Below are 57,671 nucleotides of genomic sequence, written 5' to 3' on the forward strand. Positions count from 1 at the left end.
CGCCGAACGCGGCTTCCCTGTCTTGAGGTTGCCGACGCCCGGTGTCGCCGACCAGCTGCCGTGGCCGTCCTTCGCGGTCAGCGTCACGCCGGGGACGCCCGCCGTGACCGCCGCCTCGGCGGCCTTCCGGGTCGCCTCGTGGCCGGTGCCGGCGGGCGCCGCCGCCAGCGCGGGGGCCGCGAGGGCCACCGACAGCGCCACCGCCGTCGTGGCCACGACGGCCGTGCGGGTCGTACGTACGCTCATGTCTCTCCCCCTTCTGCACGCTCTCGTCGAGCGTGGTCGCGGGGAGAGACCGGGCGTCGCTTGCGAAGGTTGAAGCGGGATGGGGCAGTTGAGCGCGATTCAGCCCTTCTTGAGGACCAGTTCCGTGTTGCGGTCCTTACGCTCGCCGCCCAGCTTCGTGCTCGCGCCGGGGGCGTTCAGGGACAGCTCCCGGTAGAGGGCGGCCAGGCCCGTCTGGGAGAGGTCGGTGAAGCTGGTGCGGTGCGGGGCCGAGGACTCGATCAGCGTGGTGAACAGCGAGATCGTGCCGTCGTTGTTGTCCACCACCTCGATGATCCGGGCGAGTTGGGGGAAGTCCACGTGGGAGGCGGTGGAGATCTCCCAGAAGGAGCGCCCGCCGGCGGCGGTGTGCGGGGTGATGACGTTCTTGTGGATGTGGCCGTTCACCCAGGCGAGGACATTGCGGTGGCTGCCGAGCAGCTTGAGCACCTCGGCGCCGCCGACACGCCGGTCGTTCGGGCGGGCCGGGTCGCGGCGCAGGTTGTCCATCGTCTCGCTGGTGTGATGGCTGAAGACGATCGCGTACGAGTCCTTGTTGTCGCGCAGCGTCTTGTCCAGCCACTTGAACTGGGCCGCCCCGATGGACCCTTCGTAGTGGCCGCCCGGGTCGGTGGTGTCCAGGCTGATGCCGATGACGTCGTCGGCGATGCGGAAGCTGTAGTACTGGGTGCCCGCGTCCAGGTTGGCCGTCGAGTAGCCGTGACCGACCGGGCCGTGGCCGCGGTGGGCCGGGTCCAGGTGGGCCCGGAGGTAGTCCTTGGGCGTGAACGGGGCGCGGCTCTCGTCCGGCGTGACCGAGCGCATCGAGCGGGCGTGGGCCTTGAGGAAGTCCTTGAAGACGGTGCCCCTCGGGTCCTTGTCCTGCTTGAGGGAGTCCTGGAGCTTCTTGGCGTCCGCGGCGGACACGTTCATCAGCTTCTTGCCGCCGACGGCGAGGTCGGTGAGGTAGGAGTCGCTGTGCGAGGCGTACGTGCCGAGCGGCATCGCGTCGTGGTTGCCGACGGTCGAGTACCAGGGGATGTTCAGGCCGGGGCTGCGCATCTGGCGGATCGCGGCGGCCAGGTAGCCCTCGATGTGCGGGAAGCCGAGCTGCTTGTCGGCGTCGCGGACGGTGTCGTCGGCCTGCCAGTACTGCTTCAGTCCGCTGTTCTGGACGCCTTCGTAGTGCCGCGGGTCACCGGTGTTCGGGGTGACGCGGCCACCGCTCATCACCGTGAGGAACCAGTCCAGCTCGGACTTGCAGTTGTTGTCCGTGTTGTCGCCGGTGGTCATGGCGAAGTGGAGCGGGGCGCCGGTGACGGGGGCGCCCCGCAGCGCGTTGATCCGCTCGACGAGCGCCACCGCGCCGGGCACGGTCAGTGCCTCCTGCGGGCGCCAGGCGTGCACGTCCGTCGAGCGCAGGTACTCCAGCCGGAGCGGGTGCTGGGCGTCGATCAGGTGCAGGTCCGTGAGCTGGACGAAGGCGGCGAGCGCCGTACGCCGGCCCTCGCGCCCCGACTTGGCCGCCGCGAGGTTCTCCCGGACGACCCGCTTCCAGCCGGGACCGTCGGCGAGCCGGCGGTAGCCGCCGCTGCCCTGCGGGGTGGCGACGCCCGCGACGGTGGTGCCGCGGGTGTACGGGGCGAGGGCGACCGGCACCCTGCGGGAGGCGCCCACGGGGGCCTCGGCAGCGGCGGCATCGGCCGCGCCGGCGTTCGGCGCGCTCGCGGCGCTGTGGGTGGTGGCGGCCTCACTGTCCGTGGGCCGCAGGGCGTAGCCGACGCCCGCGGAGAGTGTCACCGCACCGGTGGCGGCGAGCAGGGTACGGCGGTGGACCCCCAGCGCGGAGCTGGCGACAGAGCGTATGCGCGACATGGCGCGATCTCCCCGAGTGCGAACGCGTCGGCAGTGGACGCGGGGCGGTCGCTGACGCGAACGGCCCGCTCACTGTGGATCGTTGGCACCGGGAATGACCTGCGCATGAACATGACGGCAACGCGCAGCGCCGATCACCGTACGTCGATCTCGGACTACCTTCCGCGTCCACGACCGCTCCTCGAACGGCCGGGACGCGGTCACTCCGTGTTCATCTTCCGGGGTAGTGAAGCCAAGCGCTCCGCTGGATGAGCCGTGATGGGCCGTCGTTCGTCCGCGGCGCCGTCGCGGCTGGTCGCGCCCACGCGGCGGAGCCGCAATCGATACAGCCCCGCGCCCCTGGGCGGCGCTGCCGAACCGCAGTTGACTCCACCAGGTCCGCTCAGCTCCCGGTGGCTTCGATCCGCCCCGTCGCCGAACGCTCCCGCCACAGCGACAACCTGGGGAAGACCCGGTGGGAGGAGTCGATGCCGAGCAGCGCGGTCGGCAACGAGCGAGGAGGAATTGTCCGTCACGAACGCATATGACGTAGGCCGCCACCCTCAACTTCTTCCGCACATACAGACATTAACGTCCGCGGGTGGCTTGCCCCTCTTTGTCACTGATCTCCCCCTAGGTCAATAGCGGGTTTTCCCCAGCCGTCCATTTCGATTCGGTCAACTCTTCCCAAACATCCTTCCCTTGCATAAAGCTGTGCGGTCATCCGGGATCACATACCGGACGCCCCGTTGCTCCTTTACCAACAAGGGATGCCGATGACCCTCACCCCCCAGCGCGATCCGAAGCCGGGCCCGAGACGCGCGGCCCGCATAGCCGTGGCCGCCGGTCTCGTCGCCGCGCTCTCCGCAGCAGGGCCGATACCCATGGCGATAGCCGTGGACCCCGCGCCCGCCGCGGCGGACCCGAGCGTCAAGTCCGCGCACGACAAGCTCGGTTCGGACGACGCCGACCTGCTCGCCGAGGCGAAGGCCGACGGCGCCAAGAACGTCACGATGATGGTCGCGACCGCGCCCGGCCAGACCGAGAAGGTCGCCGAGCAGCTGGACGCGGTCGGCTCTGTGGGCCGTACCTACGACAAGCTCGGTTACGTCCGGGCCACCGTCCCCACCGGCAAGGCCGACTCGGCCATCGCCGCCGCGGCGAAGCTCTCCTCGGTGCACGGCATCGACCTGCGCGAGGAGATACCCCTGGACGACCCCGCCGTAGACACGAAGAAGTCGACGGCCGCCGCCACCTCGTACACCGGCCCCAGTAACAAGACCCCGGCCGCGAACCCGTACAACCCGTCCTTCGAGACGGGCTCCGTGGACTTCGTGAAGGAGAACCCGAAGGCGGACGGCCGCGGCATCACCATCGGCATCCTCGACTCCGGCATCGACCTCGGCCACCCGGCGCTGCAGAAGACCACCACCGGTGAGCGGAAGATCGTCGACTGGGTCACGGCCACCGACCCGCTCGTCGACAGCGACCGCACCTGGCGCCCGATGGTGACCTCCGTCTCCGGGCCCAGCTTCACCTACAGCGGCAAGACCTGGACGGCCCCGGCGGGCTCGTACCAGGTGAGCACCTTCCTGGAGTCGTACACCACGGGGGGCGACGCGGCGGGCGACGCCAACCGCGACGGCGACAAGACCGACTCGTGGGGCGTGCTGTACGACGCCGCGAACGGCACGGTCCGGGTCGACCTCAACAACAACTACGACTTCGGTGACGACACCCCGATGAAGCCGTACAAGGACGGCTACCAGATCGGGTACTTCGGCACCGACAACCCGGCCACCGACGTCACCGAGCGTCAGCCGTTCGTCGTGCAGATCCGCAAGGACGTGCCGATGGACCCGCTGGGCGGGGACTGGGTCGGCCAGAAGCGCGACTTCGTCAACATCGGCGTCATCGAGTCCGAGCACGGCACGCACGTCGCCGGCATCACCGCCGCGAACGGCCTGTTCGGCGGCAGGATGAACGGGCAGGCCCCCGGCGCGAAGCTCGTCGCCTCCCGTGCCTGCACCTGGACCGGCGGCTGCACCAACGTCGCGCTCACCGAGGGCATGATCGACCTCGTCGTGAACCGTGGCGTCGACATCGTCAACATGTCGATCGGCGGTCTCCCGGCACTGAACGACGGCAACAACGCCCGCGCCGAGCTGTACACGCGCCTGATCGACACCTACGGCGTCCAGCTCGTCATATCCGCCGGCAACTCCGGCCCCGGCGCCAACACCATCGGCGACCCGAGCCTGGCGAGCAAGGTCATCTCGGTCGGCGCGACGGTCTCCAGGGAGACCTGGGCCGCCAACTACGGCTCGGTCGTGTCCAAGCCGTACGCGATGATGCCGTTCTCCTCGCGCGGCCCGCGTGAGGACGGCGGCTTCACCCCGACACTCTCCGCGCCGGGCGCCGCGATCAACACCATCCAGACCTGGCTGCCGGGCGCCCCGGTCGCCGAGGCGGGCTACACCCTCCCGGCCGGCTACGGCATGCTCCAGGGCACCTCGATGGCGTCCCCGCAGGCGGCGGGCGCGTCGGCGCTGCTCCTGTCGGCCGCCAAGCAGAAGGGCATCGCCCTCACCCCGGCGAAGCTGCGCACCGCGCTCACGTCGACCGCCGACCACATCAAGGGCGTTCAGGCGTACGAGGAGGGTGCCGGCCTCATCAACATCGAGGACGCCTGGGACTCCATCCGCGACGGCGCCACCGCCCACGAGTACACGGTGAAGGCACCGGTCGACACCGCGATCGACCAGTTCCTGAAGACCCCGGGCTTCGGCACGGGCGTCTACGACCGCGAGGGCGGCCTGAAGGCCGGGCAGAAGAAGACGTACGACGTCACCATCACGCGTACGTCCGGCGCGGACCGGGCGATCCGGCACGAGCTGAGCCTCGGGAACAACGCCGGTGACACCTTCCGCATCGCCGGTTCGGACGAGATCAGCCTCGGCCTGAACAAGCCGGTCACCGTGAAGGTCTCCGCGAAGCCGTCCTCGGCCGGTATCAAGAGCGCGATCCTGGAGGTCGACGACCCGCGCACCGAGGGCATCGACAAGCAGGTCCTCAACACGGTCGTGGTCTCCGCGCCGCTGAAGTACACGTACTCCGCGTCCGGTTCGACGCAGCGCAACAGCACCAAGTCGTACTTCGTGACCGTCCCCGAGGGCGCGAAGTCCCTTGAGGTCGCGATCGGCGGGCTGAAGGACAAGAGCCAGACCCGGTTCATCGCCATCCACCCCTACGGCGTCCCGTCGGACACCACGGGCACCCCGTTCTGCTACAACAACTACCTCGCCGGCAACGGCTGCAAGCCGGACGTGCGTTCCTACGCCGACCCGCAGCCCGGCGTCTGGGAGATCGAGGTCGAGTCGCGCCGTACGTCGCCGCTGCTCGACAACCCGTACAAGCTGGACGTCACCGTCCTCGGCGCGGCCTTCGACCCGGAAACCGTGACCGTCCCCGAGGCCAAGGTCGGCACTCCGGCCGCCGTCTCCTGGAAGGTGACCAACAACTACGCCGCCCTCGACGGCAAGCCGGCCGGCGGCCCGCTCGGCTCGTCGAAGACGGCGCGCCCGGACATCACCGAGGGCGTCACGCAGACCACCACGGTCGACGTGCCCGAGGGCGCGACCTCGCTCGACGTCTCCATCGGCAACGTCTCCGACGCGGCCGCCGACCTCGACCTGGTCGTCTACGACGCGGCCGGCACCGAGGTCGGCAGCTCCGCCGACGGTGACTCGGAGGAGGCGGTCTCGGTCGCGAACCCGGCCGCCGGGAAGTACAGCGTCGAGGTCATCGGCTACTCGGTGCCGAGCGGCTCGACGGCCTACGACTACCTGGACGTGTTCTTCTCCCCCGCGCTCGGCACCGTGTCCGTCGGCGACGCGCCGGTGAAGCTCGGCACGGGCGAGTCGGCCACCGTCTCCGGCAGCGTCACGGCGCTGGCGCCCGCGCCGGAGGGCCGCGAGTTCTTCGGCCAGGTCCAGCTGCTGAACGCGCGCGGCACCGTCGCGGGCGTGGGCAGCGTGAAGATCGAGAAGGTCATTCCGTAGTCCATCGGTACGGCAGTGGGGCGGGCGTCCGTGCGGGCGCCCGCCCCTTGTCGTTCAGCCTTGTCGTTCAGCAGCCGCGCTCCCGTGCCTCGGGCAGCGAGGCGGTGATCCAGGCCCGTTCGGGGGCGATGTCCTGCTCGCCGACGGCCCAGAAGTCGGGCTCGCGGGCGCCCCGCGGGATACCGATGAGCACCTTGTCGCCCTTGCGCAGGCCGGGGACGAGGTTCTCGTCGACGACGAACGTCAGCTCCTGCTCGCCCTGGTCCGGCAGGTAGTAGCGGGTCATGTCCAGGGTGACGCGCAACGAGGCCGTGCCGGGGAGCTGTTCGACGGAGGTGGCCCGCCCTTCGGCCACCAGGCGGGAGCAGGCGAGGTACTGCGGGCCGCCGAAGGCGGTATCGCCGGACTGCTGGGAGGGCATGGCCTTGTCCGCGCTGCTCGCCCCCGCGTCGGAATCGGCGCCGCCCCCGGCCTGCGTCACCAGCCAGCCCATGCCCACCAGCACGGACGCGGCTGCCGCGACGGCGAGGGAGCCGAAGGCGACGGTGCGGATCCGGCGCCGGACGCGGGAGGGCTGTCGCACGGGGACGGGCTCGGGCAGCGGTGGCGGTGGTTCGGCGAGCGCGTGCCCGATGATGCCCAGCTGCTCCCGCAGCAGGGCAAGGTCGGCTGCGGCGGAGCTGTGCTCGGCCATGAAGGCGGCGTCCGCCCGGGCCTCGTCGGACAGCGGTTCACCGGTGATCGCGGCCATCAGCGCGTCGGCGCCGCGGCCCTGGTTCTCGGCGGTCATGTCACACCACCTCGTCCTCGTGCAGGCGGGCGCGCAGGGCCCGTACCGCCGTGTGCAGCCTGCTCTTGACCGTGCCCTCCGGGATGCCGAGTTCCTCGGCGATGTCCCGCACGGGCAGGTCCCCGTAGAAGCGCAGGACGAGGACCTGACGCTGGGCGTCGGGCAGTTCGTCCAGGCCCCGGGCGACGGCGAGCGAGAGCAGGCTGGTGTCCTCGCCGGAGGGGTGCTCGGTCTGGCGCAGGGAGGCGAGCCGTTCGCCGAGGCGTTCCTGGCGCTTCTTGGCCCGGTGCCAGTCCATGGCGAGGTTGGAGGCGACGACCGCCGCCCACGCCGACACGTCCCGCGGCGCCTCACGTCCGCTCGCGGCCCGCTCCAGCAGCCGCAGGCGTACCTGCTGTACCCCGTCCGGCAGGTCCGCCTGCGGCACACCGCCGAGCGCGAGCACCGCCCTTACCCGACGCTCCTGGGCCGCGTCCAGGGGATCGGTGTGATCGACCTCCTGGGCACGGCGGGCCTTTCTGCGCAGCACAAGCCACCCCCTCACCGCGTTTCCTCTACGACGCCGCAGCGCACGAAAACGTTCGGCCGGTTCGTCGGGAGTTTCCGCGAGGTGTACGTCACACCTTCGCGCGGGCGCAGCACAGCTTGCGGCACGAGAGCCCCGTAGGCCGAATTTCTGCAGCTCAGCATGGGTGCGGACGGGAGTTCCGGTACCGTCCGGCCAGGCGGGGTGTCCCGGTCGGCGGGTATGAAGCGCAAAGAATTGGACAGGCGGACCGGGGTCGGCCGCATGATGGAAAGGCCGCAGACATGCACGAACGCCTAGAGGGAGTCGCCGTGAGGGTCGGAATCGTCGGAGCCACCGGTCAGGTCGGCACGGTCATGCGCAGGATCCTCGTGGAGCGGGACTTCCCGGTCACCGAGCTGCGCCTGTTCGCCTCGGCCCGTTCGGCGGGGACGGTCCTTGACGGCGTGACGGTGGAGGACGCGGCGACGGCCGACTACTCCGGCCTGGACATCGTGCTGTTCTCGGCGGGCGGCTCGACCTCGAAGGCACTGGCGCCGAAGGTCGCCGCGCAGGGCCCCGTGGTGATCGACAACTCCTCGGCGTGGCGCCGCGACCCCGAGGTCCCGCTGGTCGTCTCCGAGGTGAACCCGCACGCGATCACCGACCGCCCCAAGGGCATCATCGCCAACCCGAACTGCACGACGATGGCCGCGATGCCGGTGCTGAAGCCGCTGCACGCCGAGGCCGGCCTTCAAGCCCTCGTCGTCGCCACCTACCAGGCCGTCTCCGGCTCCGGTCTGGCCGGCGTGGACGAGCTGTTCGAGCAGGTCAAGAAGGTCGGCGACGACGCGCCGAAGCTGACCCACGACGGCTCGGCGGCGGAGTTCCCCGAGCCGCACAAGTACGTCGCGCCGATCGCGTACAACGTCCTGCCGCTGGCCGGCTCCCTCGTCGACGACGGTCTGCACGAGACCGACGAGGAGCAAAAGCTCCGCCACGAGTCCCGCAAGATCCTGGAGATCCCAGAGCTGAAGGTCTCCGGCACCTGCGTGCGCGTCCCGGTCTTCTCCGGCCACTCCCTCCAGGTCAACGCCCGCTTCGCCGCCCCGATCAGCGTGGAGCGCGCCAAGGAGCTGCTGGCCGGCGCCCCGGGCGTGGCCCTCACCGAGGTCCCGACCCCGCTGCAGGCGGCCGGCCAGGACCCGTCCTACGTGGGCCGCATCCGCCAGGACGAGACGGTCGAGCACGGCATCGCCCTGTTCATCTCCAACGACAACCTGCGCAAGGGCGCTGCGCTGAACGCGGTGCAGATCGCGGAGTTGGTGGCGGCGGAGCTGAAGGGCTGACGCCGGTAGGCATGCGAAAGGGGCGCCCGCCGGTGAACGGTGGGCGCCCCTTCGTCGTGCTCAGAGGTCGAGATGCAGGCGAAGGGCCGCGTCGATCTGCGCCATGCGCTGACGGGGCACCGCCCCGATCGGCCGCAGCAGCCGGTCCTTGGCGAGAGCGCGGACTTGCTCGCACTGCACCTTGGAATCCTTGAGGAGACCGCCCTCCCCCGCGGGAAGCAGCACCTGGAACGGATGGACGCGGGACGTGTTGGTCGTCAGGGGAACCAGCGTCACGACGCCTCGCCCGGTTCGCTCCACGGCCGCATTGGCACCGTCGTTCGAGACGATCACCGCCGGACGGGCCTTGTTGGCCTCGCTGCCGCGCACCGGCTCGTAGTCGACGAGGTAGATGTCACCGCGCTTCATCGGTCAGCCCGTCCCCCGAGAACTGGTCCCAGAACTCGGCGTCCTCGCTGCCGTCCCACTCGGCGAACGCCTCGGCGTACTCCTGCTCCAGATGAGCCCGTCGCAGCAGCTCGATGGCGTCGTGTATCACCGCGGACCGGGAGTCCGCCGACTTCTTCGCGACGTACTCGTCGACGAACGCAACATCCTCCTGGGGAAGACTCACACTGATCTTCATACCCTCAGCATAACAGTGGGCGAAAAACGGTACTACCCCTAGTGCTACCGCTCGGGAGCTACCCCTTGCGTACCTCAAAGAGGAAGCACCCGTACTCCACAGCCCGCACATGCACGAACGCCACCGTCGGATCGGCGAACGCCTCCGCGAACGCCTCCTCGAATCCCCCCGGCTCCACCAGCTGCCCCCCGAGGATCCGCCCCTCCCCCGAGTAGCGGCGCACGGTCCGGTGCGCGTCGGCGAAGGGCAGCGCGCCCCCGTCGGGACCCCCGCACTCCTCGGCGTGAATGAACACGGGCCCCTGCTCGTCGTACGCCCCGGGATCGACCCCGCCCTCCGCCGCCCAGCGCCGCAGCGGGGCGTACGAGACCAGGGCGATCCGCTCGCCGGACGTGCTGCGGCGCAAGCAGCAACGCAGCGGCGCCCCGCCCTCCTCGTCGGTCACGGGAACCGTGCGGCGCCCGGCGTCGTCGGCGGAGCGCAGCTCCTTCAGGGTCGTCGGACCGATGGCGTGTACCAGAGGTGTCGTCATGCCCCCAGCCTCACGCGCGCACGCCCCGCCGACCGGCGGTTAACGGACATCGCGCTGCGCACAGGTCCCATGGAAGGATGACCGAACCCATACATATCGAGGAGATGACCGCGTGCCTGGCACAAACCTGACTCGCGAAGAGGCGCAGCAGCGGGCGAAGCTGCTCACCGTTGACTCGTACGAGATCGATCTCGACCTCTCCGGCGCGCAGGAGGGCGGCACCTACAGGTCCGTGACCACGGTGCGCTTCGACGTCGCTGAGAACGGCGTCGACTCCTTCATCGACCTCGTGGCGCCGGCCGTCCACGAGGTGACGCTCAACGGCGACCCGCTCGACGCGGACGAGGTCTTCAAGGACTCCCGGATCGCGCTGCCGGGTCTGCTGGAGGGCCGCAACGTCCTGCGGGTCGTCGCCGACTGCGCGTACACCAACACGGGCGAGGGCCTGCACCGCTTCGTCGACCCCGTCGACCAGCAGGCGTACCTCTACACCCAGTTCGAGGTGCCCGACGCCCGCCGCGTCTTCGCGTCCTTCGAGCAGCCCGACCTGAAGGCGACCTTCCAGTTCACCGTGAAGGCCCCCGAGGGCTGGACGGTCATCTCCAACTCGCCCACCCCGGAGCCCAAGGACAACGTCTGGTCCTTCGAGCCGACGCCGCGCATCTCGACGTACATCACCGCGCTCATCGTCGGCCCGTACCACTCCGTGCACAGCGTGTACGAGAAGGACGGCCAGAGCGTCCCGCTGGGCATCTACTGCCGTCCGTCGCTCGCCGAGTTCCTCGACTCGGACGCCATCTTCGAGGTGACCCGGCAGGGCTTCGACTGGTTCCAGGAGAAGTTCGACTTCGCGTACCCGTTCAAGAAGTACGACCAGCTGTTCGTGCCGGAGTTCAACGCGGGCGCGATGGAGAACGCGGGCGCGGTGACCATCCGCGACCAGTACGTCTTCCGCTCGAAGGTGACGGACGCCGCGTACCTGGGCCGGGCCGAGACCATCCTGCACGAGCTGGCCCACATGTGGTTCGGCGACCTGGTCACCATGGAGTGGTGGAACGACCTGTGGCTGAACGAGTCGTTCGCCACCTACACCTCCATCGCCTGCCAGGCGCACGCCCCCGGCTCGCGCTGGCCGCAGGCATGGACCACGTTCGCGAACCAGATGAAGACGTGGGCGTACCGCCAGGACCAGCTGCCGTCCACGCACCCGATCATGGCGGAGATCCGCGACCTGGACGACGTGCTCGTCAACTTCGACGGCATCACCTACGCCAAGGGCGCCTCCGTCCTCAAGCAGCTCGTGTCGTACGTCGGCCAGGACGAGTTCTTCAAGGGCGTCCAGGCGTACTTCAAGCGGCACGCGTTCGGCAACACGCGTCTGTCCGACCTGCTGGGCGCCCTGGAGGAGACCTCCGGCCGCGACCTGAAGAGCTGGTCGAAGCTGTGGCTGGAGACGGCCGGCATCAACATCCTGCGCCCCGAGATCGCGACGGACGCCGACGGTGTGATCACGTCCTTCGCGATCCGCCAGGAGGCCCCGGCCCTGCCGGCGGGCGCGAAGGGCGAGCCGACGCTGCGTCCGCACCGCATCGCGGTGGGCCTGTACAACCTGGATGCCGAGTCCGGGAAGCTGCTGCGCGACGAGCGCATCGAGCTGGACGTGGACGGCGAACTGACGGCCGTACCGCAGCTGTCGGGCACCCGTCGGCCGGACGTGATCCTGCTCAACGACGACGACCTGTCGTACGCGAAGGTCCGCCTGGACGAGGAGTCCCTCGCCTTCGTCACCGAGCACCTCGGCGACTTCGAGGCCTCCCTCCCCCGTGCCCTGTGCTGGGCGTCGTCCTGGGACATGACGCGGGACGCCGAGCTCGCCACCCGCGACTACCTCTCCCTGGTCCTGTCGGGCATCGGCAAGGAGTCCGACATCGGCGTCGTGCAGTCGCTCCAGCGCCAGGTGAAGCTGGCGATCGAGCTGTACGCCGCCCCGGCCACCCGCGAGGCCCTGCTGACCCGCTGGACGGACGCCACGCTGGCCCATCTGCGCGCGGCCGAGCCGGGCGGCGACCACCAGCTGGCGTGGGCGCGCGCGTTCGCCGACGCGGCCCGTACGCCGGAGCAGCTGGACCTGCTGGAAGGGCTGCTGGACGGCTCCCAGACGATCGAGGGCCTGGCCGTCGACACGGAGCTGCGCTGGTCGTTCGTGCAGCGCCTCGCGGCGGTGGGCCGCTTCGACGAGGCGGAGATCGCGGGCGAGTACGAGCGGGACAAGACGGCCGCCGGTGAGCGTCACGCCGCCACGGCCCGCGCCGCCCGGCCGACCCCGGAGGCCAAGGCCGAGGCCTGGTCGTCGGTCATCGACTCCGACAAGCTGCCGAACGCCGTCCAGGAGGCGGTGATCGGCGGCTTCGTCCAGACCGACCAGCGTGAACTGCTCGCCCCCTACAGCGACAAGTTCTTCGAGGTGGTCAAGGGCGTCTGGGACTCCCGCTCCCACGAGATCGCCCAGCAGATCGCGGTCGGCCTGTACCCGGCGCTGCAGATCTCCGAGGAGACCCTGGCCAAGACGGACACCTGGCTGACCTCGGCCGAGCCGAACGCGGCCCTGCGCCGGCTGGTCTCGGAGTCGCGGGCGGGCGTCGAGCGCGCGCTGCGGGCTCAGGAGGCGGACGCGGCGGCCGAGTAGTCGCAGCTCCGCGCGAGGGGCGTCAGGTGCTCAAGGCACCGGGCGCCCCTCGCGCGTACGCGACGCCGCTTCCCGCAGCGCCCTCACCACCCGCCCCACCGCCGGCGCGTCCTCCCCACCCTTGCGCACCGCCGCCACCACATGCCGAACCGGCCGCTCCTCCCCCAGCTCCCGCATCACGACCCCGTCCCGGGCCACCGCAACCATCCGGGGCACCAGCGCCACCCCCATCCCCGCCTCCACCATCGCCAGGATCGCCGTCCAGCCGGCCGCCGAATGCCCCTGCCGGGGACTGAACCCGGCCGCCTCGCACGCTCCGCGCGTGATGTCCGACCAGGGCCCGCTCCCGCCGAAGATCCAGTCCTCCCCGGCGAGGTCGGCCAGCCGCAGCTCCGTCACGGCCGCGCGCGCATGCCCCCTCGGGAGGGCGACGTCCAGCGGGTCCGCGAGCAGTTCGACCCGGGTGAACCGCGCGTCCCCGACCGCCGGGGCCTGCGCGGCGAGGGACAGCGCAAGGTCCACCTCACCGGCGGCCAGCAGCTCGTACGCCTCCCCGGCCTCCGCCTCCCGCACCCGTACGACCACCCCGGGTGCCGTCTCCCGCAGCGCCCGCACGGCCGGTACGACCAGCGCGGGCACCGCCGTGGAGAAGGCCCCCACCCGCACCTCGCCGACCTCGCCGTGCCGATACGCCGCCAACTCCGCGTCCGCCCGCTCCAGTTGCTCGAACACCGCCTCGGCGTGCCGCAGCACCAGCCGCGCCGCGTCGGTCAGCCGCACCCGCCGCCCCTGCGCCTCCAGCAACGGCACCCCGACCTGCTTCGCGAGGTTCGTCAGCTGCTGCGACACCGCCGACGGCGTCATCCGCAGCGCCTCGGCCGTCGCCGTCACGGTTCCCCGCTCCCGCAACGTCCGCAGGATCTGCAGCTTCCGGATGTCCCACTCGACCATGGCGGAAACCTACGTCACCGACGCCCCGCGGCCCCCAGGACGACCCCGCCCAGGATCAGCGCCATGCACAGTGCCTGAGCCATGCCGGTCGCCTCGCCGAGCACCGCCCAGGACAGCAGGGACACGCACACCGGCTGGAGGTAGTAGACGAGCCCGGCGCGGCTCGGTCCGACCAGCGCGATCGCCCGGTTCCAGGCGAAGAAGGCGACGGCGGAGGAGGCGACCGCGACATACAGGATCGGCAGCACGGTGGCGGGCGTCACCGCGAAGCCGCCCTGTACCGCCAGGCTCACTCCCTGCGCGGGCAGCAGCAAGGCCGTGCCGACCAGGAACGTGGTGAACAGGAAGGCCGTACCGCCCAGTTCGGCCGGCTTGCGCCGCAGCAGGCCGCTGTACGACCCGAAGCAGCAGGCCGCCGCCACCATCCACAGGTCCCCCGCCGCGAACCGGGCCCCGCCCGCACCGCCCCCGATCAGCAGCACCACACCCGCACAGGCCACCAGCAGCCCCGCGACCCGGCGCGCGCCCAGCCGTACCCCCGACGCCCGCTCGAACAGAGCCATCAGCACCGGCGACGCGGCCATGATCATGCCCATGTTGGCGGCGGGCGTCGTCAACCCGGCTTGGTTGACGAGGGTGTTGTAGCCGGTGACGCCGAGGAGCGAGGCGAGCAGCACGAAGCCGAGGTGCCGGCGGATCGACTCCCGTTGCCGCCATGCCTGCCGTGCGCCGAACGGGGCCACCACGGCCAACGCCACCAGCCACCTCCAGAACGCCTGCTGCACCGGCGGCACGCTGTCGTGCAGTGCGCGGGAGGTGACGAAGCTGCCGGACCAGACGACGGTCGCGAGGGCGGCGAGTGCGATCCCGAGGACGGGGGCGGGGGCGGTACGCAATGAGGTCCTTTCGACGGGCGGTGACGGCGACGCGTCCACCGTCGCAGCGCGCCATCCGTCACGTCCATCGAATCTTTTCGAGCATTCCTTTCAGGAGAACTGAAAGGTCAGTCCGGTCTCGATCGCCGCCGCGTCCGCGTCGTCCGCCGCCCACGCCACGTATCCGTCGGGCCGCACGAGCACGGCCGTACGGCGCTCGCTCGCCCAGCGCTCCACGGCCGGCAGGTTCCCGCCGCCGCTCCGGCTCCCGTACGACTCCTGCGCGGCCCGCGGAGCGATCAGCACGAACTGCCCGCCGCGCAGCGCCTCGTACAGGCGCCCGCGCTCCAGGGCCACGTCCGGCATACGGGTCCCGACCAGGCGGTGGGCGCCGCGCGGGGCGGGGTACCGGTAGCCGATGCCGGAGATCTGGGCCAGGGCCTTCGTCCGGGCGGGCCGGGCGGCGTTCGCGAAGGCGGAGACGAGAGCGCGTACGGCGCGCAGTGCAGGGTTCTGTGCCCGGGCCAGCCGGACCAGCCCGCCGCTGCTGCGCAGCACCGCCTTGCCGACGGGGTGGCGCTCGGCGTGGTAGGTGTCCAGGAGGCCCTCGGACGCCTGGCCCTTGACGACCGCGGCGAGCTTCCAGCCCAGGTTGGCCGCGTCCTGCAGGCCGGTGTTCATGCCCTGGCCGCCGGCCGGTGAGTGGACGTGCGCGGCGTCGCCGGCCAGGAAGACCCGGCCGACCTGGTAGCGCGGCACCTGACGCTCGTCGCTGTGGAAGCGGGACAGCCAGCGGGCGTCGTGCATGCCGTAGTCGGTGCCGAGGGCGCGCCGGGTGACGTCCTTGACCTCGTCGAGGTCGAGCGGGGCGTCGTCGGCGACCTCGTGGTCGCGGTTCCAGCCCATGACGCGGTACCAGCCGTCGCCGAAGGAGGCGATCATCGCGAAGGCGTTGCCCGCGCCGTTGACGGTGAGGACGCCGTCCGGCCGCTCGGCGAGCCGGACGTCCGCCAGGAACAGGGACTTGATGACGGCGACGCCGGGGAAGGGCAGGCCGAGCGCCTGGCGTACGGCGCTGTGGTGGCCGTCCGTGCCGACGACGTAGGCCGCGCGCCGGGTGACGACCGTCCCGTCCGGGCCGCGCACGTCGAGGTCGACCCCGTCGGCGTCCTGCCGCAGCCCGACGACCTCGCTCTCGTGGCGGAAGTCCACGCCGAGCTCGCGCGCCCGCCGCTCCAGCAGCCGCTCGACCTCGTACTGCGGGGTGATGAGCAGGAACGGGAAGCGGGACGGCAGCGTGCCGAGGTCGAGGGAGAGCCGGCGGAACAGGCGCAACCGGGTGATGGTGCTACCGGTGGCGATCAGCTCGTCGGCGAGATCGCGGGCATCGAGCTGCTCCAGGGTGCGGGCGTGCACGCCGAAGGCGCGGGAGAGGTTGCTGATCTTGCGGGGGCGCCGCTCGACGAGGGTGACGGGGACGCCGACGGCGGCGAGGTCACCTGCCAGGAGGAGGCCGGTGGGGCCGGAGCCGACGACGATCACGGTGTTGTTGGTGCCGATGCCAGTGCCGGTGCCGGTGCCGGTGCCGTTCATGGTGGCCTCCTGGGTGCCAACGCTTGCTTGCCAACGTTTGTCTGCCAACGTTTGTTTGCCAACGACTGTTGGTCAACGCTTGTTGGCAACCGTAGGACGGAGGCATCAAGGTGTCAACACTTGTTGGCCTACACGCGTTGACCTACGATTGTTGGCATGAACCAGCGCACCTCCGGGCCCAACGCCCCGCCCCGCCGCTCGGACGCCACACGCACCGCGATTCTCGACGCGGCCCGCGAGCGCTTCGCCGCCGACGGCTACGAGCGCGCCACCATCCGCGCCATCGCCAAGCACGCGAACATCGATCCGTCGATGGTGATGCGCTACTACGGCAACAAGGAGGGCCTCTTCGCGGCGGCCGTGGCCATCGATCTGCGGCTGCCGGAGCCGGGTTCCCTGAACCGGGACGAGGTCGGCCGGGCGCTCGTGACGCACTTCCTGGACATGTGGGAGGAGAACGAGGTGCTCACGGCGCTGCTCCGGGTGGGCGCGACCAACCAGGCCGGGGCCGAGCGTATGCAGGGCATCTTCGCGGACCAGTTGCTGCCGCTGGCCCGCCGGGTGTGCCCCGATCCCGAGCAGGCCCCGGCACGGGCCGCGCTGGCGTCGTCACAGCTGCTCGGGCTGGCGCTCACGCGCTATGTGCTGCGCTTCGAGCCGGCCGTGGCGCTGGCCCCCGAGGAGCTCGTGGCCTGGCTGGCGCCCACGGTGCAGCGGTACCTGACCGCGCCGTACCCGGCGTAGAACGCGTCGAGGGCGCCGGCCTCGTCGTCATACGGCGGATGCGCGTATGTGACGACGGGGCCGGCGCCCTCGACGGAAGCAGGGATCGGGCGAAAACGCCCTGATCAGGCCTTCGCCTTGGCCTTGGCCTTCGGCTGGCGGTCCGTGGAGCGGTCCAGGACCATCACGAGGCCCACGATGACGAAGAAGATCACGGCCGGGGCAATGACGAACTGGGCCAGCGTCTCCATGACGGTCAGACCCTGACCGGGATCGTCGCCGTCGTCACGCGCGAGCGCGAGCGCAGGGGACGACATCAGCAGCATCATCAGCGTCGTACCGGCAGCCAGGGCGCCGGCGCGCAGGGCGTTCTTCTTGTCCACGGGGCCAAAGTATCGAACGACGGAAAGGCCCGCGCGCCCGGGGTGCCGTATGAGGCCCATCTCCCCCGGCCGCCCCGTCACCTCCGCCGTCCGGCTCCGCCCCGCAGCACCTCGACCAACCCCCACAGCCGGGCCGACCCCGCCAGCTCCTCCAGCGTCATCGGCCTGCCGTCCGCGTCGGCGATCGGCAGCCGCCAGTTCGGGTACTGGTCCCAGGTCCCCGGCAGGTTCTGCGGGCGGCGGTCGCCCACGCCGTCCGGGAGCCAGACGCCGATCATCCGGGCCGGGGTGCGCAGCAGGAAGCGGTGGACGGCCTGGATCTCGGCTTCCTCCTCCGAGGCGCAGTGCCCGCCGCGCGCACCCCGCAGCAGCCCCAGCCGGGACAGCAGCTCCAGCCACTCGCCGGTGTCCGCCGCGGCCAGCGCGCGCTCCTGGTCCAGCGGCCCGGTCAACAGGCCCAGACTGTCGCGGAGTTCGACGTGCTCACCGGTGAGGCGGGCCGCGGTGGACGGCAGGTCGTGGGTGGTGGCGGTGGCGAGGCAGTCGGCGCGCCAGGACTCCGGCGGCAGGGGGCGCCCGTCGCCGCCCCAGTCCCGCTCGAACCACAGCACGGAGGTCCCGAGCACACCCCGCGACCGCAGCGCCTCGCGCACCCCCGGCTCCACGGTGCCGAGGTCCTCCCCGATGACGACCGCCCCGGCCCGCGCTGCCTCCAGCACCAGGATCGCGAGCATGGCCTCGGCGTCGTAGCGGACGTACGTCCCCTGAGTCGGCGTCTGCCCCTGCGGCACCCACCACAGCCGGAACAGCCCCATGACATGGTCGATGCGCAGGGCGCCCGCGTACCGGAAGAGCGCCCGCAGCAGACGGCGATACGGCTCGTACCCGGACTCGGCGAGCCGGTCCGGCCGCCAGGGCGGCAGTCCCCAGTCCTGGCCGCGTGCGTTGAAGGCGTCCGGCGGCGCGCCGACCGACATCCCGGCCGCGAAGTACTCCTGCTGCGCCCAGGCGTCCGCGCCATCGGGATGCACCCCGACCGCCAGGTCGTGCACGATCCCGACGGGCATCCCCGCTTCCCGCGCGGCCCGCTGGGCGGCGGTCAGCTGGCCGTCGGTGAGCCAGGCGAGCCGGCAGTGGAAGTCGACCCGGTCCATCAACTCGCCCCGCGCGCGGGCCGTTTCGGGCGAGCGGGGATCCCGTAGCCCCCGGGGCCAGCGCTGCCAGTCCGAGCCGTGCACCTCGGCCAGCGCGCACCAGGTGGCGTGGTCCTCCAGCGCGTCCCCTTCCTGCGCGAGGAAGTCGACGTACGCGGCCCGCCGCCCGGGTCCGAGCGGCACCTCGCGCACCAGCTCCAGCGCCTCGCGCTTGGCCTCCCAGACCGCGTCCCGGTCGATCAGCGCGCCCTTCTCCAGCACCGCCGCCCGCAGCTGTCCGCCCCGCTCCAGCAGTGCCCGCACCCGCGCGCGGTCCTCGACGTAAGCGAACTCGGGCACGTCCTCGACCCGCAGGTGCACGGGGTCGGGGAAGCGGCGGGAGGACGGGCGGTAGGGCGAGGGGTCGGTCGGGGTTCCGGGTACGGCCGCGTGCAGCGGGTTGACCTGGACGAACCCGGCGCCGAGCGCCCGGCCGGCCCAGGTGGCCAGTTCGGCGAGGTCACCGAGGTCGCCCATGCCCCAGGAGTGGCGGGAGAGCAGGGAGTAGAGCTGGACGAGGAGGCCGTAGGAACGTCCGGTGGGGGTGGGCAGACGGGGCGGGGCGACGACGAGATGGCTGGTCGTCGTACGGCCGTCCGTCGTGGTCACGGTCATGCGGTGGACGCCGGGTGGGAGCCGGTCGACGGCGTCCCGGGTCTCGCCCTGCTCGGTCTCGATGTGCAGCCGGGTGCCGGACGGCAGCGCGGCCAGCGCCTCGGGCTCGGCCCCGCTCCAGCACACCACCGTCGGCGGCAGCAGCCGCTCCCGCAGTTCGCGGTCCCGCGCGGCGAGCGCGGCAGCGACGGCGGCGGGTGCGCTCGCGTCCACGTCGAGGGCGGCCAGGGCGAGGGTGAGCGCGGTCGCGGAGGCCGTGACCGTGCTGTCGGCGGACGGCTGGAAGGAGGTGGCGACGCCGTGCAGCTCGGCGAGCCGGGACAGATCTTCGGAAGGGGGGTTCCCGGGACCCTCGAAATCTTCGGGGCCCTCGGATCCTTCGGCAGGGGCTTCGGCCGACCGCTGCGCTGTCATCTACGGCCTCGTGGAGTCCATGTCCATACCGGTGTCCATACCCAGGTCCCAGGTCGCTGCCTCACTCGTCAGCGGAGCGGCGTCGGCGAGCGGCGGCTCACTGGTGAGGGGCTCGGCGTCCGGGAGGGGTGGTTCGCTGGTGAGGGGGGCTTCGGCGCAGGCGCCCTCGGCGCTGAAGACGCAGTCGTGCATCTCGGGCTCGATGGGCGCCTCAGGTTTCGACTGGGCCGGGAGCAGAACGTGCGCCGATGCTGCGGCCACGGGGGCCTCCTCTTCGGTTGGGGTGTACAGGGTTACCGCAGCCCCCTACCCAGCAGGCGCGGTGGCAGACGTACAGAGGGGAACAACGTGCCTCTCGTCACATTCTGTTCCGCCGCTCAAGTCTTCCGAGACCAGTTCGGAGACCAGTTCAGGCCTCACTATTCACTCAGTACATGTACTCAGTACATAATGATCGCCATGAGCACCCGCCACATCCTGTTGGGCCTGCTCGCCACGGGGCCGAGCCATGGCTACGACCTCAAGCGACGCCACGACGAACGGTTCCCGCAGGCCCGTCCGCTGGCCTACGGGCAGGTCTACACGACCCTGCAACGGCTGGTCCGCGACGGGCTCGCCGAGATCGACGGCACCGACTCGGACGGCGGGCCGGAGCGGACCATGTACCGCTCGACGGACGACGGAACACGCGAACTGGCCGAGTGGGCCGGGGAGATCGCGCCGCCGGCGCCGTTCGTGACGAACGAGATCTTCGCCAAGGTCGTCGTGTCGATCCTGTCCGGCGGCGATCCGGAGGCCTATCTACGGGCCCAGCGCGCCGCCCACATGGCCCGGATGCGGGAGCTCACGGCGCTCAAGACGGCGCCCGGCGCCGATCTCGCGTCGGTGCTCTCGGCCGACTACGCCCTCAACCACCTCGACGCCGACCTCCGCTGGATGACGACCACGGCGGCCCGGCTCACCACCCTGACCGCGGAGGTCGACTCAGCATGAGCAACGAAGCGGGAGGCGCGACAGCGCTCCTGACGGCCCGTGACCTCGTCAAGGCACACGGCAGGACCGAGGCCCTGCGCGGCGCCTCGGTCGCACTGCGGCCCGGCGAGATCCTCGCCGTCACCGGCGCCAGCGGCAGCGGGAAGTCCACGCTGCTGCACTGCCTGGCCGGCATCGTCCGCCCGGACGCCGGCTGCGTGACGTACGGCGGGGAGCGGCTCGACCAGTTGCCCGAGCAGCGGCTGAGCGAGCTGCGGCGTACGGAGTTCGGGGTGGTCTTCCAGTTCGGCCAGCTGATCCCGGAGCTGACGGCCCTGGACAACGTCGCCCTGCCGCTGATGCTGGCGGGCACCTCCCGCAAGGACGCCCAGGCTCGGTCCGGCGAATGGCTGGAGCGGTTCGGCGTACGAGGGCAGGAGGCGCTGCGGCCCGGCGAGATGAGCGGCGGCCAGGCCCAGCGGGTGGCCCTGGCCCGGGCCCTGGTCACCGGCCCGAAGGTCGTCTTCGCGGACGAGCCGACCGGGGCGCTGGACTCCCTGGCGAGCGAGCAGGTGATGACGGCCCTCACGCACACGGCCCGCGAGTCGGGCACGGCGGTGCTGCTGATCACGCACGACGCCCAGGTGGCGGCGTACGCGGACCGTGAGGTCGGGCTGGCCGATGGCACCGTGCTGCCGGTGGAGGTGGCGGCATGAGAGCCGACGTCCGGCTGGCCTGGCTGCTCACCCGGGGTTCCGACCGGCGGGAGTGGTGGCGGATCACGCTCACGGCGATCGGGGCGGCGTTCGCGACCGGCATCGGACTGACGGTCGCCGCTGTCGCCTCGATGCGGGGGCAGTACTCCGTCTCCGTCGGCGCCGGACTGCTCGACCACGCCAGTGACCGGCAGGGCGTGATCATCACGCTGTTGCTGCTGTTGGTCCCGGTGCTCGGGTTCCTCGGGCAGTGCGCCCGTGTGGGGGCGGTGCACCGGGACCGCCGACTGGCCGCGCTGCGGCTCGCGGGGGCCACACCCCGTCAGGTCCGGCGGATCGCGGCGCTGGAGGCGGGGCCGGCCTGCCTGGTCGGTTCGGCGGTGGCCACCGTCTTCTCCGTCCTCCTGCTGCTGCGCGTGTGGCAGCACCCCGAGCCCCTGGCATGGCTCGGCATCGCCCTGGTCGCCGTGGCCGTACCGGTGCTGGGCACGGTGGTGAGCGCGCTGTCGCTGCGCCGGGTGGTGGCCTCGCCGTTGGGCTGGGTGCGGCGGGTGCGGCCGACGCGGGGGCCGGGGCGGGCGTTCCTCGCGGTGACCGGGCTGCTCGCGGTCACGACCCTGTCCCTGGGCCTGACCACCATGTTCGGCAACCCCCTCGAATTCGCCTTCGGTCCGCTGGCGGTGTTCACCCTGTGCCTGCTGACCGGCGCCTCGGCCGTGTGGCTGGCGGGCTGGTCGTCCCGGCGGCTGGGCACCGCGCTCGCCGCCCGTGCCCAGCGTCCGGCGCTGCTGATCGCGGCCGAGCGGCTGCGTGACGACCCGTGGGCGGCGGCCCGTACGCATGCGGCGGTGTTGCTGGTGACCGTCGTGGGCACGGCGTTCGTCGGCATCCGCGCGGTGCTGCTGCACGTCGTGGCCCACACCGAATACCTGGCGGAGAACAGGTCTTACTACACCACCGGCCTCGATCTCTCCGGCGCCGCGATCCTCGTCGCCCTGGCGCTGACCCTGTCGGCGCTGGCCGTGGGCACCGCCGAGTCGCTGGCCACCCGCCGCCGGGGACTGGCCGCGCAGGCCGCGGCAGGCGTGCCGCAGAGGGTGCTCGGCCGGGCGCTGCTCCTGGAGACCGCGCTGCCGCTCGCTCCGGCGCTCCTGCTCGCGGGCGCCGGTGGCACGGCGATCTACATGGGCTGGGCCACGATGATCGACGACGCCGCCGGGCCCCTGCCGCTGGTACCGATGCTGGTCCCGGTGGCCGTGTACGCCGTCTGCCTGCTGGCCGCGGCCACGTCACTGCCGTTGCTGCGGCGGTCCGTACGGCCTGCGGAGCTGCGGTACGCGTGAGCTGCCGTAGCGCCTGCCCGTGACGCGACCGCGCTCCCGGGCAGCCGTCCGGCCCCGAGGGCACGGGGGACCCTCGGGGCCGAGTGGCACATGCGCCGTCCGCCAGGTATGCGAAGGCCCGGATCGTCAGGCGGAAATGCCGTCGATCCGGGCCATGGCGTCCTCCGCGCCGTACGGCTGCAAGTACGGCAGCCAGCGCGGGTCCCTATGCCCGGTGCCGATGATGCGCCAGGCGAGGCCGGTGGGTGGTGCTGGTTTGTGGCGCAGCCGCCAGCCGATTTCGAACAGATGTCGGTCGGCCTTCACGTGGTTGCAGCGGCGGCAGGACGCCACCACGTTGTCCCAGACGTGTTTGCCCCCGCGGCTGCGCGGAATGACATGGTCGACGCTGGTTGCGACGCCACCGCAGTACATGCACCGGCCCCCGTCGCGCGCGAAGAGCGCCCGCCGGGTAAGAGGAACGGGCCCCCGATAGGGAACCCGGACGAATCGCTTGAGCCGGACCACGCTGGGTGCGGGGACTGTGACGGTTGCGCTGTGCATAAAGGCGCCGGACTCCTCGAGGGATACGGCCTTGTTCTCGAGGACGAGGACGAGCGCGCGGCGGAGCGGTACGACGCCGAGTGGCTCGTACGACGCGTTGAGGACCAGGACATGCGGCACGGATGCCTCCTTGGGCGTCGGCGGCGCGTGGCTCGCGCCGGGACGATCTGTAGTCAGTCTCCCCTCTCGCCTGGTGAAAGCGCCACCATGTCCCGGTAACGGGCTGAGAGTGTTTTCGACCACATCTGATTCATCCCCTGGGCGATGAACGGTTCATCCCACCAGTTCATCCCCGGGTGGGCACGTTTCCTCCCTCGAACATGGCAACGATCCACACACGATGCCCCGATAGTGTGGTGAGCCTGCCCCGCCGGTGACCCTTTCGTGACCTTGAAGACCTTGACCGCCTGCCGGTGGGGCGGGCCGCTGCACTGGAGGTACCTGCTGTGTCCCTGCCCGCCGTCCTACTGGCCGCCGGCTCGTCGCCGTCCCCGACACCCTCGGAGACCACGACCCCGGCGGTGCCCTCGCTCAAGGACGCCCACGAGAGCGCGACGCAGGCCGCCGGCTGGGTCGAGCAGAACTGGTCGACCTGGCTCGCGATCGGTCTCCAGGTCCTGCTGATCGTGGTGATCGCGGCGGTACTGAGAGTGGCGGTACGGCGGGCGATCACCAAGCTCATAGACAGGATGAACCGCACCGCGCAGGCGGTGGACGGCACAGCCCTGGGCGGCCTGCTGGTCAATGTCGAGCGCCGCCGTCAGCGCTCGCAGGCGATCGGTTCGGTCCTGCGCTCCGTGGCGAGCTTCCTGATCGTGGGCACCGGAGCCCTGATGATCCTGTCCGCCTTCGACATCAACCTGGCCCCGCTGCTGGCGTCCGCCGGTGTCGCGGGCGTGGCGATCGGCTTCGGCGCCCGCAACCTGGTCACCGACTTCCTCTCCGGCGTCTTCATGATCCTGGAGGACCAGTACGGCGTCGGCGACTCGATCGACGCGGGCGTGGCCTCCGGCGAGGTCATCGAGGTCGGCCTGCGCGTGACCAAGCTGCGCGGCGACAACGGCGAGATCTGGTACGTCCGCAACGGCGAGGTCAAGCGCATCGGCAACCTCTCGCAGGGCTGGTCGACGGCCGGCGTGGACGTCACCGTCCGCTCCTCGGAGGACCTGGACAAGGTCCGGCACACCATCGGCGAGGTCGCCGAGAGGATGAGCAAGGAAGAGCCCTGGAACGAGCTCCTGTGGGGCCCGATCGAGGTTCTCGGCCTGGACAGCGTGCTGCTGGACTCGATGGTCGTACGGGTCGCGGCGAAGACGATGCCCGGCAAGTCCCTGACCGTCGAACGCGAACTGCGCTGGCGCATCAAGCTCGCCTTCGACGCCGCCGACATCCCGATCGTGGGCCGCGCTCCCCTGATGGTGGAGGAGCAGGCCGCGGCCGACCCCACGGCGGGCATGGCGGCTCCGTCGGCGTACTCCAACAGCACCTCGCCGCAGTCCCAGGCGGCCACGCCGCTGGCGCCGCCGAGCGTGACGAAGTAGGGGTCAACAGGTCTTCTTGTGCGCGAACTTGATGGGCGGCGTATAGAAGACGCGGGACCCCTTCTTCCCCCCGGCGACCCATATGCATTCGTGGGAGAGTCCGGCGTTGGTCGTCACATAAAGGCCGTGACTTCCCTTGCACGTGTTGTGGTAGTAGACGGTGTAGGTCGCAATACCGTTGTCACCCCACGAGTAATTGAAGCAGGTGACACTCCCCCGATTCACCTTCCTGACGGAAATCGCGCCGTCACCGGTGGCGGCACTCGCGGGAGCGGCCGCCACCGACCCCACTGCCAGTGCAGCTCCGACCACCGCGCCCAGAACCTTGAGCTTACGCAATCTAATGCGCCCTCCTTCGGGTTTCCCCCTCGATGAAAATGCCGTCGGCAATTGCCTCGACGGATGATCACCCTGCCATTCGGCGGAGTCGATCGCAAACTCGATAGATGTAGGCAACATCTAGAAAACTTCGTGATTACGGATACGGAAAACAGGCAACCGCGAGGGTCTTTTCTCCGTCCGCCCCGGTCCGATTCGCCGACGTACAGCCAACGGTTGTGCGACCCATGACCGGCGGTTGTTTGCCCACCGCGCGTCCCACTGGCTTGGATGGCCCGGTTCGATGTGCGGTCACGGCGGGCGGGGTGGTGGGGCGGTGGCGGGCGGGCGGTCGCTGGGGCGGCGGTTCGGGTGGCTGTGGGCGGCGTACGCGGTCAGCACCCTCGGGACGTGGCTGGCGTTCGACGCGTTCGCGCTGATCGCGGTCATCGTGCTGCACGCCGGGGCGACCGAGGTGGCGCTGCTGTCGGCCTCGGGGCTCGCGGTGGGGGCGGCGCTGGCGGTGCCGCTCGGGGCGTGGGTGGAGTTCCGGCCGAAGCGTCCGGTACTGGTCGCGGCGGACCTGATCCGCTGCGCGGCGCTGCTGAGCGTCCCCGTCGCGTTCGCGGTGGACGCCCTCGGTCTCGGGCAGTTGCTGGTGGTGTCGGTGGTCGTGGCCGCGGCCGACATCACGTTCAACGCGGCGAGCGGGGCGTATCTGAAGTACCTCCTGCCGCCGGAGGACCTGCTCGTGGCGAACGGCCGCTTCGAGGCGACGATGTGGACGGCCACGGCGCTCGGCCCACCGCTCGGCGGGGCGGCGATCGGGATGTTCGGCCCGATGGCGACGGTGCTGGCGAACGCGGTCAGCTTCCTTCTGTCGGCGCTCGGCATCCGGGCGATCGGAGGTAAGGAAAGGCAACAACCCCGCCCTGACACTCCCTCAGCCCCGCGGGCGAGGGGCCTGCGCACGACCGACCTCCGGGCGGGCTGGCGGCACCTCCTCACCCACCCCACCCTGCGCCCGCTGTTCCTCAACACGGTCCTGGTCAACTCTCTGATCATGGCGCAGGCCCCGCTGCTCGCCGTCCTCATGCTCGGCCGGCTCGGCTTCACCCCCTGGCAGTACGGCCTCGCCTTCGCCGTGCCGTGCCTGGGCGGACTGCTGGGCTCCCGGCTGTCCCGGCGCCTGGCCGCCCGGCACGGCCGGCACCGGGTCCTGCTCACCGCGGGCGCCCTGCGGGCCTGCTGGTGTGTCGGCCTGGCCTTCGTCGGCCCGGGCACCCCGGGCCTGCTGCTCGTCATGGCCGTCGAGTTCGGCCTGATCACCTGCGCAGGCGTCTTCAACCCCGTGCTCGCCGCCACGCGCCTCGACCTGACCCCGTCGGACCGGGTCACCCGCACCCTGACGGCATGGTCGATCACCGCCAAGACGGCGACCGCGGCGACGACCGCGCTATGGGGACTGCTGGCGACGCTGACCGGCCCGCGTGCGGCGATCGCCCTGGCCGGCGTCCTGTTGCTGGCGACACCTCTCCTGCTCCCCCGGCACGAGCACGCACCACGGGCCGGCGCCCTGGGGTAACGACTGCGTTGCCTGCCGGACCACCACTCTTGACGCCGCCTTCCCGCCGGGCTTACGTTCCTCCGCAGCGAATAGGAAACTTTCCTAACAGTGATCAGGCGGGGAGTCCTGGATGGACTTCCGTCGTAGATCACTGAGAAGCTGGTCAGCCGAGAGGCAGGTGTCGAACCCATGGCAGGATCCGCCGGTACGCCGGGCACCCCGCGCGTCCTGCGCGCCATGAACGACCGTGCCGCCCTGGACCTCCTCCTGGAGCACGGGCCGCTGTCCCGCACGCGGATCGGCAAGCTCACCGGCCTGTCCAAGCCGACCGCCTCCCAGTTGCTGGCCCGCCTGGAGGCCGCCGGCCTCGTCCTGGCGACCGGCACGACGGAGGGCCGACCCGGCCCCAACGCCCAGCTGTACGAGGTCGATCCGACGGCCGCGTACGCCGCGGGGCTCGACGTCACCCCCGAACGCATCCTGGCCGCCGTCGCCGACATCACCGGCCGCACGGTCGGGTCGTACGAACTGCCCACCCCCGGCAGGCGCCCGGCCCAGCCCGTCATCCGGCAGGTCACCGACGCCCTCGACGGCGCCGTGAAGGCGGCGGGCCTCGCCCGCGACGACGTCCACCGGCTCGTCATCGGCACCCCCGGCGCCTTCGACCCCAACACGGGCCGACTGCGCTACGCCTCCCACCTCCCCGGCTGGCACACCCCCGCGCTCCTGGACGAGCTCGCCGCGGCCCTGCCGATGCCGGTCGAGTACGAGAACGACGTCAACCTCGTGGCGGTGGCCGAGCAGCGGCTCGGCGCGGCCCGCGGCCACGACGACTTCGTGCTGCTGTGGAACGAGGGCGGCCTCGGCGCCGCCCTGGTCCTCGGCGGCCGACTCCACCGCGGCTGGACCGGCGGCGCGGGCGAGGTAGGTTTCCTGCCGGTTCCCGGCACACCCCTGGTCCGCCAGGTGACCAAAGCCAACAGTGGTGGCTACCAGGAGCTGGCCGGCTCCCAGGCCATCCCCCGGCTCGCACGCGAGATCGGCATGTCGAGCGTCCCGTCGACGCCGTACGCCGAGGCCGCCGCCACCCTCGTCGAACGGGCCGCCGGCGAGGACACCGTCCTCAACCGGCTGCTCCTGCAGACCTACGCGACCCGGCTGGCCACCGGTCTCGCCTCCCTGGTCTCCGTCCTCGATCCCGAACTGGTCGTCCTCAGCGGCGCCTCCCTCACCTCCGGTGGCGAGGTGCTGCGCGCGCTCGTGCAGGCCGAGCTGGAGGAACTGGCCGCGTCCCGGCCCCGGCTCGTCGTCGGCGACGTACGTGAACACCCCGTCCTGCGGGGCGCGTTGGAGAGCGCGCTGGGGACAACGCGCGACGAGGTTTTCAACACCTCGCGCTGACCGCCCGCCCCGTTCGCCCCACCTCCTCGACCCGCCCGTCGGCTCCCCCACCTTCCTCACCCGCCCCTCGGCTCGCCCCCCGCCTTCCCTTCACCCACCCCGTCCCGCCCCTGGGAGACCTCGCCATGCCCGGAAAGTCCTGGAAAATCATACCCTCGGTGTCCCGTAGGACAGCCGCCGCGCTCGCCGCCTCCGCCTCCCTGGCCCTTCTCGCCACGGCCTGTACGGGGCAGTCGGAGTCCGGTGCCGACGACGACCCCAACGCCAAGACGACGATCACCTTCTGGCACGGCTGGAGCGCGCCCGCCGAGGTCAAGGCGATCCAGGAGAACGTCGACGCGTTCGAGAAGGCCCACCCGAACATCACGGTGAAGGTCGTCGGCAACATCAACGACGACAAGCTCAACCAGGCGCTGCGCGCGGGCGGTTCGAAGGGTCCGGACGTGGTGTCGTCGTTCACGACCTCCAACGTCGGCAAGTTCTGCTCCTCCGGCGCCTTCCTCGACCTGAAGCCCTTCATCGAGAAGTCGAAGCTCGACCTCGACAAGATCGTCCCGAAGCCGATGCTGGACTACACCCAGTTCGAGGGCACCCGCTGCGCCCTGCCGCTGCTCGGCGACGCCTACGGCCTCTACTACAACAAGGACGCCTTCGAGAAGGCGGGCATCACGTCCCCGCCGAAGACCTGGTCGGAGTTCGCTGAGGACGCCAAGAAGCTGACCAAGGCCAAGGGCGACAGCTACGCGCAGCTCGGCTTCATGCCGACCTACCACGGCTACGAGACGGTCGTCGACCACTACATGTCCCAGTGGGACCACACCTACTTCGACAAGGACGGCAAGTCCAACGTCGCCAAGGACCCGGCCTTCGCCGAGATGTTCACGTACCAGAAGAAGCTGATCGACGACCTCGGCGGCTTCGCGAAGCTGGAGAAGTACCGCAACACCTTCGGTGACGAGTGGGGCGCCAAGCACCCGTTCCAGACCGGTCAGGTGGCGATGCAGCTCGACGGCGAGTGGCGGCTCGGGATGGCGAAGGACGCCGGCGTCGGCTTCGAGATCGGCACCGCCCCGATGCCCGTCGCCGACGACGAGGTCGCCGAGTACGGCAAGGGCTTCCTCTCCGGCACGATCATCGGCATCGCCCCGCAGAGCGAGAAGCAGAACGCCGCCTGGGAACTGGTGAAGTACCTGACCACCGACACGCAGGCCGTCGTCTCCTTCGCCAACGCCATCCACAACGTGCCCTCCACGTTCGAGGCCCTGAAGTCGCCCGACCTGAAGGTGGAGCCCGGCTTCAAGACGTTCCTGGACATCGCCCAGAACGCGCACTCGAACACCCCGCCGGCCTCCGTCAACGGCTCGACGTACCAGACGACGCTCCAGGACTTCGGCTTCCAGTACGAGTCCGGCAAGGTGAAGGACCTCAAGGCCGGTCTGGAGAAGACCGCCGCGCAGATCGACACCGACATCGAGCAGGCGAAGTAGCGCCGTCGATGTCCACGCACACTCTCCGCGCGAAGCGCCGCAGGTCGGCGCTTCGAACGGTGGCCTTCCTGTCACCGTGGCTCATCGGTTTCGGCGTCTTCTTCGCCTACCCGCTGGTGTCCACCGTGTACTTCTCGTTCATGAAGTACGACGGCTTCGGCACACCGGTCTTCCGCGGCCTGGGCAACTGGGCCTACGTCTTCAACGACTATCCGCTGTTCTGGCCGGCGCTGCGCAACACGCTCTGGCTGGTGCTGGTGATGGTGACCTGCCGGGTGGTGTTCGGCCTCGGCATCGGCCTGCTCATCACGAAGATCAAGACCGGTACGGGCGTCTTCCGCACCCTCTTCTACCTGCCCTACCTCGCCCCACCGGTAGCCGCCACGCTGGCCTTCGTCTTCCTCCTCAACCCCGGCACCGGCCCGGTCAACTCCATCCTCGGCGACCTCGGCCTGCCGACCCCCGGCTGGTTCACGGACGCCACCTGGTCCAAGCCGGCCCTCACCGCGCTCGCGCTGTGGGGCGTGGGCGACCTCATGGTCATCTTCATGGCCGCGCTGCTCGACGTACCGAAGGAGCAGTACGAGGCCGCGGAGCTGGACGGCACGTCGGCCTGGCAGCGGTTCCGCTATGTCACCCTGCCGAACATCTCGCCGATCGTGATGTTCGCCGTGGTCACGGGCGTGATCCAGACCATGCAGTACTACACACAGCCGCTGGTGGCCGGAAAGGTCGCCTCCGGCATCATCGGCGGCTCCGGCCAGCAGTTCGAGCCGGGCTACCCCGACAAGTCGACGCTGACCCTCCCCCAGCTCGTCTACAACCTCGGCTTCCAGCGCTTCGACTACGGCTCGGCCTGTGTGGTCGCGCTCGTACTGTTCGCCCTCGCCATGGCGTTCACCGCGCTGCTGATGCGGCGCCGGGGCGGACTGATCCAGGCAGGTGACTGACCATGACCCAAGTACTGGACAAACCGGTGCAGTTGGAGGCCCCGACCACCTCCGAGCGCACGGCCCGCCGCAAGGCACTGCTGGAATGGATAGCGATCCACTCCCTCGGCATCGCGGCCGCGCTGTTCTTCACCCTGCCCTTCCTGTTCGTGGTCCTGACCTCGCTGATGAGCGACCAGCAGGCACTCACCCGCGATCTGGTCCCGGACACCTGGGAATGGAGCAACTACACCAAGGTCTTCGACACCCCCGGCTTCCTGACCTGGTGGAAGAACACCCTGATCTACGCCGGTCTGGGCACGGTCCTCACCGTCGTGTCGTCGGTCCCGGTGGCGTACGCGCTCGCCAAGTTCCGCTTCCGCGGCCGGAATCTGACCCTGATGCTGGTCATCTCGATGATGATGCTGCCGCCGCAGGTGGTCATCATCCCGATGTACCTGTTCTGGGCGAAGCAGCTGGACCTCTCGGGCACGCTGTGGCCCCTGATCATCCCGATGGCGTTCGGGGACGCGTTCTCGATCTTCCTCCTGCGCCAGTTCCTGACGACGATCCCGAACGAGTACCTGGACGCGGCGAGGGTGGACGGCTGCGGCGAACTGCGCACCCTCCTTCGAGTCGTTCTCCCCATGGCGAAGCCGGGCATAGCCGCGGTCGCCCTCTTCCAGTTCTTCTACGCGTGGAACGACTACTTCGGCCCCCAGATCTACGCCTCCGAGAACCCGGGCGCCTGGACCCTCTCCTACGGCCTGGAGTCGTTCAAGGGAGCGCACCACACCGACTGGAACCTGACGATGGCCGCGACCGTGCTGGTCATGGCCCCCGTGATCCTCGTGTTCTTCTTCGCCCAGAAGGCGTTCGTCGAGGGCGTCACGCTCACCGGAGTAAAGGGTTGACTCACACATGCAGCATCTCCCCGGGGGACAACCCCCGGACCCCCGGCCGATGACCGCCCTCCCCGGCAACCGGAAGCGAGGCACCCTCCAGTGAAACTCACCGTGGTCGGCGGAGGTTCGACCTACACCCCCGAACTCATCGACGGCTTCGCCCGCCTCCGGGACACCCTCCCCATAGAGGAACTGGTCCTGATGGACCCGGCGACGGACCGCCTCGCACTGGTCGGCGCCCTGGCCCGCCGTATCTTCACCCGCCAGGACCACAACGGCACGATCACGACCACCACCGACCTGGACGAGGCGGTGGACGGCGCCGACGCGGTCCTCCTCCAACTCCGCGTGGGCGGTCAGGCGGCCCGTGAACAGGACGAGACCTGGCCCCTGGAATGCGGCTGCGTGGGCCAGGAGACGACGGGCGCCGGCGGCCTGGCGAAGGCCCTGCGCACGGTCCCGGTGGTCCTGGGCATCGCGGACCGCGTCCGCCGCGCCAACCCCACCGCCTGGATCATCGACTTCACCAACCCGGTCGGCATCGTGACCCGGGCCCTGCTGCAGGAGGGCCACAAGGCGGTCGGCCTGTGCAACGTGGCGATCGGCTTCCAGCGGAAGTTCGCGACGATGCTCGGCGTATCGGCGTCCGACGTCCACCTCGACCACGTGGGCCTCAACCACCTCACCTGGGAGACCGGCGTACGCCTCGGCGGCCCCGAGGGCGAGAACGCCCTGCCGAAGCTGCTCACCGACCACGCCGACACCATCGCCGCGGACCTGCGCCTCCCCCGCGCCGTCCTGGACCGCCTGGGCGTGGTCCCCTCCTACTACCTGCGCTACTACTACGCGCACGACCAAGTCGTGCAGGAACTACGAACCAAACCGTCCCGCGCCGCGGAAGTGGCCGAAATGGAAAGAAAGTTGCTGGCTCTCTACGCGGACCCGGCCCTCGACGAGAAGCCGGAACTCCTCTCCAAGCGGGGCGGCGCGTACTACTCGGAGGCCGCCGTCGACCTGGCCGCGGCACTACTGAACGGCGCGGGCAGCCCGTACCAGGTGGTGAACACCCACAACAACGGAACGCTCCCCTTCCTCCCCGACGACGCGGTGATCGAGGTACAGGCGGCGGTGAGCCGGCAGGGCGCGACCCCGCTCCCCGTCTCCCACACCGACCCCCTGTACGCGGGCCTGATGGCCCAGGTGACGGCCTACGAGGACCTGGCCCTCGACGCGGCCCTGCACGGCGGCCGCACCCGGGTCTTCAAGGCGCTGCTCTCCCATCCCCTCATCGGCCAGTACGAGTACGCGGAAAAGCTCACCGACGAACTGATCGCACACAACCGGGAGCACCTCGCGTGGGCATGACCGCACGTGTCCTCGCCGTCGACGCGGGCAACAGCAAGACCGACGTGGCGGTGGTGGCGGCCGACGGAACGGTCCTGGCCACCGCCCGCGCGGGCGGGTTCCGGCCGCCGGCCGTGGGCGTGGAGCGGGCGATGGACACGCTCGCCGAGGCGGTGGACGAAGCCTTCGCGGCCGCGGGCGTGACGTCGGCCGACCATGTCTCGGCCTGCCTGGCGAACGCCGACTTCCCCGTCGAGGAAGAAACCCTGGCCGCCGCGCTGCACGCACGCGCGTGGGGCACGACGGTCGAGGTCCGCAACGACACCTTCGCGATCCTGCGGGCGGGCGTGACCGAACCCCGCGGTGTGGCCGTCGTCTGCGGCGCCGGCATCAACTGCGTCGGCATGCGCCCCGACGGGCGTACCGCCCGCTTCCCCGCGCTCGGCCGTATCTCCGGTGACTGGGGCGGCGGCTGGGGTCTGGCGGAGGAGGCCCTGTGGCACGCGGCCCGGGCGGAGGACGGCCGCGGCGCGCCCACGTCCCTCGCCCGCACCCTGCCCGCCCACTTCGGCCTCCCCACCATGTACGCCCTGATCGAGTCCCTGCATCTGGAGCGCATCGAGGACATCCGCCGCCACGAACTGACCCCGGTCCTCTTCGCCACGGCGGCATCCGGCGACCCCGTGGCCCGCTCCGTGGTCGACCGCCTGGCCGACGAGGTGGTCGCCATGGCCACGGTCGCCCTGACCCGCCTGGACCTGCTGGAGGAGGAGACACCGGTCCTGCTGGGCGGCGGAGTGCTGGCAGCCCGCCACCCCCAACTCACGGACGCCATCCGTGACTTGCTCACGACCCGAGCCCCCAAGGCGGTCCCGAGCGTGGTCACGGCGAGCCCGGTGCTGGGAGCCGCACTGCTGGGCCTGGACGCGACAGGGGCACCCAGGGAGGTCCACACACGACTGCGCCGGCACTTCGAGCGGTAAGGGGAACCCGTACGCACCCGCGGGCGCCGGGCGGACCCCCACCGAACCGGCACAGGCGCCGCAGGCATCGACGCGCACCCCCACCCCCGAACCTGGAACCGAACAGATTCCCACGGCGTATTCATGGGCAGGGGGTGGTGCGGGGCGCGTTTCGGTGTGCCGGGACCCGGCACCCGCGCTGCGATCCGATCAAGATCCAGCGAAGGCCGGTGCGGATGTCAGTCCCGGCAGCGATACTTGCCGGGACGGATGGCCATGGGGGAGGTCAACAGTGACACAGACGCCGCAGAGCAGCGCGCCACCACCACCGGGAAACGACCCGGCCCACGGCGCGCCCACCATGCCGTCCGTCCCGCCCCAGCCGGCCCGGCCGGCCACATCCGCACCCACCCCCACAGCCCCGCCCGCACCCGCAACACCCGGCGCAGACGCCCGCCGCACCGCCTTCGCCGAGGGCTTCGACCAACTCCGGGCGGCCGCCACGACCGAGCCGGGCCGCCTGCGCATCATCGGCGCCCTGCTCGCCCTCCTCGTCGTCGCCTTCGGCGCCATCGCCGCCTGGCAGATGACCGAGCGCACGGCAGCGGCCGACGACGTCCTCAACCGCAGTCAGCCCCTCACCTCCGACGCGGCCGACATCTACCGCTCCCTGGCGGACGCCAACACCGCCGCGGCCAGCGGCTACCTCGCCGGCCTCCAGGAGAAGCCGGCGATGCGCGAGGGCTACGAGCGGGACATCCGCACGGCCGCCGCCAAACTCGTCACCGCGGCGGCCAACTCCGAACCGGGCTCCCCCTCGGCGAACACGATCACCGAACTCAGCAGACTGCTCCCGGAGTACAAGGGCCTGGTCGAGACGGCGAGGGCCAACAACCGCCAGGGCTACCCCGTCGGCGGCGCCTACCTGCGCGCCGCGAACGAGATGATGCAGCAGCGGATGCTGCCGGCGGCCCAGAAGCTCCACCAGACGGAGAACCAGCGCCTGCGCGACGACTACGCGGACGCGAAGTCCTTCCCCTGGGCGGCGGCCGGCCTCGGCGTCCTCGCGCTGGCCGGCCTCGCCTGGGCCCAGCGCCGCAACTACCGGCGTACGAACAGGGTCCTGAACCACGGCCTCGTCACCGCCACGGCCGCCGCCACGGTCGTCCTGCTGTGGCTCGCCGTGGGGCACACCGTCGCACGCGCGGGCCTGAACGACTCCTACGACCACGGCGTCCGCTCGCTGAACGTGCTGCACGAGGCCCGCATCGCCTCCCTCACGGCCCGCAGCGACGAGAACCTCACGCTGGTCCGCCGCGGCGCCGACACCAGGACGCTCACCGACGGCAAGGTCGTGGACGCGTACGAGTGGGGTTACGACAAGGAGATCGACGAGCTCGGCAAGGCGCTCACCAGAGCCGCGGGCCTCGCCGACGACACCGCGGGAAAGAAGCCCGTGCAGGACGCGAACGGCTTCATGAAGATCTGGAAGGACCGCCACGTCCTGGCCCGCGACGACAACGACTCGGGCAACTACCAGGCCGCCCGCGACCGCGTCATCGGCGCCGCGAAGGATCCGACGAGCGTGTGCTTCGACAATGTCGACAAGGCTTTGGCGACGGCGCTCACCCACGAGCAGAGCGAGTTCAAGCAGGCCGCGAGCGACGGCCGTGATTCGCTGACCGGCCTCCCGACCGGCGCCGCGGTCCTCGCGGTCCTGGGCGCGGCCGGCGCGGTCCTGGGCGTCGGCCGCAGGCTGTCGGAGTACCGGTGAGAGGGGGCACGAAGATGAACGCACGCGGCACGACGCCGAACGAAGGCGACACCTCGGTCCGCCTCCGCAGCGCGGCCGGCGCATGGCGGCGTCTGCGGGCCGGCCTGCGCGGCTGGGGCGGGGTGGGCGCGATGGCCCTCGGCTGCGCCCTGACGCTGGCCTTCGCGCTGCTGGTGCCTCTGTCCCAGCACCAGGGGGGTACGGCCGACGCGGGCCAGGGCGTCGCCCACGTCAGCCGGATGCGGGCGGCCGAGAGTTGCGAGAACCCGCAGGACCAGTCCCTGTCGCCGTCCGGCGGCGACGGCAAGACCCCGACCCTCGACGCCATCAAGGGCCGCAAGGACCGGCGTCTGATCGTCGGCGTCGACACCAACAGCTACCGCTGGGGCTACCTCGACCCGAACAACCCCTCCGGCGAGCTGGAGGGCTTCGACATCGACCTGGTCCACCGGATCGCCGAGGACGTCCTCGGCGACCGTGACGCCGTGCAGTTCAAGGCGATCCCGACCAGCCGCCGGATCGAGGCGATCCAGAAGGGCGAGGTCGACATGGTGGTGCGCACCATGACGATCAACTGCGACCGCATCGACCAAGTCGCCTTCTCCGCCCCGTACTTCGTCACCGGCCAGCAGGTCCTCGCCGCCAAGACCTCGACGATCACCGGGTTCGACAAGACCCTGGCCGACAGGAAGGTGTGCTCGGCGCAGGGCTCCACCGCGTACGACAACCTCGAAGCGGGCAGGAAGGACGGCGACCTCCCCGCCTCCACGGACATCAGGACCACCGTCCCCAACCAGCTCGACTGCCTGGTGAAGTTGCAGCTCGGAGAGGTCGACGCGGTCGTGACCGACGGTGCGCTCGCCGCGAGTCAGGCCGCGCAGGACCCCACCGTGGAGCTCAAGGGCGGCCTGTTCACGGACGAGTACTACGGCGTGGCGATGAAACTGGGCTCGGACGATCTGGTACGCCAGGTCAACCGGACCCTGGAGAACTACATCAAGGACGGTGGCTGGGAGGCGTCGTACGAGAAGTGGCTCCACCCGACCATGGACCAGGGCGACAAGAAGTCGGCGTCGGCGACCCCTCCCGAGGCGGACTACAAGTAGGCGGACCACAAGTTGCCGGCCGTCAACTGACGGACGACTGACGGAACTCAACGCAGCGAGAGGTGATCGATGGGCGTCACGGACCCCGCCGGGCCGGTGATGGACCGGGACGAGGTGGACCGTGCGCTGGCGCGGCTCGGCGCGGAGCACGAGGCGATCGAGACCTCGCTCCTCGCCCTGCAGGACCACGCGGGCCGCAGACTCCTGGAGGGCGCCGAGCTCACCGGCGTCACCAAGGAGCGCTGGACGGCCGCGGAGGCGTCGATCACGCTGCTGTGGGCGTACTTCGACGCGTACACGGACGCGCTGCGCTGCGCCCGCGACATCCGCGCCCGTCGCCGCTGGTCCAGCCGGGACGACCTGGTGGAGCTGACGGAGCTGCTGCGCGGCGAGTCGGTGACCGTCGCGGGCTCGGCGACGGCGACCGCGGCCGCGCCGACGCTGCAGGGCGCCGCGAGCAAGCTCAGCGAGCAGTTCTCCCTGGTCACTCTGGTGGACCGGATGAACACGCTGTACGCGACGAGCCTGGACATGGTGGTCGCCTCGGACGCGGTCTGGTCGGCGCTGCCGGCCCGTATCGATTTACTGGCCGCGGAGCTCCAGCGCACCCGTCAGCTCGCCCACTCCGTCGGCGTACGCCCCGGCGAGCACCCCGCGGGCGACGACCTGGAGCGCATCACGCGCACGCTCACCCACCTGCGCGGCGAGGTGGTGTCCGACCCGCTCGCGTACTGGGTCCCCACGCAAGGCAGTTCGGCGCCGGGCGGCGGCAGGCCGGACACCACGGTCTACGACCGCGAGGCGCGCGCCCTGGAGGACGTACGGCGTGAGATCGACGCCGTACTGACGGTCCGTCAGGATTCGGAGCAGCGGCTGGTCAAGCTGCGTGACGTGCTCTCCCGCGCGGACCGTACGCTCGCCGAGGCCCGCACCGCGCGCGGCGAGGTGCTGGCGAAGATCGCCGCCACCGAGGTGCCCGTCGTCAGCGGCCCGCCGACCGTGCTCCAGGAGCAGCTGGCGACGGCCGCCGAGTACCGCAGACACGCCCAGTGGCACCGCCTGTCCCCGCTCCTGGAGTCTCTGGAGCAGAAGGCGGAGGACGAACTGCTGCGCGCCCGCGAGTCGTTGACCGCGGTCACCGCGCCGCTCGCGGTCCGCGCCGAGCTGCGCGGCCGTCTCGACGCGTACAAGGCGAAGGTCGCCCGGCACGGCCTCGCGGAGGACCGGTTCCTCATCGAGCGCTACGACGCGGCCCGCCGCATGCTGTGGAGCGCGCCCTGCGACCTGCGCGTCGCCGAACAGGCCGTCCTGCGTTACCAGCAGGCGGCCGCCGAACTGCTCAGCAGCGGGCGCGTGCCGGGTCAGCGCGGGCCCGAGGACCGCGGGGGGCCGCGGGCATGAGGGACAGGGGGGAGTCGTCGTCATGAGTCAGGCACAGCGTTCCTGCCAGCGACCGGACTGCGGCGGGACGTACGAGGACGTGGGCGGCGGCGAGCTGTACTGCGACACCTGCGGCCTCGCCCCGGTCGTCTCGGCGTCCGGCATGGTCGGTTCGCCGCCCACCGGGATGACGGGCGGCGGCAAGGGCGCACGCGGCTCGGCGGGCAGCGCCAGCTCCCGCTCCACCGGCCGCGGCAGCTCCCGTACGTCGTCCCAGTCGTCGAAGTCCCGGCGCTCGGTGTCGGGGCGGCTGTCGCGTTCGCTGTCGGGCCGTTCCACGGGCCGCTCGGTGTCGGTGCGCAGCTCCGGTTCGAGCGCCGGCTCCAGCGGGCGCGGCCGGCTCGGCGTCGGCCTGGTGCAGGTCCCGGACGTGCCGCGGCCCGACCCGCGCGCGATGGTGCTGGAGAACCCGGAGGTGCCCGAGCGCAAGCGGTTCTGCTCGCGTTCGGACTGCGGCGCGCCCGTCGGCCGGGCCCGTGGCGAGCGGCCGGGCCGGACCGAGGGCTTCTGCACGAAGTGCGGGCACCCGTACTCGTTCGTGCCGAAGCTGAAGTCCGGCGACGTCGTGCACGGCCAGTACGAGGTCGCGGGCTGTCTGGCGCACGGCGGCCTCGGCTGGGTCTATCTCGCCGTGGACCGCGCGGTCTCCGACCGCTGGGTGGTGCTCAAGGGCCTGCTCGACACCGGCGACCAGGACGCGATGGCGGCGGCGATCTCCGAGCGGCGCTTCCTCGCGGAGATCGAGCACGCCAACATCGTGCGGATCTACAACTTCGTCGAGCACCTCGACCAGCGCACCGGCTCCCTCGACGGCTACATCGTCATGGAGTACGTCGGCGGCAAGTCCCTGAAGGAGATCGCGAACTCACGCCGTACGGAGACGGGCCGGCGCGATCCGCTGCCCGTCGAGCAGGCGTGCGCGTACGGCATCGAGGCCCTGGAGGCGCTCGGCCATCTGCACAACCGCAACCTGCTGTACTGCGACTTCAAGGTCGACAACGCCATCCAGACCGAGGACCAGCTCAAGCTGATCGACATGGGCGCGGTGCGCAGGATGGACGACGACGAGTCGGCCATCTACGGCACGGTGGGCTACCAGGCGCCGGAGGTCGCGGACGTCGGCCCGTCGGTCGCCTCCGACCTCTACACGGTCGCGCGCACCCTGGCCGTCCTGGCCTTCGACTTCCAGGGCTACACGAACGTCTACGTCGACTCGCTGCCCGACCCCGACCACATCGAGGTCTTCCGCCAGTACGAGTCCTTCTACCGCCTGCTGGTCCGCGCCACCGACCCCGACCCTGCCCGCCGCTTCGCCTCCGCGCAGGAGATGACGGAGCAGCTGACGGGCGTGCTGCGCGAGGTCGTGTCCTTGCAGTCGGGGCGCGCGAGGCCGGCGCTGTCGACGCTGTTCGGGCCCGAAGTGCGGGTGACGGACGCGGAGTTGTTCCCGAAGCTGGACGGGGAGGTCTCACGGCTGGGGGCGCGGGTGACGCCCGCCCGGAAGAAGGCCACCGCCAACGGCGGCCCCGCTCCGGACGCGGGCGGCGCGGCCGCGAACGCCCTGGGCACCGGCGCCACCGGCATCCCCGGCCTCGTCAAGCCCGCCAACGCCCCCGTCGCCGCCCTCGCCCTGCCGGTCCCGCGGGTCGACCCCGTCGATCCCAACGCCGGTTTCCTCGCGGGCCTGATGACCACCGCGGCGGCCGAGCTGCTGGGCGCCCTGGCCGCCGCACCCGCGGCGTCGACCGAGACCCGGCTCAGGCAGGTGCGGGCGTGGCTGGAGAACGGCGACACCGGCACCGCGCACGAGGCGCTGCTGAAGCTGGAGGACGAGCGGCCCGACGACTGGCGGGTCGTCTGGTACCGCGGCGTGGCCGCGCTCGTCACCGGCGACCACGAGGGCGCCGCGCTCTCCTTCGACGCGATCTACGACGCCTTCCCCGGCGAGCCCGCCCCCAAGCTGGCCCTCGGCCTGTGCGCGGAGGTGCTGGGCCAGCTGGACAACGCGGCCGAGTACTACCGCCTGGTGTGGTCCACCGACCCCAGCTATGTCAGCGCCGCCTTCGGTCTCGCCCGCGTCCAGCTCGCGACCGGCGACCGCGGCAGCGCGGTGCGGACCCTGGAGTCGATTCCGGAGAGCTCCATCCACTACACCGCCGCACGCGTGGCGTCGGTCCGGGCCCGGCTGCGTCAACGGACGGCTCTCGCCTCTGACGTACCGTTCCTGGACGATCTGACGGCAGCGGCGGGGCAGGTGGAGGCGCTGGAGGCGTACGGCCTGGACCCGGCACGCCGGGAGCAGTTGTCGGCGGAAGTCCTCGGCTGCGCGCTGGACTGGATACTCTCCGGGGGCCAGGGTTCCGCCCTTCCCGCCGCCGGAGGACGGACGCTGCTCGGCAGCGGCCTGGACGAGCGGGGCCTGCGTTTCGGTCTGGAGCGTTCGTACCGCATGCTGGCCCGTCTCGCACGGGGCGGCGAGGAGAGGATCGACCTGGTGGAACGTGCCAACCGTTACCGCCCCCGGACGTGGGTGTAGTTGATGTCGCAGATGCCCCAGTTGTCCGCCTGCCCGAGCTGCGAATGGCCGCTCGAGTCGGGTGACCGTTTCTGCGGTGCGTGTGGATACGACCTGTCCGCCGTGCCCGTACGGCCGGACGACCACCCCACCATCACCCTGAACGGCTCGACGCCGCCCCCCGCCCCGGCCGCGCCCGGCGCGGGCTGGCCCGTCGCCCCCGCGCCGGAGGGCTCCGCCGTCCCGGCGCCCGCGCATCTGCCGGCGGACCAGGCGGGCACGGACCCCGGCGGCCGTTCCCTGCCCCCGGGCACTCCCGCGCCCCCGCAGGCACCGCCCCCGCCCGGACCGGTGCCGCCGCCGAGCGCTCCCGGCGCTCCGCAGGGCCACTCCGGCATCCCGGCCCCGGGCGGCCACGCCGAACCGGCCGGCCCGCACACGCCACCGGCCCCGGCCGGTACCCCGGCATCCGTGCCCGCCCCGACCGGCTCCCCCGTCTCCCCGGCCTCCGGCGTGCGGTTCGACCGTCCGCCGGAGCCCGACGACTACCCGTTGCAGGCGCCCGACCCGCGCGTCGCGGCCGACGTGCCGACCCCTCCGGAGGGCACCAAGGTGTGCGTGGCGTGCCGTGCGGGCCGTGTCGACCAGGACGGGTACTGCGAGAACTGCGGGCACGCGCAGCCGCGCGAGCGCGATCACATGGAGCAGGACGCGGGCCCCGTCGCCGCCGTCAGCGACCGCGGCCTGCGCCATCACCGCAACGAGGACGCGTTCACCGTCGGCTGCACCGCGCTGCCCGACGGCCGGCCCGCGGTCGTGGCGATCGTCTGCGACGGCGTGTCCTCGGCGACCCGCCCGGACGCCGCCTCGCTGGCCGCGTCCCGCACCGCGAGCGAGTCGCTGCTGGCCGCCCTGCCGCGCGGCACCCACCCGCAGCAGGCCATGCACGACGCGATCGTCGCCGCCTCGAACGCGGTGAACGCCCTGGCCAACGAGCCGGCCACGGCCCGCGAGCACGCCCCCCATCAGAACGCGCCCGCCTGCACGATCGTCGGCTCCGTGGTCACACCCGAGCTGCTGATCGTCGGCTGGGTCGGCGACAGCCGCGCCTACTGGGTCCCGGTGGACCGCAGCACTCCCCCGGCCCGGCTCACCGAGGACGACTCCTGGGCAGCGCAGATGGTCGCCGCGGGCCTGATGAACGAGGCCGAGGCGTACGCCGACGAGCGCGCCCACGCCATCACGGGCTGGCTCGGCGCGGACGCCTACGAACTGGAGCCGCACACCGCTTCCTTCAAGCCGGACCGCCCGGGTGTAGTGGTGGTGTGCACGGACGGGCTGTGGAACTACGCGGAGGCGGCCGAGGACATGGCCGACGTCGTACCTCTCGACGCCGCCGCGCGCCCCCTGCACAGCGCCCAGGTGCTCGTCGGTCACGCGCTCGACGGCGGGGGCCACGACAACGTAACAGTGGCCGTCGTGCCGTTCCCGGCACCCCCGATGGGGGCAGGATCGGCCTGAGGCCTGCTGCGGGGACGGCCTCATCGGACCGGAGGGGACCGGTCCGTCGACAGCCATGGCCCCACTACGGGGTTCATTAGGGGGATTTGAGAACGTATGGCCAATTTCTCGAAATCAAACGTGCCGCAGTTCTCGGTGGACGTGTACCAGAACGAGTACCTGCCGGAGGGCGGTCGCGATGTCAACGCGATCGTCACGGTGACCGCGACCGGCGGCGGCACGGTCGGCAGCGCGGTCGCCGCACCCCACCTCTACTCGCCGGGGCAGGGCCCGTCCGCGGCCGTGGCGATCATGGTCGACTGCTCGGGCTCGATGGACTACCCGCCGACCAAGATGCGCAACGCCCGCGACGCCACGGCCGCAGCGATCGACACCCTGCGCGACGGCGTGCACTTCGCGGTGATCGGCGGCACGCACGTGGCCAAGGAGGTGTATCCGGGCGGCGGACGCCTCGCCGTGGCCGACGCCACCACCCGCGACCAGGCCAAGCAGGCACTGCGCCGGCTCAGCGCGGGCGGCGGCACCGCCATCGGCACCTGGCTGCGCCTCGCCGACCGGCTGCTGTCCTCGGAGGACGTCGCCATCCGGCACGGCATCCTGCTCACCGACGGGCGCAACGAACACGAGTCGCCGGAGGACCTCAAGGCGGCGCTCGACGCGTGCGCCGGACGCTTCACCTGTGACGCCCGTGGCGTGGGCACCGACTGGGAAGTGAAAGAAGTCACAGCGATCGCCTCGGCCCTGCTCGGCAGCGCCGACATCGTCGCCGACCCGGCCGCCCTGTCCGCCGACTTCACGCGGATGATGGAGACGGCGATGGGCAAAGAGGTCGGGGACGTCACCCTGCGGCTGTGGACGCCGGTCGGCACAGCCATCAAGTTCGTCAAGCAAGTCGCGCCCACGGTCGAGGAGTTGACCGACCGCCGCACCGAGGCCGGCCCGCGCGCCGGGGACTACCCCACCGGCTCCTGGGGCGACGAGTCCCGTGACTACCACGTCTGCGTCGAGGTCCCGGCCGCCGGCCTGGGCCAGGAGATGCTCGCCGCCCGGGTCTCGCTGGTCGTCCCGCAACCCGACGGGACCGCGCAGAACCTGGGCGCCCAGGGGCTCGTACGGGCCGTATGGACCGAGGACATGGTCGCCTCGACGTCGATCAACCCCCAGGTCGCCCACTACACCGGCCAGGCCGAACTGGCACAAGCCATTCAACAAGGGCTTGATCTTCGCAAAGCGGGGGATATGGATGGAGCAACGGCCAAACTGGGCCGCGCCGTTCAGCTCGCCAGCGCCTCCGGAAACGCGGATACGGCGAAACTCCTTGCGAAGGTGGTGGACGTGGTCGACGCCGCGGCGGGTACTGTGCGACTGAAGGCGAAGGTCGCGGAGGCCGACGAGATGACTCTCGAGACACGGTCTACAAAGACTGTTCGTGTAAAGAAGTGACGTAGCAGGACCCAGTAAGACCCAGCAGGACCCTGAAAAGGATCGAGCCTGACCCCTTGGGGTTGGAGAAATCCGGTCGAGAGCGGCCGGAAAAGAGAGGGGGAAGCGCCGACATGCCGACCTGCCCGAACGGACACCAGTCGGGTTCCGACGACTGGTGCGAGGTCTGCGGTCACCGCATGGCCGGTGCCGTGCCTCCGCCCCCTCCGCCACCCCCGCCCGGCGGCGGCTACGGATTCCCGCCGCCCGGCGGCCCCGGTCCCGGCCCGTCCGGTGCCCCGAACGCCGGTCAGCCCGGCGGGCGTCCGCACCTGTCCGCCGTACCGAACGCCGAGCCGGAGCTCTGCCCGCAGTGCCGTACGCCCCGTGAGGGCGGTGCGCCGTTCTGCGAGGAGTGCCGGTGGAACTTCCTGACCAACACGGCGACGTCGTACACGCCCGCGGCCCCGCGCCCGCCTGCGCCGGGCGGCCCGGGTCTGCCGTCGCACTTCCAGCAGCAGTCGGGACCCCCTCCGTCGTTCGGCGGCGGTGACTCCTACGACTACCAGGGCTCGCGCCCGTCCCAGATGAACCGCCCGGCAGAACCGATCCCGCCGTTCGGCGCGGAGCCGCCCGCTCAGGGTGGGCACGGCGGTCCGGGTGGGCACGGCGGTCCCGGCGGCATGGGTGCCCCCGGTCAGGGACAGGGACCTGGCGGTCCCGGTGGCCCCGGCGCCTTCGGTCCCGGTCCGGGTGCTCCCGGCGGTCCGGGTGCTCCTGGCGGCCCCGGAGGCATGGGCGGCCCTGGTCAGGGCCCCGGCGGCATGCCTCCCGGCGGTCCCGGTGGCATGCCCGGCCAGCCCGGTCCCGGAGGCATGCCCGGCCCGGGCCAGGGTGGTCCGGGTGGTCCCGGCATGAACGCTCCCTCCGGCTTCGGCGACCCCTCGCGGCAGGCTCCGCCCCCGCCCGCCCCGACCCAGCCCGGCGGTCCCGGCGCGCCCGGCGGTGCTCCGCAGGCGTTCCATCCGGCCGGCCCCGGCCCCGGTCCCTCCGCCCCGCCGGCCACGCCCGGATTCGGGCAGGATCCGAACCGTCCGCAGCAGGGCGCCCCGTCCTTCGGCGACGACTGGGTGATCTCCCCGCCGTCGTCGGGCCCCGGCGGCCCGGGTGCCCCCGGCGCTCCCCCGCAGGGCGGCTACGGCTATCCGCCGCCCGGCGCGACGCAGGCCCCGCCGCCCGGCCACGGCTACCCGCAGCAGCACGCCGGACCGGCGACCTGGCTGGCGACGATCGGCCCGGACCGTGAGTACTTCATGGCGATGATGCAGCGCTCCGGCCCCGAGGCCGCGGGCCTGAACCTGCCCGCGTACTCGCCCGAGCAGCAGCGCACGCTCACCGGCAACCAGGTCACCATCGGCCGCCGCCGCCACTCCACCGGCGAAAGCCCCGACATCGACCTGTCGGTGCCGCCGGAGGACCCGGGCGTCTCGCACCAGCACGCGGTCCTGGTCCAGCAGCCGGACGGCACCTGGGCGGTCGTCGACCAGAACTCGACGAACGGCACCACGGTGAACGGCTCCGAGGAGCCGATCCAGCCGTTCGTGCCGGTGCCGCTCCAGGACGGCGACCGGGTGCACGTGGGCGCCTGGACGACGATCACGATCCGACGGGGCTAGCCATCCGAGCCCCGGGAGGGGTCGGTCGTACGGTGTTGAAGGCCCGTGCGACCGGCCCCTCCCGGCGTTTCAGCCGGGCAGCGTCCAGGCGTAGGGCCCCTCGGGGTCGTCCAGCCACGCCCACTCGTGCTCGCCGTGCACCGTGATCCCGAACCGCTCCCGCTGCGGCCGGCCCTCGCGCTCCCACAGCGTGTAGGCCTCCTGCGGATCGAGGCTGCCGCGGGTCAGGGCGAGCAGGAAGCGGAACAGCTCGTGCTCCCTGGCCCGGCGCGGCAGCCCGGCCACGTGCGGGGGCTCCGGCTCGGACCGGGTGCCGCCACGCAGCGGCACGAAGTAGGCGGGGGTGTGCAGGAAGCGCCCTTCGGCGTGCTCGGGGTCCCGAACGGCGAGCGTGACCAGGCCCGTGGCGAGCGGGGTCAGGATCCGGGCGTCCGGACGGCACTGGGCGAGCCAGGCGCGCGGGATCGACTCCAGGGTGCAGGTCGCGATGATGCGGTCGAAGGGGGCGCGCTCGGGCACGCCGCGTGCGCCGTCGCCGGTGACGACGACGGGGTGGTACCCGGCGGCCGCCAGATGCCGTCGCGCCGACTCGGTGATCTCCGGCTCCAGGTCGATGGTGGTGACGAGGTCGTCGTCGCCGAGCCGGTGGGCGAGCAGGGCGGCGTTGTAGCCGGTGCCCGCGCCGATCTCCAGGACCCGGTCGCCGTCCGCCACCTCCAGCGCGACCAGCATCATCGCCATCAGGGACGGCTGGCTGCTGGAGGACAGCAGCTCGCCGTCGCGCAGCCGGGTGGCCAGCGGGGTGTCGGCGTAGGCGCCGCGCACCCAGCGCTCGCGGGCGGCAGGAACGGGGTTCTCGCCCCAGTGCCGCTCGTAGCCCGCGGCGACGCCGACGTAGTAGTACGGCACGAACAGGTGGCGCGGAACGGCGCCGAAGACCTCCCGCCACACGGGGTCGGCGGCCCATGCCCCGCCGGCGTCGATCTCACGCATCAGGGCGGCCCGCGCCGAGGCGGCGAGGTCCTCCAGGTCCTTGTCGAGAGCGTGCGCGCTCATACGTCCACTGTCCTGCGGGAGACCGTGCGAGGCGAGTGTCCCGCCGGACGATCCGGAACGCGTCACTCGGGGGTTCCGGGCCCGCTGGTCCTAAGCCTGGAGTCCTCGGTCGCCGCGTCTGAGACCATGGACGGGTGAATGAGATTCGGCGCGGCACGCTTCAGGAGCAGACCTTCTACGAGCAGGTCGGCGGGGAGGAGACCTTCCGCCGCCTCGTCCACCGTTTCTACGAGGGTGTCGCCGAGGACCCGCTGCTGAAGCCCATGTACCCCGAGGAGGACCTGGGCCCGGCCGAGGAGCGCCTGACCCTGTTCCTGATCCAGTACTGGGGCGGCCCGACGACGTACAGCGAGAACCGCGGCCACCCCCGCCTGCGCATGCGCCACGCCCCCTTCACCGTCGACCGCGCGGCGCACGACGCCTGGCTGAAGCACATGCGGGTCGCCGTCGACGAGCTCGGCCTCTCCGAGGAGCACGAGCGGACGCTGTGGAACTACCTCACGTACGCGGCGGCGTCGATGGTGAACACGGCCGGCTGAGCCGACGGTCAGCGGACGCTGACGTCCAGGGCGCCGAGTCCCGCACGCCGTACCGCGATCGACCCGTACGGCGTGCGCAGCCGTAGCCACGCACCGGACGAGAACAGCGCCAACTCCCCGGTGGCGCGCAGGAATCCCAGCGACTGGGCCGCGTGCACGGCCCGCACCGGCAGATCGGTGTCCCCGACGGTCCGGGACCAGATCTCCCGCCCGATCCGGTCGAGTTCGCTCCGGGTACGCCCCTCGGCCGCGAGCTCCTGGGTCCGCGAGCGGAACTCCGCGACGCCCGCACCGATCATCGCCCGCAGGGCATCGGGCGCGGGCAGCCCCGGCACCGGCCGCCATCCGCCGCGCGGCGGAAGCACCCCGGCCCACGGCGGCCCGGTCACGGCCTCCGGCACGAGGGCGGTGGCCGCCGACTCGTCGACGGACTCCAGCAGCTCACCTGCGGAGACGGTCACATCCAGCGTGACGTCGAGCCCGTTCTCGTACGGCTTCGCGAGGCGCACCGCGCGGATCGCCAGCACCTCGAAGGACGGCGGGCGCCCGAAGACGGCGAGCGCGGTGCCGGCCGCCTGGAGGCGAACGGCGGCGCCGCGGTCGTAGTGGAGCAGCCGGGAGAGGAAGGCCGCGAGGTCCGCTGCCTCCCCCTCGTCGGCCAGGTGGAGGACCGTCATGCGGCGACGGCCTCCTCCTCGCCCGCTTCATCGTCCGTGTATTCGCGCAGGAAGTCCTTCTCCTCCGCGGTGAGCCGACGCGGCCGTTCCGCCTCGAAGTCGAACGGCACGACCACCGTCGAGGCCCGGACGTAGACCACGTCGTCGTCCTTCACCTCGCAGGTGATGGTGAAGGACGCGGCCCTGATCTCGCTGATCCACAGCTCGATGTCCACCGGGTGGTGCCGGTGCACGAGCTGCCGTTTGTAGTCGATCTCGTGGCGCGCCACCACCGACCCCTGCTTGAAGTCCTTCTCGGGACGGAACAGGAAGTCGATACGGGCTTCCTCCAGGTATCGGACGAAGACCGCGTTGTTGACGTGTCCGTACGCGTCCATGTCGGACCAGCGCAGGGGGCAGCGGTAGATGTGGCGCAAGATCGATCAGCCCCGGGTCAGCTTCTTGTAGGTGGCGCGGTGCGGACGGGTGGCGTCCGCACCGAGCCGCTCGATCTTGTTCTTCTCGTACGACTCGAAGTTGCCCTCGAACCAGAACCACTTGGACTCACCCTCGTAGGCGAGGATGTGCGTGGCCACTCGGTCCAGGAACCACCGGTCGTGGGAGACGACCACGGCCGCACCGGGGAACTCCAGCAGCGCGTTCTCCAGGCTGCTGAGGGTCTCGACGTCGAGGTCGTTCGTCGGCTCGTCGAGGAGCAGCAGGTTGCCGCCCTGCTTGAGGGTGAGCGCGAGGTTCAGGCGGTTGCGCTCACCGCCGGAGAGGATGCCGGCCGGCTTCTGCTGGTCGGGGCCCTTGAAGCCGAAGGCCGAGACATAGGCCCGGCTCGGCATCTCGACCTGACCGACGTTGATGTAGTCGAGCTCGTCGGAGACCACGGCCCACAGGGACTTCTTCGGGTCGATGTTCTCGCGGCTCTGGTCGACGTACGAGATCTTGACGGTCTCGCCGACCTTGATGCTGCCGGAGTCGGGCGTCTCCAGACCCTGGATCATCTTGAAGAGGGTGGTCTTGCCGGCGCCGTTCGGCCCGATGACACCGACGATGCCGTTACGCGGCAGCGTAAAGCTGAGATCGTCGATGAGGACCTTGTCCCCGAAGGCCTTGCTGAGGTTGTTGACCTCGACGACGATGCTGCCCAGCCGCGGGCCCGGCGGGATCTGGATCTCCTCGAAGTCCAGCTTCCGCATCTTGTCCGCCTCGGCAGCCATCTCCTCGTACCGCGCGAGACGGGCCTTGGACTTGGCCTGACGCCCCTTGGCGTTGGAGCGGACCCACTCCAGCTCTTCCTTGAGCCGCTTGGCGCGCTTGGCGTCCTTCTGGCCCTCGACCTTGAGACGGGTCTGCTTGGTCTCCAGGTACGTGGAGTAGTTGCCCTCGTACGGGTAGGCACGGCCGCGGTCGAGCTCGAGAATCCACTCGGCGACGTTGTCGAGGAAGTACCGGTCGTGGGTGATGGCCACGACGGTGCCCGCGTACTTGGCGAGGTGCTGCTCCAGCCAGTTCACGGACTCGGCGTCGAGGTGGTTGGTGGGCTCGTCGAGGAGCAGCAGGTCGGGCGCCTCCAGCAGCAGCTTGCACAGCGCGACGCGGCGCTTCTCTCCACCGGAGAGGTTGACCACGGGCCAGTCGCCGGGCGGGCACCCGAGGGCGTCCATGGCCTGCTCGAGCTGGGCGTCGAGGTCCCAGGCGTTGGAGTGGTCGAGGTCCTCCTGAAGCTTGCCCATCTCGTCGAGCAGCGCGTCGGAGTAGTCGGTGGCCATCAGCTCGGCGATCTCGTTGAACCGGTCGAGCTTGCCCTTGACCTCGGCGACACCCTCCTGGACGTTCTCCAGGACCGTCTTGTCGTCGTTCAGCTTCGGCTCCTGCATCAGGATGCCGACGCTGTATCCCGGCGACAGGTACGCGTCACCGTTCGACGGCTGCTCGAGGCCCGCCATGATCTTCAGAACGGTCGACTTACCGGCACCGTTCGGGCCGACGACGCCGATCTTCGCTCCGGGGAGGAAGTTCAGGGTGACGTCGTCGAGGATCACCTTGTCGCCGTGCGCCTTGCGCGCCTTGCGCATGGTGTAAATGAACTCAGCCAAGAGAAACCGTCCGGCAGCTTGAAATCAGGCAGTGGGCAGATACACCCCATCTTGCCGTACCGCCACCCCTGGGCGGAAACGCGTTTGACCGGGGGGCTCTGACCTGGGGCTTGCCTGCTGGAGGACTCCCGGACCGTGGACGGGTCGTCGGCCGTCAGGGTGCTGTCCGAGTGATGCGCCACAGGCGGCGGGGCAGGTCACCCTCTGCCCATCGTCCGTCACTGTCCGCTTCCCAACGCTTGCAGGAACGGTGTGATTTTGCGGCGTGTCGTACGAATATGTCTAGGTTTTCACATTAGCCTTTCGTAACTGTACGGAGTCGATCTCTTACGGATCGCACCCACCTCACTCCATCGGAGATGACATGCACAAGCTTCACAAGGCTGCCGTCGTGGTCGTCGCCCTTGGCAGCGTCGGCCTGCTGAGCACCGGCACCGCCACTGCCCAGGGCCTCGACGGGCACGGCGGCAAGGGCGGGGACAAGGTCAGCGTTCTGCAGAGCTCCAACTGCAAGTCGCACGACCTGAACGTCGACGTCCTCGGCCAGGTCGGCATCCTCAACGGCGCGCTGGGCAACGCGCTCAACGGCGAGGGCAACACGGGCGCGCAGGACACCCACATCGGCTCGACGATGGGCTGCGACAACAAGGCGTTCTGAGTCAGGCCTTGGTACGGGGCTTCCGGCCACGTCCCACGCGGTGACGAACTCGGCGTGCGGCGTGGACGGGTGCCGACCGGTGCACCAGGCGAGACCTAACCGGTGGAGTACGGGCCGCGACCGACGGCCCAAGGGTTGTTCCGCCGAAGTAAGCGCTCCGGCACCCGGATATCCGGAAAAGCGGCCAGGGGCCCGATCCATGAAGGTGGATCAGGCCCCTGGTCGTGTGTGTGCGTGGGGGGGCGGTCAGTCCTGCGCCTGCGCTTCCCTCTTGCGTACCACCAGCAGCGCCGCGCCGCCGATCACGACCAGGCCGATGGCGATGCCCGCGATCAGGGGGGTCATGGTGGAGCCGCCGGTCGCAGCGAGGTTGGTGTCGTCGGACCCCGCGCCGACCGTGGCCGGGCTCGGCTCGCCGAGGGTCTGGGTGATGGTGCCCGCCGCTTCGGCCTCGCCCGCCTGCGTCATGCAGTCCAGTACGCCGGTGAACCGCTTCTCGAAGCCGCCCGGCCCCTCGATGGTGAAGTCGTAGGCCTGGTCCTCCTGGAGCGGGACCGTCACCGTGCGCGACTCGCCCGCCGCAATGCTGTACTCGATCCCGAGCAGTTGGAAGGTGAACGGCGCGTCGCCCTCGTTGGCCGCGGTGATGTCGACACCGCCCTTGTCGCAGTTCTCCACCGCCGACAGTGCGGGTATCGCACCGGTCTCCGCCCAGCTCGCGCTCGCCGTGGCCGAGACGGTCGACTCGCTGGAGCCGGCCAGGATCTGGGTCTGGCTGCGGCTCTCGGCGGCGAAGGCACGCCCCACCGGCACGGTCGTCGAGGCCTGCACGGTCAGCTCCGCCTGACCGTCCGCGGCGTCCTCGGGCACGTCGAAGAAGACCTGAGCGCCGTCCGCGGCGGTGGTGACGGCCTTGCCGGCCTTGTCCACGATCCGCACTCCGCTGGTGGCGGCGTCGGCGGGCGGGGTCAGCGTCACGCCGTCCGCGTTGGTGTGCACGGTCACCGGGCCGAGCCGCTCACCGGCGTGGCCGGAGACCGCGGGCGGGTCCAGCCTCAGCGAGGCCTCGGGCTCGGCCGCGCCCCGCGCGTTCTTCTCCAGGTAGTCCGCGAGCTTCTCGGCCTGCGGGTCGAGGGCGTCGACCTTCACCCCGTCCGAGTAGCGCCAGATGGCCACCTGGGTTCCGGCCGCCGCGTCCTGCTCGGTGAGGCCGCCCTGGAAGCCCGCCCTTGAGGCGAGGGCCGCGAGGTCGTTCACCTGCGGGTAGGAGTTCTGGAGGATCCAGCGGATCTTGCCCGCGTTCTCGTTGGCGCCCAGCGAGGTGCCGCTCCACGGCGTCTCGTGGTACTTGGCGTCGCGCTGGGTGGGGTTGTGGATGTCGACGCAGTAGGTCTGGAGCATGCCGCCGCCGTCGACGGACATCTCGAACAGGCCGGCCGAGATCTCCTGGTCGCCGGAGTCGGCGTGGACGACCGCGGCGCCGTACGTCTTCAGGCCGCCTATGGTGGCGGTCGCCCCGCCCGGGCTCGGCGCTGTCGCGTCGGCAGCGGGCGCGGCAGCGGCGGTGCCGGCCAGCACCGTGGCGGCGACGAGCCCGGACGCCAGGGTCGCGGCGGCGAGACGTGCCGCCCCTCGCCCGCGCGCCGACAGCGCTGAGAACGCAGCAAACACAGAATTCCCCTTCGAGCAGGACCCGTTGACGTGGGGGACGGTCCCACCAGCAGACTCTTAAGCCCCGAGAGCTATGCCCGGCATCCTAGGTACGCCGCGCACCACGCTTCCCGGTGATCCCGTCGCAGGGCCGATCCGACTCGGAATCGTTATCGCCAAGATCCTCTGCGAGCAGGGCTTATCGACAAATCCACCGGGGTGGTTCGGTGCGCATTCGCCGATAAGCCGCAGTTCGGTCAGGCCGGGCGGGTGACTGACGTCACGTCACCATGACCGGCTCCTGCGCCTGTTGGGAGTCGGCCGGTGCCGGCGTCTCCCACTCGGGCTCGGGCTCGGGCTGCGCGGCTGCCGCGGTGGCCGTCGTCTCCGGCCTCGGTGCGCGCCGGAAGGCGGATGTGCCGCGCGCGAGGTCGTGGCCGATCGCGAGCGCGTCGATGTCCGCCGAGGTCCAGCTCTGCCCCTCCCGTACGTCCGAGCGCACCTTCAGCCGGCCCTGCACCACGACCGGATCGCCCACGTTCAGCGACGCGGCGGCGTTCGTGGCGAGCTGGCGGTTGGCCCACACCGTGAAGAAGTTGGTGTGGCCGTCGGTCCACTCGTTCTTCCCGCGGTCCAGGTAACGCGAGGTCACCGCCAGCCGGAAGCGCGCGGACGGTCCCGTCGCCAGCTCCCGGTACACCGGCTGCGTCGCGACGTTCCCCACCGCGCAGATGGTCGTCTCGTTCATCTCGAACCCCTCCCTGACCCGGCCGCTCCGCCGGGCGGATACGCCTACGGGCCCGTCCCGTACGGCTGCGTCCGACATGACGGCCGCGCACCCCGTACGTCCTGGTGCGCCGCCGTCACCGCGATCGACCGCGTCCGTCGCGATCGCCGCGAAGCCAGACTGCCTCCGCCGGGCCGAGCCCGCAGAGCCCTGTGGATCACCGCCGGCCTGTGGATATCCCCGTCACCCGAACAGGTGACCCGGGCGGCCCGGCGGCGCCGCGGCTCACCTCCCCGTGGCCCCCACCCCCATCACCCGGCCGTACTGCTCCCGGACCTCCCGGTACCGCAGCAGCTCCGCCGCCACCGGATCCAGCACCCGGGCCCGCCCGCACCCGGCCGCCGCCTCCCTGAGCCGTCGTTCCGCGTCCGTGCCGTACCGTCGCGCCGGTCCTCGTGCCGCCATCCGGCAGCTCCACTCGACCAGCGGGCCGCCGACGATGCCGGCCACCATCAGCAGCACCGGCATGCCCAGGTTGGGCTCCATGACGCCGATGATCTGTCCCACCAGCCAGAGCCCGCCGACGATCTGAAGGATCGTCATGGCGGCCTGCACCAGGACGGCCACCGGCCACCAGCCCGGCCGCGGCGGCCGCCCCGGCGGCAGTCCGGCCCGCGCGGCCAGCTCGTCCAGCGCCTCGGGCAGCCCCTGGGACCCGCGTACGGCCGCCTCGCGCACCGCCTGCGCCCACGGCGTCGGCAGCCCGGCCGAGGCCCGCTCGGCGACCGTCCGCACCGCCTGTTCGACGCGCTGGCGCGCGGTGGCCTCCTCGTCCGTCTGGGTCCGCAGGGACAGCCGGCCCGTCGGCGGTTCGCTGCGGTCCTGGTACCAGCGCCACAGCCGCAGCCAAGGCGTCCCACACGCGCGGTTGGCGTTGCGCAGCCAGGCCCGCTCGGCGGCCTCGCCCGCGGCGGTGGCACCGATCGCGTCCGCGAGCCGGGCCGAGAAGTCGTCCCGCGCCTCCTCGCTGAGCCCGGTCCGCCGCCGCGCCGCGTACACGGGCCGCAGCCCCAGCCCGGCGGCGTCCACATCGGCCGAGATGCGGCGCGCCGCGGCCCCGCGTTCGGCGACGAACTCGCCGAGCGCTTCGCGCAGGTCGCCCACGCCGTCCCCGGTCAGCGCGGACAGCGCGAGCACGACGGCGCCCGGTTCGCCGTGCTCCCCCAGCGCGATGCCGTCCTCGTCGAGCAGCCGCCGCAGGTCGTCGAGGACCTGGTCGGTGGCCTCCCCGGGCAGCCGGTCGGTCTGGTTGAGGACGACGAACATGATCTCGGCGTGCCCCGCCATGGGCCGCAGATAGCGCTCGTGCAGGACGGCGTCGGCGTACTTCTCGGGATCGACGACCCAGATGACCGCGTCGACGAGCGCCAGCACCCGGTCGACCTGCTCGCGGTGCGCCACGGCCGCCGAGTCGTGGTCGGGCAGGTCGACCAGGACGAGCCCGCGCAGCTGCCCGTCCGCGGCCGCGTTCTGCGCGGGGCGCCGGCGCAGCCGGGGCGGGATGCCGAGCCGGTCGATGAGTCCGGCCGCGCCGTCGCTCCAGCTGCACGCCAGGGGCGAGGCGGTCGTCGGCCGGCGTACGCCCGTCTCCGAGATGGTCACTCCGGCGAGCGCGTTGAACAGTTGCGACTTGCCGCTGCCCGTGGCGCCCGCGATGGCGACGACCGTGTGCTGCCCGGAGAGCCTGCGCCGCGCCGCCGCCTCGTCGAGCACCCGGCCCGCGTCGGCGAGCGTCTTGCCGTCGAGCCGGGTGCGCGAGAGCCCGACCAGTTCGCGCAGCGCGTCGAGCCGCGACCGCAGCGCGCCGTCGTAGGCGAGTGGCGTGACGGACTGCTGCGGCCCGGAGGTGGCTCGCGGCTCGGCGGGGGCGGGCTGCTCGGCGGGGGCGTTCTCATTCACCCGCCGAGCGATAAGGCCGTCGTCCCAGGGGGTCGCGGACTCGGCGCCGGACGCCGGGGCCGAGCGGGACGAGGCCTCCGCGCGGGGGGTGGACTCTGCGTAGGGGGAGGACTCCGGACGGGGCCTGGACTCTGCGCGGGAGGAGGACTCCGAACGGGGATTGGATCCCGAACGCGACGAGGACTCCGCACGCGAGGCCGATGCCCCACGGGACGAGGATTCCGTACGCCCGGAGGATTCCGTACGCCCGGAGGATTCCGTACGCGAGACAGGCTCCGTACGCGAGACAGGCTCCGTACGCGAGACAGGTTCCGTACGGCGGGACATGCCGCCCTCCTTACGGACTCCCGCGCCGGAGACGTTCCCGCGCGCGGGTGTGTCGGTGTCGGCCTTACGGCCGCCGGGTTCGGGGACGCTTCCGCGCGCGGCTGCGTCCGAGTCGCCCTTGCGGCCACCGGATCCGGCGGGGTTCCCGCGCGCGGGCGTGTCCGAGTCGCCCTGGCGACCGCCCGATCCGGCGGGGTTCCCGCGCGCGGGCGTCCCGGCGTCGGCCTTGCGGGCGCCGGGGTCGGGCACGCTCGGGCGGGCCGGGGCGTCGCCCTCGTCCCTGCGGGCGTCGCCCGGGTCGGGGGTGTCCTCACGCGCGGGCGGGTCGTCGGCCTCCACGCGTGCGTGGACGCCGCTCGGCCGGTCCTCCCGCTTCGCCAGCTTCCTCCACAGCTTGCGCTTGTCCGGCTCGTCGGCGGCCACGGAGCCCTCGCTCTCGACGGGCTGCTCCGCCTCCGTGCGGGGCCCCGTCACGGGGAGGAGGTTCTCGGAGGCGCCCTCCAGTGGGATGTCGTTCACGCGCTCGTCGTCCTTGGTGAAGCCGTCCTCCTGCTGATCGGTGTGTTCCGTGTGGTCCTGGTCAGTGACGGCGGTCACCGGTCACCTCTCCTTCTGCAGTACGGACAGCGCGGCAATGAGTTCGGCCTGGGGATCCGGGTGGACCTCCAGGGAGTCGAGCGGGGCGAGCCGTCGCTCGCGTTCGTTGTGCATGACCCGGTCCAGATGCTCGGTGAGCAGCCGCCCGGCGCGGTCGCGCAGCCGCAGCGCCCCGTGCGCCCCGATCCGCTCGGCGAGCCCCTCCCCCGCGGACCGCGCCCGTCGGCTGCCCAGCAGGGCCGTGGCGACGAGGGCGGTGACGACCTCGGAGTCCGGGGCGACGCTGCGGTCGAGGTAGCTCACCTCGTCCTCGGCGTACTCCTCCAGCTCGCGCCGCCAGCGCCGTACCGCCATGCCGATGCGGTGCTCGACACTCGTCGGCCTCGGGTCACGGTCGGTCAGTTCGGACGCGGTGGCGGCCGGTTCGCGCTGCCAGGCGTCGTCGACGCGCTCGTCGGCGGCGGTGACCGCGCACAGCAGGAGGGTGCTCAGGGACTCCACGAGCGATTCGAGGAGCTCCCCGGCGGAGCAGTCGAGCGGGAAGGCCCGCCAGCGCTTGAGGGCGTCGCCGGCGAGCACGGCGCCGGCCTGGAGGCGGGCACGCACGCGTGCGTACTCGCTGTCGTAGGCGCTGTCCACGGCGGCGGTGAGCCGCAGCGCCGCCGAGTACTGTGCGGCGGCCGCGCTGGCGAGCTCGGGCATCCGGGACTTCAGGGAGTCGAGGAGGCCGTAGACCGTGCGGGCCATGACGTGTTCGCGAGCGGCCTGGTCCTGGGCCTGGTGGACGAGCCAGGTGCGCAGCCCCGCCACGGCCGTGGCCGGCAGCAGCCCGCCGCCCCAGGCCGACTCGGGCAGCTCGGGCACCGTGAAGCGGGGTACCTCACCGAGGCCCGCCTTGGTGAGGAGTGCGCCGTACTGCCGCGAGACCTCGGAGACGACCTGGTGGGGAACCCGGTCCAGGACGGTCACGAGGGTGGCGTCGTACTCCTTTGCGGTGCGCAGCAGATGCCAGGGCACGGCGTCGGCGTACCGGGCCGCCGTGGTCACCATCACCCAGATGTCGGCGGCGCAGATCAGTTCGGCGGCGAGGGCGCGGTTGTCGGCGATCAGGGAGTCGATGTCGGGCGCGTCGAGGAGGGCGAGCCCGGCCGGCAGCGAGTCGGCGGTCTCGACCCGCAGCACGCGCTCGCTGTCCTCGCCGGGCAGCATCAGCTCCTCGGCCGGGTCGTGTTCGGGCACCCACACGCGTGTGAGGTCGGGCAGTACGCGCATCCCGCTGAACCAGTGATGGTCCTCGGGATGACAGACCAGCACCGGCGTTCGCGTCGTCGGGCGCAGCACGCCCGCCTCGGTCACGCGCCTGCCCACCAGGGAGTTGACGAGCGTCGACTTGCCGGCTCCGGTGGATCCGCCCACCACGGCCAGCAAGGGTGCTTCGGGCTCCTTCAGGCGGGGCACCAAATAGTCGTCGAGCTGCGCGAGCAGTTCGTCGCGGTTGGCACGCGCGCGTGGCGCCCCCGCGAGGGGCAGCGGGAAGCGTGCGGCCGCGACACGGTCGCGCAGGGCGGAGAGTGCGTCGAGCAGCTGAGGCCGTACGTCCAAGGTCACCACATGCGAAGAATGCCCAATTTTAGGGGAATTCTGAAGCATATGAGCATGTCTGCGCGCCGATAGGACACAAGGGACGGAAGGGGCGACTGGGACAAGGGCACAGTCGAGGCATAACGAGTGCACAACACCCGGGGCGCGAGAGGCCAAAAGCGGTGCACGATTCGTACCTGCCTGCGATTATCAGGACCGCTTCACCGAACCTCCACATCGAGCCACGGAGGCGAAGCAGCAGGGACACGGATGCGGGAGCCCTATCCTTGTCCCCGGCAACGTCACGGTTCGGCCCACACCCGGGCACCACGAACGAGGCCACCACACCGGCCCCCGTAGCTCAGTGGATAGAGCAGGCGCCTTCTAAGCGCTTGGCCGCAGGTTCGAGTCCTGCCGGGGGCGCCTAGTCTCCGCCCTCCCATTGGGAGGGCGTTTTTGCTGGTCAGGGGCATTTGTCGGGCTCGGCGGAATGACTTCGCGGGTGCCGATGAAAGCCCTGGCGAAGTCGGCGGGGTGTCCGACTGGAGACGATTTTGTCCGGCCGTCAGATCATCCTTGCCGCCATGAGTCTCGTCACCGCCTCCTTCGATGTGTCCGCCCGCGGCGACTACGCCTACGACTGGGCCCTGGTCGATGTGGAGACCTCAGGACTCATTGCCCGGCGAGATCGCGTGCTGTCCGTCGCGGTGATCACGATCGGTCCGGACGGCGAGCAGACCGGGGAGTTCTCGGCGCTGCTCAATCCGGGCTGTGATCCGGGACCGGTGGAGGTGCACGGGCTGACCTGGGAGCGGTTGCAGGGCACGCGCGGCAGCACTACCGCGGGGCGATCATGAAGAGCCTGCACGAGGCCATCGAAGGCAATCGCCTCCTCGGCCTCACCGGGGCGCAGTTGCG

47 protein-coding genes, 1 tRNA gene and 1 pseudogene (1 of these 49 cut by a window edge) are annotated in these 57,671 nt (G+C 71.4%); 26 read left to right on the forward strand and 23 right to left on the reverse strand.

All coding sequences use genetic code 11. From position 1 onward, the window contains the following. Positions 1–246: the beginning of a serine hydrolase domain-containing protein gene (locus OG254_RS17345; protein WP_405582738.1), read on the reverse strand. 954 nt of this gene lie to the left of the window's left edge; the window shows 246 of its 1,200 coding nt (coding positions 1–246); its start codon is at positions 244–246; the stop codon falls past the left edge of the window. A 99-nt stretch (positions 247–345) separates the two neighbouring features. Continuing rightward, positions 346–2,139, reverse strand: coding sequence for a TIGR03767 family metallophosphoesterase (locus OG254_RS17350; protein WP_405582740.1), 1,794 nt, complete (start codon positions 2,137–2,139; stop codon positions 346–348). Between the two features lie 755 nt (positions 2,140–2,894). On the opposite strand from OG254_RS17350, the gene OG254_RS17355 reads away from it, so the two are divergent. Then, entirely contained in the window at positions 2,895–6,179 is a 3,285-nt protein-coding gene (locus OG254_RS17355; RefSeq protein ID WP_405582742.1) for a S8 family serine peptidase, read from the forward strand. A gap of 67 nt (positions 6,180–6,246) precedes the next feature. Here the strand turns inward: OG254_RS17355 and OG254_RS17360 are convergent, their stop codons facing one another. Together OG254_RS17360 and OG254_RS17365 are read right to left on the reverse strand one after the other, a co-directional pair. Then, complete coding sequence (locus OG254_RS17360; RefSeq protein WP_405582744.1) at positions 6,247–6,969, reverse strand: hypothetical protein; 723 nt, start codon at positions 6,967–6,969, stop codon at positions 6,247–6,249. 1 nt (position 6,970) lies between these two features. Further along, the gene (locus OG254_RS17365; RefSeq protein ID WP_405595045.1) at positions 6,971–7,498 is read right to left on the reverse strand and encodes an RNA polymerase sigma factor; all 528 of its coding nucleotides are present in this window, start codon (positions 7,496–7,498) and stop codon (positions 6,971–6,973) included. A gap of 308 nt (positions 7,499–7,806) precedes the next feature. Here OG254_RS17365 and OG254_RS17370 point away from each other — a divergent pair, with 308 nt between their 5' ends. Then, positions 7,807–8,823, forward strand: coding sequence for an aspartate-semialdehyde dehydrogenase (locus OG254_RS17370; protein WP_405582746.1), 1,017 nt, complete (start codon positions 7,807–7,809; stop codon positions 8,821–8,823). A gap of 60 nt (positions 8,824–8,883) precedes the next feature. Here the strand turns inward: OG254_RS17370 and OG254_RS17375 are convergent, their stop codons facing one another. The 3 genes from OG254_RS17375 to OG254_RS17385 are packed head-to-tail and all read right to left on the reverse strand — an operon-like array spanning position 8,884 to position 9,980. After that, positions 8,884–9,231, reverse strand: a complete 348-nt coding sequence (locus OG254_RS17375) for a type II toxin-antitoxin system PemK/MazF family toxin (protein ID WP_405582748.1) — start codon at positions 9,229–9,231, stop codon at positions 8,884–8,886. Then, positions 9,218–9,448 (reverse strand): ribbon-helix-helix domain-containing protein, encoded by a 231-nt coding sequence (locus OG254_RS17380; RefSeq protein ID WP_147999294.1) that lies wholly within the window; start codon positions 9,446–9,448, stop codon positions 9,218–9,220. Before OG254_RS17380 ends, OG254_RS17375 begins: the two co-directional genes overlap by 14 nt. Positions 9,449–9,506: 58 nt before the next feature. Continuing rightward, on the reverse strand, positions 9,507–9,980 hold the full coding sequence (locus OG254_RS17385) for a DUF1203 domain-containing protein (protein ID WP_405582751.1): 474 nt from the start codon (positions 9,978–9,980) through the stop codon (positions 9,507–9,509). Between the two features lie 112 nt (positions 9,981–10,092). Here OG254_RS17385 and pepN point away from each other — a divergent pair, with 112 nt between their 5' ends. Further along, positions 10,093–12,666: an aminopeptidase N gene (gene pepN, locus OG254_RS17390; protein WP_405582753.1), complete on the forward strand. Its 2,574-nt coding sequence runs from the start codon at positions 10,093–10,095 to the stop codon at positions 12,664–12,666. A gap of 30 nt (positions 12,667–12,696) precedes the next feature. Here pepN and OG254_RS17395 read toward each other — a convergent pair whose 3' ends face one another. From OG254_RS17395 to OG254_RS17405, 3 genes are all read right to left on the reverse strand, one after another. Next, complete coding sequence (locus OG254_RS17395; protein WP_405582755.1) at positions 12,697–13,617, reverse strand: LysR substrate-binding domain-containing protein; 921 nt, start codon at positions 13,615–13,617, stop codon at positions 12,697–12,699. A gap of 14 nt (positions 13,618–13,631) precedes the next feature. After that, positions 13,632–14,513 carry a DMT family transporter gene (locus tag OG254_RS17400; RefSeq protein ID WP_405582757.1) on the reverse strand — a complete coding sequence of 294 codons (882 nt, stop codon included), beginning with the start codon at positions 14,511–14,513 and terminating at the stop codon, positions 13,632–13,634. A gap of 90 nt (positions 14,514–14,603) precedes the next feature. Next, positions 14,604–16,085 (reverse strand): FAD-dependent monooxygenase, encoded by a 1,482-nt coding sequence (locus tag OG254_RS17405; RefSeq protein WP_405582759.1) that lies wholly within the window; start codon positions 16,083–16,085, stop codon positions 14,604–14,606. Positions 16,086–16,241: 156 nt separating this feature from the next. Here OG254_RS17405 and OG254_RS17410 point away from each other — a divergent pair, with 156 nt between their 5' ends. Continuing rightward, the gene (locus OG254_RS17410; RefSeq protein WP_405582761.1) at positions 16,242–16,829 is read left to right on the forward strand and encodes a TetR family transcriptional regulator; all 588 of its coding nucleotides are present in this window, start codon (positions 16,242–16,244) and stop codon (positions 16,827–16,829) included. Between the two features lie 104 nt (positions 16,830–16,933). Here OG254_RS17410 and OG254_RS17415 read toward each other — a convergent pair whose 3' ends face one another. From OG254_RS17415 to OG254_RS17425, 3 genes are all read right to left on the reverse strand, one after another. Then, on the reverse strand, positions 16,934–17,191 hold the full coding sequence (locus OG254_RS17415) for a hypothetical protein (RefSeq protein WP_351191674.1): 258 nt from the start codon (positions 17,189–17,191) through the stop codon (positions 16,934–16,936). A gap of 77 nt (positions 17,192–17,268) precedes the next feature. Next, complete coding sequence (gene malQ / locus OG254_RS17420) at positions 17,269–19,413, reverse strand: 4-alpha-glucanotransferase (protein WP_405582764.1); 2,145 nt, start codon at positions 19,411–19,413, stop codon at positions 17,269–17,271. Beyond that, positions 19,414–19,674: a hypothetical protein gene (locus OG254_RS17425; protein WP_405582766.1), complete on the reverse strand. Its 261-nt coding sequence runs from the start codon at positions 19,672–19,674 to the stop codon at positions 19,414–19,416. 198 nt (positions 19,675–19,872) lie between these two features. Between OG254_RS17425 and OG254_RS17430 the strand changes: the two genes are divergently transcribed. The 3 genes from OG254_RS17430 to OG254_RS17440 are packed head-to-tail and all read left to right on the forward strand — an operon-like array spanning position 19,873 to position 22,444. Continuing rightward, positions 19,873–20,406, forward strand: coding sequence for a PadR family transcriptional regulator (locus OG254_RS17430; RefSeq protein ID WP_351191678.1), 534 nt, complete (start codon positions 19,873–19,875; stop codon positions 20,404–20,406). Then, positions 20,403–21,101: an ABC transporter ATP-binding protein gene (locus tag OG254_RS17435; RefSeq protein WP_405582768.1), complete on the forward strand. Its 699-nt coding sequence runs from the start codon at positions 20,403–20,405 to the stop codon at positions 21,099–21,101. The genes OG254_RS17430 and OG254_RS17435 overlap by 4 nt, the downstream gene beginning before the upstream one ends. Next, a complete protein-coding gene (locus OG254_RS17440) occupies positions 21,098–22,444 on the forward strand; it encodes an FtsX-like permease family protein (protein WP_405582770.1) in 1,347 nt (448 codons plus the stop codon). The genes OG254_RS17435 and OG254_RS17440 overlap by 4 nt, the downstream gene beginning before the upstream one ends. Before the next feature lie 126 nt (positions 22,445–22,570). Here the strand turns inward: OG254_RS17440 and OG254_RS17445 are convergent, their stop codons facing one another. After that, the gene (locus OG254_RS17445; protein ID WP_020116449.1) at positions 22,571–23,107 is read right to left on the reverse strand and encodes an HNH endonuclease; all 537 of its coding nucleotides are present in this window, start codon (positions 23,105–23,107) and stop codon (positions 22,571–22,573) included. Positions 23,108–23,433: 326 nt separating this feature from the next. Between OG254_RS17445 and OG254_RS17450 the strand changes: the two genes are divergently transcribed. Further along, on the forward strand, positions 23,434–24,528 hold the full coding sequence (locus OG254_RS17450; protein ID WP_405582772.1) for a mechanosensitive ion channel family protein: 1,095 nt from the start codon (positions 23,434–23,436) through the stop codon (positions 24,526–24,528). A gap of 3 nt (positions 24,529–24,531) precedes the next feature. Here OG254_RS17450 and OG254_RS17455 read toward each other — a convergent pair whose 3' ends face one another. Beyond that, on the reverse strand, positions 24,532–24,867 hold the full coding sequence (locus OG254_RS17455) for a hypothetical protein (RefSeq protein WP_405582774.1): 336 nt from the start codon (positions 24,865–24,867) through the stop codon (positions 24,532–24,534). A gap of 316 nt (positions 24,868–25,183) precedes the next feature. Here OG254_RS17455 and OG254_RS17460 point away from each other — a divergent pair, with 316 nt between their 5' ends. The 14 genes from OG254_RS17460 to OG254_RS17525 all read left to right on the forward strand — a co-directional run bounded on the left by OG254_RS17460 (position 25,184) and on the right by OG254_RS17525 (position 44,895). Next, positions 25,184–26,431 (forward strand): MFS transporter, encoded by a 1,248-nt coding sequence (locus OG254_RS17460; RefSeq protein ID WP_405582776.1) that lies wholly within the window; start codon positions 25,184–25,186, stop codon positions 26,429–26,431. A 171-nt stretch (positions 26,432–26,602) separates the two neighbouring features. After that, a complete protein-coding gene (locus OG254_RS17465) occupies positions 26,603–27,814 on the forward strand; it encodes an ROK family protein (RefSeq protein WP_405582778.1) in 1,212 nt (403 codons plus the stop codon). Positions 27,815–27,939: 125 nt separating this feature from the next. After that, a complete protein-coding gene (locus OG254_RS17470; RefSeq protein WP_405582780.1) occupies positions 27,940–29,301 on the forward strand; it encodes an ABC transporter substrate-binding protein in 1,362 nt (453 codons plus the stop codon). Between the two features lie 8 nt (positions 29,302–29,309). Beyond that, complete coding sequence (locus tag OG254_RS17475; RefSeq protein WP_405582782.1) at positions 29,310–30,251, forward strand: carbohydrate ABC transporter permease; 942 nt, start codon at positions 29,310–29,312, stop codon at positions 30,249–30,251. A 2-nt stretch (positions 30,252–30,253) separates the two neighbouring features. After that, the gene (locus tag OG254_RS17480) at positions 30,254–31,144 is read left to right on the forward strand and encodes a carbohydrate ABC transporter permease (protein WP_405582784.1); all 891 of its coding nucleotides are present in this window, start codon (positions 30,254–30,256) and stop codon (positions 31,142–31,144) included. Positions 31,145–31,234: 90 nt separating this feature from the next. Next, a complete protein-coding gene (locus tag OG254_RS17485) occupies positions 31,235–32,500 on the forward strand; it encodes a 6-phospho-beta-glucosidase (RefSeq protein ID WP_405582786.1) in 1,266 nt (421 codons plus the stop codon). Further along, a complete protein-coding gene (locus OG254_RS17490) occupies positions 32,491–33,462 on the forward strand; it encodes an N-acetylglucosamine kinase (protein WP_405582788.1) in 972 nt (323 codons plus the stop codon). The genes OG254_RS17485 and OG254_RS17490 overlap by 10 nt, the downstream gene beginning before the upstream one ends. A gap of 271 nt (positions 33,463–33,733) precedes the next feature. Further along, the gene (locus tag OG254_RS17495) at positions 33,734–35,215 is read left to right on the forward strand and encodes a hypothetical protein (protein ID WP_405582790.1); all 1,482 of its coding nucleotides are present in this window, start codon (positions 33,734–33,736) and stop codon (positions 35,213–35,215) included. Between the two features lie 131 nt (positions 35,216–35,346). Then, positions 35,347–36,321, forward strand: a complete 975-nt coding sequence (locus OG254_RS17500; protein ID WP_405595048.1) for a glutamate ABC transporter substrate-binding protein — start codon at positions 35,347–35,349, stop codon at positions 36,319–36,321. A 69-nt stretch (positions 36,322–36,390) separates the two neighbouring features. Next, on the forward strand, positions 36,391–37,722 hold the full coding sequence (locus OG254_RS17505) for a hypothetical protein (RefSeq protein WP_405582792.1): 1,332 nt from the start codon (positions 36,391–36,393) through the stop codon (positions 37,720–37,722). A gap of 22 nt (positions 37,723–37,744) precedes the next feature. Beyond that, positions 37,745–40,297, forward strand: a complete 2,553-nt coding sequence (locus OG254_RS17510) for a tetratricopeptide repeat protein (protein WP_405582794.1) — start codon at positions 37,745–37,747, stop codon at positions 40,295–40,297. A gap of 3 nt (positions 40,298–40,300) precedes the next feature. Beyond that, positions 40,301–41,797 carry a protein phosphatase 2C domain-containing protein gene (locus OG254_RS17515; protein ID WP_405582796.1) on the forward strand — a complete coding sequence of 499 codons (1,497 nt, stop codon included), beginning with the start codon at positions 40,301–40,303 and terminating at the stop codon, positions 41,795–41,797. A 96-nt stretch (positions 41,798–41,893) separates the two neighbouring features. Continuing rightward, positions 41,894–43,240: a vWA domain-containing protein gene (locus tag OG254_RS17520; RefSeq protein WP_405582798.1), complete on the forward strand. Its 1,347-nt coding sequence runs from the start codon at positions 41,894–41,896 to the stop codon at positions 43,238–43,240. 113 nt (positions 43,241–43,353) lie between these two features. Further along, a complete protein-coding gene (locus OG254_RS17525) occupies positions 43,354–44,895 on the forward strand; it encodes an FHA domain-containing protein (protein ID WP_405582800.1) in 1,542 nt (513 codons plus the stop codon). Positions 44,896–44,964: 69 nt separating this feature from the next. Here the strand turns inward: OG254_RS17525 and OG254_RS17530 are convergent, their stop codons facing one another. After that, positions 44,965–45,951, reverse strand: a complete 987-nt coding sequence (locus tag OG254_RS17530) for a methyltransferase domain-containing protein (protein WP_405582802.1) — start codon at positions 45,949–45,951, stop codon at positions 44,965–44,967. Positions 45,952–46,085: 134 nt separating this feature from the next. Here OG254_RS17530 and OG254_RS17535 point away from each other — a divergent pair, with 134 nt between their 5' ends. Then, on the forward strand, positions 46,086–46,490 hold the full coding sequence (locus OG254_RS17535; protein ID WP_147999319.1) for a globin: 405 nt from the start codon (positions 46,086–46,088) through the stop codon (positions 46,488–46,490). An 8-nt stretch (positions 46,491–46,498) separates the two neighbouring features. Here the strand turns inward: OG254_RS17535 and OG254_RS17540 are convergent, their stop codons facing one another. Genes OG254_RS17540 through ettA form a run of 3 tightly spaced genes read right to left on the reverse strand, consistent with a single transcriptional unit; the run spans position 46,499 to position 49,254 of the window. Continuing rightward, positions 46,499–47,167 carry a hypothetical protein gene (locus OG254_RS17540; RefSeq protein ID WP_405582805.1) on the reverse strand — a complete coding sequence of 223 codons (669 nt, stop codon included), beginning with the start codon at positions 47,165–47,167 and terminating at the stop codon, positions 46,499–46,501. After that, positions 47,164–47,583, reverse strand: coding sequence for an acyl-CoA thioesterase (locus tag OG254_RS17545; RefSeq protein ID WP_405582807.1), 420 nt, complete (start codon positions 47,581–47,583; stop codon positions 47,164–47,166). The genes OG254_RS17540 and OG254_RS17545 overlap by 4 nt, the downstream gene beginning before the upstream one ends. Before the next feature lie 6 nt (positions 47,584–47,589). Continuing rightward, positions 47,590–49,254 (reverse strand): energy-dependent translational throttle protein EttA, encoded by a 1,665-nt coding sequence (gene ettA, locus OG254_RS17550; protein WP_405582809.1) that lies wholly within the window; start codon positions 49,252–49,254, stop codon positions 47,590–47,592. A 364-nt stretch (positions 49,255–49,618) separates the two neighbouring features. Between ettA and OG254_RS17555 the strand changes: the two genes are divergently transcribed. After that, positions 49,619–49,912, forward strand: coding sequence for a hypothetical protein (locus tag OG254_RS17555; RefSeq protein WP_351191741.1), 294 nt, complete (start codon positions 49,619–49,621; stop codon positions 49,910–49,912). A 246-nt stretch (positions 49,913–50,158) separates the two neighbouring features. On the opposite strand, the gene OG254_RS17560 is transcribed toward OG254_RS17555, so the two are convergent. From OG254_RS17560 to OG254_RS17575, 4 genes are all read right to left on the reverse strand, one after another. After that, positions 50,159–51,583, reverse strand: a complete 1,425-nt coding sequence (locus OG254_RS17560; RefSeq protein WP_405582811.1) for a Cys-Gln thioester bond-forming surface protein — start codon at positions 51,581–51,583, stop codon at positions 50,159–50,161. Between the two features lie 259 nt (positions 51,584–51,842). Continuing rightward, positions 51,843–52,310: a single-stranded DNA-binding protein gene (locus OG254_RS17565; RefSeq protein WP_405582813.1), complete on the reverse strand. Its 468-nt coding sequence runs from the start codon at positions 52,308–52,310 to the stop codon at positions 51,843–51,845. A gap of 264 nt (positions 52,311–52,574) precedes the next feature. Then, positions 52,575–54,575, reverse strand: a complete 2,001-nt coding sequence (locus OG254_RS17570; RefSeq protein WP_405595050.1) for a GTPase — start codon at positions 54,573–54,575, stop codon at positions 52,575–52,577. A 600-nt stretch (positions 54,576–55,175) separates the two neighbouring features. After that, positions 55,176–56,783 (reverse strand): dynamin family protein, encoded by a 1,608-nt coding sequence (locus OG254_RS17575; RefSeq protein ID WP_351191749.1) that lies wholly within the window; start codon positions 56,781–56,783, stop codon positions 55,176–55,178. A 320-nt stretch (positions 56,784–57,103) separates the two neighbouring features. On the opposite strand from OG254_RS17575, the gene OG254_RS17580 reads away from it, so the two are divergent. Then, positions 57,104–57,176: transfer RNA gene (locus OG254_RS17580), tRNA-Arg, on the forward strand. A 161-nt stretch (positions 57,177–57,337) separates the two neighbouring features. Next, positions 57,338–57,577, forward strand: a pseudogene (locus OG254_RS17585) (DNA polymerase III); the annotation flags it as partial. Positions 57,578–57,671 lie beyond the last annotated feature (94 nt).

This window comes from Streptomyces sp. NBC_01092, assembly GCF_045039535.1.
Lineage (GTDB): Bacteria > Actinomycetota > Actinomycetes > Streptomycetales > Streptomycetaceae > Streptomyces.

Excerpts from the sequence above, each read along its gene's own strand:
- OG254_RS17350 (WP_405582740.1), bottom strand. The coding sequence starts at position 2,139 with ATGTCGCGCATACGCTCTGTCGCCAGCTCCGCGCTGGGGGTCCACCGC.
- OG254_RS17355 (WP_405582742.1), top strand. The coding sequence starts at position 2,895 with ATGACCCTCACCCCCCAGCGCGATCCGAAGCCGGGCCCGAGACGCGCG.
- OG254_RS17360 (WP_405582744.1), bottom strand. The coding sequence starts at position 6,969 with ATGACCGCCGAGAACCAGGGCCGCGGCGCCGACGCGCTGATGGCCGCG.
- OG254_RS17375 (WP_405582748.1), bottom strand. The coding sequence starts at position 9,231 with ATGAAGCGCGGTGACATCTACCTCGTCGACTACGAGCCGGTGCGCGGC.
- OG254_RS17380 (WP_147999294.1), bottom strand. The coding sequence starts at position 9,448 with ATGAAGATCAGTGTGAGTCTTCCCCAGGAGGATGTTGCGTTCGTCGAC.
- OG254_RS17385 (WP_405582751.1), bottom strand. The coding sequence starts at position 9,980 with ATGACGACACCTCTGGTACACGCCATCGGTCCGACGACCCTGAAGGAG.
- OG254_RS17395 (WP_405582755.1), bottom strand. The coding sequence starts at position 13,617 with ATGGTCGAGTGGGACATCCGGAAGCTGCAGATCCTGCGGACGTTGCGG.
- OG254_RS17405 (WP_405582759.1), bottom strand. The coding sequence starts at position 16,085 with ATGAACGGCACCGGCACCGGCACCGGCACTGGCATCGGCACCAACAAC.
- OG254_RS17410 (WP_405582761.1), top strand. The coding sequence starts at position 16,242 with ATGAACCAGCGCACCTCCGGGCCCAACGCCCCGCCCCGCCGCTCGGAC.
- malQ (WP_405582764.1), bottom strand. The coding sequence starts at position 19,413 with ATGACAGCGCAGCGGTCGGCCGAAGCCCCTGCCGAAGGATCCGAGGGC.
- OG254_RS17430 (WP_351191678.1), top strand. The coding sequence starts at position 19,873 with ATGAGCACCCGCCACATCCTGTTGGGCCTGCTCGCCACGGGGCCGAGC.
- OG254_RS17435 (WP_405582768.1), top strand. The coding sequence starts at position 20,403 with ATGAGCAACGAAGCGGGAGGCGCGACAGCGCTCCTGACGGCCCGTGAC.
- OG254_RS17440 (WP_405582770.1), top strand. The coding sequence starts at position 21,098 with ATGAGAGCCGACGTCCGGCTGGCCTGGCTGCTCACCCGGGGTTCCGAC.
- OG254_RS17465 (WP_405582778.1), top strand. The coding sequence starts at position 26,603 with ATGGCAGGATCCGCCGGTACGCCGGGCACCCCGCGCGTCCTGCGCGCC.
- OG254_RS17470 (WP_405582780.1), top strand. The coding sequence starts at position 27,940 with ATGCCCGGAAAGTCCTGGAAAATCATACCCTCGGTGTCCCGTAGGACA.
- OG254_RS17475 (WP_405582782.1), top strand. The coding sequence starts at position 29,310 with ATGTCCACGCACACTCTCCGCGCGAAGCGCCGCAGGTCGGCGCTTCGA.
- OG254_RS17480 (WP_405582784.1), top strand. The coding sequence starts at position 30,254 with ATGACCCAAGTACTGGACAAACCGGTGCAGTTGGAGGCCCCGACCACC.
- OG254_RS17500 (WP_405595048.1), top strand. The coding sequence starts at position 35,347 with ATGGCCCTCGGCTGCGCCCTGACGCTGGCCTTCGCGCTGCTGGTGCCT.
- OG254_RS17505 (WP_405582792.1), top strand. The coding sequence starts at position 36,391 with ATGGGCGTCACGGACCCCGCCGGGCCGGTGATGGACCGGGACGAGGTG.
- OG254_RS17510 (WP_405582794.1), top strand. The coding sequence starts at position 37,745 with ATGAGTCAGGCACAGCGTTCCTGCCAGCGACCGGACTGCGGCGGGACG.
- OG254_RS17515 (WP_405582796.1), top strand. The coding sequence starts at position 40,301 with ATGTCGCAGATGCCCCAGTTGTCCGCCTGCCCGAGCTGCGAATGGCCG.
- OG254_RS17520 (WP_405582798.1), top strand. The coding sequence starts at position 41,894 with ATGGCCAATTTCTCGAAATCAAACGTGCCGCAGTTCTCGGTGGACGTG.
- OG254_RS17525 (WP_405582800.1), top strand. The coding sequence starts at position 43,354 with ATGCCGACCTGCCCGAACGGACACCAGTCGGGTTCCGACGACTGGTGC.
- OG254_RS17530 (WP_405582802.1), bottom strand. The coding sequence starts at position 45,951 with ATGAGCGCGCACGCTCTCGACAAGGACCTGGAGGACCTCGCCGCCTCG.
- OG254_RS17540 (WP_405582805.1), bottom strand. The coding sequence starts at position 47,167 with ATGACGGTCCTCCACCTGGCCGACGAGGGGGAGGCAGCGGACCTCGCG.
- OG254_RS17555 (WP_351191741.1), top strand. The coding sequence starts at position 49,619 with ATGCACAAGCTTCACAAGGCTGCCGTCGTGGTCGTCGCCCTTGGCAGC.
- OG254_RS17565 (WP_405582813.1), bottom strand. The coding sequence starts at position 52,310 with ATGAACGAGACGACCATCTGCGCGGTGGGGAACGTCGCGACGCAGCCG.
- OG254_RS17570 (WP_405595050.1), bottom strand. The coding sequence starts at position 54,575 with ATGTCCCGCCGTACGGAACCTGTCTCGCGTACGGAGCCTGTCTCGCGT.